Origin of the sequence: Indolivaga capnocytophagoides DSM 22835 (genome assembly GCF_000426485.1) — a bacterium.
GTDB lineage: Bacteria > Bacteroidota > Bacteroidia > Bacteroidales > Dysgonomonadaceae > Dysgonomonas_A > Dysgonomonas_A capnocytophagoides.
Genome location: NZ_AUFL01000010.1, coordinates 1 through 57,671, shown reverse-complemented (window position 1 = coordinate 57,671; position 57,671 = coordinate 1). Strand labels below are relative to the sequence as shown.

49 protein-coding genes and 1 pseudogene (1 of these 50 running past the window's edge) are annotated in these 57,671 nt (G+C 38.9%); 25 read left to right on the top strand and 25 right to left on the bottom strand.

The genetic code is table 11. The annotated features are described in order from the left end of the window. Positions 1-451 carry the 5' portion of a Crp/Fnr family transcriptional regulator gene (locus K322_RS0105260; RefSeq protein WP_051290652.1) on the bottom strand. The gene continues 140 nt to the left of window position 1, outside the view, so only the first 451 of its 591 coding nucleotides appear in the window; its start codon is at positions 449-451; its stop codon lies beyond the left edge, outside the window. Positions 452-582: 131 nt separating this feature from the next. Here K322_RS0105260 and K322_RS0105255 point away from each other — a divergent pair, with 131 nt between their 5' ends. Both K322_RS0105255 and K322_RS18650 read left to right on the top strand, forming a co-directional pair. Continuing rightward, positions 583-933 carry a DUF1801 domain-containing protein gene (locus K322_RS0105255; RefSeq protein WP_026625939.1) on the top strand — a complete coding sequence of 117 codons (351 nt, stop codon included), beginning with the start codon at positions 583-585 and terminating at the stop codon, positions 931-933. Between the two features lie 124 nt (positions 934-1,057). Beyond that, positions 1,058-2,449, top strand: a complete 1,392-nt coding sequence (locus tag K322_RS18650; RefSeq protein WP_051290651.1) for a vWA domain-containing protein — start codon at positions 1,058-1,060, stop codon at positions 2,447-2,449. A gap of 84 nt (positions 2,450-2,533) precedes the next feature. On the opposite strand, the gene K322_RS0105245 is transcribed toward K322_RS18650, so the two are convergent. From K322_RS0105245 to K322_RS0105225, 5 genes are all read right to left on the bottom strand, one after another. Then, positions 2,534-3,598, bottom strand: a complete 1,065-nt coding sequence (locus K322_RS0105245; RefSeq protein ID WP_026625938.1) for a bifunctional 3-deoxy-7-phosphoheptulonate synthase/chorismate mutase type II — start codon at positions 3,596-3,598, stop codon at positions 2,534-2,536. A gap of 21 nt (positions 3,599-3,619) precedes the next feature. Then, positions 3,620-4,165, bottom strand: a complete 546-nt coding sequence (locus K322_RS0105240; protein ID WP_026625937.1) for a GNAT family N-acetyltransferase — start codon at positions 4,163-4,165, stop codon at positions 3,620-3,622. Positions 4,166-4,169: 4 nt separating this feature from the next. Beyond that, on the bottom strand, positions 4,170-5,339 hold the full coding sequence (locus K322_RS0105235) for a pyridoxal phosphate-dependent aminotransferase (protein ID WP_026625936.1): 1,170 nt from the start codon (positions 5,337-5,339) through the stop codon (positions 4,170-4,172). A 38-nt stretch (positions 5,340-5,377) separates the two neighbouring features. Then, complete coding sequence (locus K322_RS0105230; protein ID WP_026625935.1) at positions 5,378-6,220, bottom strand: prephenate dehydratase; 843 nt, start codon at positions 6,218-6,220, stop codon at positions 5,378-5,380. A gap of 282 nt (positions 6,221-6,502) precedes the next feature. Further along, positions 6,503-6,961, bottom strand: coding sequence for a PepSY-like domain-containing protein (locus tag K322_RS0105225; protein WP_026625934.1), 459 nt, complete (start codon positions 6,959-6,961; stop codon positions 6,503-6,505). Between the two features lie 299 nt (positions 6,962-7,260). Between K322_RS0105225 and dusB the strand changes: the two genes are divergently transcribed. After that, positions 7,261-8,244: a tRNA dihydrouridine synthase DusB gene (gene dusB / locus K322_RS0105220; RefSeq protein ID WP_026625933.1), complete on the top strand. Its 984-nt coding sequence runs from the start codon at positions 7,261-7,263 to the stop codon at positions 8,242-8,244. Positions 8,245-8,406: 162 nt separating this feature from the next. Here the strand turns inward: dusB and K322_RS0105215 are convergent, their stop codons facing one another. From K322_RS0105215 to K322_RS0105195, 5 genes are all read right to left on the bottom strand, one after another. Further along, the gene (locus K322_RS0105215; RefSeq protein ID WP_026625932.1) at positions 8,407-8,853 is read right to left on the bottom strand and encodes a DUF3836 domain-containing protein; all 447 of its coding nucleotides are present in this window, start codon (positions 8,851-8,853) and stop codon (positions 8,407-8,409) included. Positions 8,854-9,078: 225 nt separating this feature from the next. Continuing rightward, complete coding sequence (locus K322_RS0105210; RefSeq protein WP_026625931.1) at positions 9,079-9,270, bottom strand: hypothetical protein; 192 nt, start codon at positions 9,268-9,270, stop codon at positions 9,079-9,081. Between the two features lie 288 nt (positions 9,271-9,558). Beyond that, positions 9,559-10,986, bottom strand: a complete 1,428-nt coding sequence (locus K322_RS0105205; RefSeq protein WP_026625930.1) for a PspC domain-containing protein — start codon at positions 10,984-10,986, stop codon at positions 9,559-9,561. Positions 10,987-11,021: 35 nt separating this feature from the next. Next, positions 11,022-11,357: a PadR family transcriptional regulator gene (locus K322_RS0105200; RefSeq protein ID WP_026625929.1), complete on the bottom strand. Its 336-nt coding sequence runs from the start codon at positions 11,355-11,357 to the stop codon at positions 11,022-11,024. Between the two features lie 165 nt (positions 11,358-11,522). Continuing rightward, the gene (locus K322_RS0105195) at positions 11,523-12,095 is read right to left on the bottom strand and encodes a PspC domain-containing protein (RefSeq protein ID WP_026625928.1); all 573 of its coding nucleotides are present in this window, start codon (positions 12,093-12,095) and stop codon (positions 11,523-11,525) included. Positions 12,096-12,726: 631 nt separating this feature from the next. On the opposite strand from K322_RS0105195, the gene K322_RS0105190 reads away from it, so the two are divergent. The 4 genes from K322_RS0105190 (at position 12,727) to K322_RS0105175 (ending at position 17,178) form a co-directional block, all read left to right on the top strand. Continuing rightward, entirely contained in the window at positions 12,727-13,635 is a 909-nt protein-coding gene (locus K322_RS0105190; RefSeq protein ID WP_026625927.1) for an ABC transporter ATP-binding protein, read from the top strand. Beyond that, on the top strand, positions 13,632-14,912 hold the full coding sequence (locus K322_RS0105185) for an ABC transporter permease (protein ID WP_026625926.1): 1,281 nt from the start codon (positions 13,632-13,634) through the stop codon (positions 14,910-14,912). Before K322_RS0105190 ends, K322_RS0105185 begins: the two co-directional genes overlap by 4 nt. Before the next feature lie 98 nt (positions 14,913-15,010). Then, on the top strand, positions 15,011-15,904 hold the full coding sequence (locus K322_RS0105180) for a bile acid:sodium symporter (protein WP_035331411.1): 894 nt from the start codon (positions 15,011-15,013) through the stop codon (positions 15,902-15,904). Between the two features lie 197 nt (positions 15,905-16,101). Beyond that, positions 16,102-17,178 carry a hypothetical protein gene (locus tag K322_RS0105175; RefSeq protein ID WP_026625924.1) on the top strand — a complete coding sequence of 359 codons (1,077 nt, stop codon included), beginning with the start codon at positions 16,102-16,104 and terminating at the stop codon, positions 17,176-17,178. Between the two features lie 46 nt (positions 17,179-17,224). On the opposite strand, the gene purN is transcribed toward K322_RS0105175, so the two are convergent. Continuing rightward, positions 17,225-17,791 carry a phosphoribosylglycinamide formyltransferase gene (purN, locus tag K322_RS0105170; protein ID WP_035331409.1) on the bottom strand — a complete coding sequence of 189 codons (567 nt, stop codon included), beginning with the start codon at positions 17,789-17,791 and terminating at the stop codon, positions 17,225-17,227. A gap of 154 nt (positions 17,792-17,945) precedes the next feature. Between purN and K322_RS0105165 the strand changes: the two genes are divergently transcribed. Genes K322_RS0105165 through rnc form a run of 3 tightly spaced genes read left to right on the top strand, consistent with a single transcriptional unit; the run spans position 17,946 to position 20,318 of the window. Then, entirely contained in the window at positions 17,946-18,182 is a 237-nt protein-coding gene (locus K322_RS0105165) for an acyl carrier protein (protein WP_026625922.1), read from the top strand. A 24-nt stretch (positions 18,183-18,206) separates the two neighbouring features. Then, positions 18,207-19,469 (top strand): beta-ketoacyl-ACP synthase II, encoded by a 1,263-nt coding sequence (gene fabF, locus K322_RS0105160; RefSeq protein WP_026625921.1) that lies wholly within the window; start codon positions 18,207-18,209, stop codon positions 19,467-19,469. A 3-nt stretch (positions 19,470-19,472) separates the two neighbouring features. Further along, positions 19,473-20,318 (top strand): ribonuclease III, encoded by an 846-nt coding sequence (gene rnc, locus K322_RS18645; RefSeq protein WP_051290650.1) that lies wholly within the window; start codon positions 19,473-19,475, stop codon positions 20,316-20,318. Here the strand turns inward: rnc and K322_RS0105150 are convergent. Then, positions 20,306-20,719, bottom strand: a complete 414-nt coding sequence (locus K322_RS0105150) for a GNAT family N-acetyltransferase (protein ID WP_026625920.1) — start codon at positions 20,717-20,719, stop codon at positions 20,306-20,308. The two genes, rnc and K322_RS0105150, sit on opposite strands and share 13 nt — an antisense overlap. Before the next feature lie 84 nt (positions 20,720-20,803). Between K322_RS0105150 and K322_RS0105145 the strand changes: the two genes are divergently transcribed. From K322_RS0105145 to K322_RS0105075, 14 genes are all read left to right on the top strand, one after another. Then, on the top strand, positions 20,804-22,957 hold the full coding sequence (locus K322_RS0105145; protein WP_035331407.1) for a S9 family peptidase: 2,154 nt from the start codon (positions 20,804-20,806) through the stop codon (positions 22,955-22,957). Positions 22,958-23,362: 405 nt separating this feature from the next. Continuing rightward, positions 23,363-24,487 carry a hypothetical protein gene (locus K322_RS0105140; protein WP_026625918.1) on the top strand — a complete coding sequence of 375 codons (1,125 nt, stop codon included), beginning with the start codon at positions 23,363-23,365 and terminating at the stop codon, positions 24,485-24,487. A gap of 310 nt (positions 24,488-24,797) precedes the next feature. Next, entirely contained in the window at positions 24,798-27,578 is a 2,781-nt protein-coding gene (locus K322_RS0105130; protein ID WP_026625917.1) for a TonB-dependent receptor, read from the top strand. A gap of 100 nt (positions 27,579-27,678) precedes the next feature. After that, a complete protein-coding gene (gene ggt / locus K322_RS0105125; RefSeq protein WP_026625916.1) occupies positions 27,679-29,349 on the top strand; it encodes a gamma-glutamyltransferase in 1,671 nt (556 codons plus the stop codon). A 578-nt stretch (positions 29,350-29,927) separates the two neighbouring features. After that, positions 29,928-30,731 carry a hypothetical protein gene (locus K322_RS0105120; protein ID WP_134437237.1) on the top strand — a complete coding sequence of 268 codons (804 nt, stop codon included), beginning with the start codon at positions 29,928-29,930 and terminating at the stop codon, positions 30,729-30,731. 5 nt (positions 30,732-30,736) lie between these two features. Further along, positions 30,737-31,594, top strand: a complete 858-nt coding sequence (locus tag K322_RS0105115) for a hypothetical protein (protein WP_026625914.1) — start codon at positions 30,737-30,739, stop codon at positions 31,592-31,594. Between the two features lie 9 nt (positions 31,595-31,603). After that, complete coding sequence (locus K322_RS20150; protein WP_051290649.1) at positions 31,604-32,416, top strand: hypothetical protein; 813 nt, start codon at positions 31,604-31,606, stop codon at positions 32,414-32,416. A 325-nt stretch (positions 32,417-32,741) separates the two neighbouring features. Continuing rightward, positions 32,742-33,359, top strand: a complete 618-nt coding sequence (locus tag K322_RS0105105; RefSeq protein WP_026625913.1) for an HAD family hydrolase — start codon at positions 32,742-32,744, stop codon at positions 33,357-33,359. A gap of 10 nt (positions 33,360-33,369) precedes the next feature. Beyond that, positions 33,370-34,305: a riboflavin biosynthesis protein RibF gene (gene ribF, locus K322_RS0105100; protein WP_026625912.1), complete on the top strand. Its 936-nt coding sequence runs from the start codon at positions 33,370-33,372 to the stop codon at positions 34,303-34,305. Between the two features lie 120 nt (positions 34,306-34,425). Beyond that, positions 34,426-38,163: a DNA polymerase III subunit alpha gene (gene dnaE / locus K322_RS0105095; RefSeq protein ID WP_026625911.1), complete on the top strand. Its 3,738-nt coding sequence runs from the start codon at positions 34,426-34,428 to the stop codon at positions 38,161-38,163. A gap of 161 nt (positions 38,164-38,324) precedes the next feature. Then, positions 38,325-38,639, top strand: a complete 315-nt coding sequence (trxA, locus tag K322_RS0105090) for a thioredoxin (RefSeq protein ID WP_026625910.1) — start codon at positions 38,325-38,327, stop codon at positions 38,637-38,639. Positions 38,640-38,780: 141 nt separating this feature from the next. Continuing rightward, positions 38,781-39,677 (top strand): DMT family transporter, encoded by an 897-nt coding sequence (locus K322_RS0105085; RefSeq protein ID WP_026625909.1) that lies wholly within the window; start codon positions 38,781-38,783, stop codon positions 39,675-39,677. Positions 39,678-39,767: 90 nt separating this feature from the next. Further along, positions 39,768-40,715, top strand: coding sequence for an NAD(P)H-dependent flavin oxidoreductase (locus K322_RS0105080; protein WP_026625908.1), 948 nt, complete (start codon positions 39,768-39,770; stop codon positions 40,713-40,715). Then, positions 40,715-41,572, top strand: coding sequence for an MBL fold metallo-hydrolase (locus K322_RS0105075; RefSeq protein WP_051290648.1), 858 nt, complete (start codon positions 40,715-40,717; stop codon positions 41,570-41,572). The genes K322_RS0105080 and K322_RS0105075 overlap by 1 nt, the downstream gene beginning before the upstream one ends. On the opposite strand, the gene K322_RS0105070 is transcribed toward K322_RS0105075, so the two are convergent. From K322_RS0105070 to K322_RS0105030, 9 genes are all read right to left on the bottom strand, one after another. Continuing rightward, a complete protein-coding gene (locus tag K322_RS0105070) occupies positions 41,547-42,392 on the bottom strand; it encodes a GNAT family N-acetyltransferase (RefSeq protein ID WP_026625906.1) in 846 nt (281 codons plus the stop codon). The two genes, K322_RS0105075 and K322_RS0105070, sit on opposite strands and share 26 nt — an antisense overlap. Beyond that, the gene (locus K322_RS0105065) at positions 42,389-43,285 is read right to left on the bottom strand and encodes a DUF2156 domain-containing protein (protein WP_026625905.1); all 897 of its coding nucleotides are present in this window, start codon (positions 43,283-43,285) and stop codon (positions 42,389-42,391) included. The genes K322_RS0105070 and K322_RS0105065 overlap by 4 nt, the downstream gene beginning before the upstream one ends. A 210-nt stretch (positions 43,286-43,495) precedes the next feature. Next, positions 43,496-44,077, bottom strand: coding sequence for a hypothetical protein (locus K322_RS0105060; protein ID WP_026625904.1), 582 nt, complete (start codon positions 44,075-44,077; stop codon positions 43,496-43,498). Position 44,078: 1 nt separating this feature from the next. Next, positions 44,079-44,873 carry a polymorphic toxin type 23 domain-containing protein gene (locus K322_RS0105055; protein ID WP_026625903.1) on the bottom strand — a complete coding sequence of 265 codons (795 nt, stop codon included), beginning with the start codon at positions 44,871-44,873 and terminating at the stop codon, positions 44,079-44,081. Continuing rightward, positions 44,870-45,508, bottom strand: coding sequence for a tetratricopeptide repeat protein (locus K322_RS0105050; protein WP_026625902.1), 639 nt, complete (start codon positions 45,506-45,508; stop codon positions 44,870-44,872). The genes K322_RS0105055 and K322_RS0105050 overlap by 4 nt, the downstream gene beginning before the upstream one ends. Positions 45,509-45,544: 36 nt before the next feature. Then, entirely contained in the window at positions 45,545-48,796 is a 3,252-nt protein-coding gene (locus K322_RS0105045; RefSeq protein ID WP_026625901.1) for a UvrD-helicase domain-containing protein, read from the bottom strand. After that, the gene (locus tag K322_RS0105040; protein ID WP_026625900.1) at positions 48,774-49,121 is read right to left on the bottom strand and encodes a translation initiation factor; all 348 of its coding nucleotides are present in this window, start codon (positions 49,119-49,121) and stop codon (positions 48,774-48,776) included. Before K322_RS0105040 ends, K322_RS0105045 begins: the two co-directional genes overlap by 23 nt. A 119-nt stretch (positions 49,122-49,240) precedes the next feature. Further along, positions 49,241-49,825 (bottom strand): LEA type 2 family protein, encoded by a 585-nt coding sequence (locus tag K322_RS0105035; RefSeq protein WP_026625899.1) that lies wholly within the window; start codon positions 49,823-49,825, stop codon positions 49,241-49,243. A gap of 34 nt (positions 49,826-49,859) precedes the next feature. Then, positions 49,860-50,906, bottom strand: coding sequence for a DUF2027 domain-containing protein (locus K322_RS0105030; RefSeq protein WP_026625898.1), 1,047 nt, complete (start codon positions 50,904-50,906; stop codon positions 49,860-49,862). A gap of 142 nt (positions 50,907-51,048) precedes the next feature. Between K322_RS0105030 and K322_RS0105025 the strand changes: the two genes are divergently transcribed. Further along, positions 51,049-52,269 (top strand): S-adenosylmethionine:tRNA ribosyltransferase-isomerase, encoded by a 1,221-nt coding sequence (locus tag K322_RS0105025; protein WP_026625897.1) that lies wholly within the window; start codon positions 51,049-51,051, stop codon positions 52,267-52,269. Between the two features lie 28 nt (positions 52,270-52,297). Here K322_RS0105025 and K322_RS18635 read toward each other — a convergent pair. The 3 genes and pseudogenes from K322_RS18635 to K322_RS18630 all read right to left on the bottom strand — a co-directional run. Then, a pseudogene (locus K322_RS18635) lies at positions 52,298-52,909 on the bottom strand (polysaccharide deacetylase family protein); the annotation flags it as partial. 152 nt (positions 52,910-53,061) lie between these two features. Further along, positions 53,062-56,559 carry a glycosyltransferase family 117 protein gene (locus K322_RS0105015; RefSeq protein WP_026625896.1) on the bottom strand — a complete coding sequence of 1,166 codons (3,498 nt, stop codon included), beginning with the start codon at positions 56,557-56,559 and terminating at the stop codon, positions 53,062-53,064. A gap of 743 nt (positions 56,560-57,302) precedes the next feature. Further along, positions 57,303-57,671: hypothetical protein (locus tag K322_RS18630; RefSeq protein WP_035331402.1), on the bottom strand; the 369-nt coding region annotated here is incomplete at its 5' end.

Here is a 57,671-nt window from a genome sequence, read left to right as displayed (position 1 = left end):
TGGCAGATAATGTCTGTAGATCGATACTCAACCCTACAATCTTCAAATAGGCCTGTTCCATGAGAATGCGGCTAAACCGCTCAATCATCGGAATACGGTCATATAAGCAGGTAAGATTCTGATGTGTTATCACAAGAAGGTTACTGTCTTCTATAGCTTTGATATTCAAATTAGATGGAGAATTATTCAAACGGCTATAATTGTTTGTTACCCATTCGTTCTCAAAAGCAAAATCACTGGTTATCTCGTCCCCATTATCAAGGCTTCTCGAATAAATCAGGGCTCCTTTGTCTATAAATGCTATCTCTTTGCAAACAGCTCTCTCTTGCAAGAAAAAATCTCCTTTTTTCAAATGTACGAAGCTGATATCATTCCTGAGAGAATCCCACTCTTCGGAATTTAAGGAGACAATGGAATCTATATTCGCTTTAATCTTGTCGAAATTATTCAATTCTTCAGATTTTATATAACAAGTATAAACATAAGAAATAATTAGATAGTTTCAGTAGAGATCAAGACCTTTTTGCTACATTAGACAACATAAAGTACATCCACCTAAACAAACAGTTAATAACAATTGAAATGGATCTTCGCCCTATTGATTCTTTTTTTCTGCAGCATGATGAAAATACAAATATATGCTTGCAGTTTTTAAGACAGCATATCCTCAGTTTAGACTCGAATATATCTGAAGCATGGAAATGGGAACTACCCTTTTTTGTCTATAAAGGCAAGAATTGCTGCTATTTATGGATCCACAAGAAGTATAAACAACCATATATTGGATTCGTAGATGGAGCTCTGATAGATCATCCGGCTCTGTTGAAAGAAAAAAGGTCTAAAATGAAAATACTCCTGATAGATCCCAACGAAGATTTACCGATGAAGATTATAAATGATATTCTTCAGAAGATGATAAAAATAAGAACTTAGTTGTTTTTCATTTCTTTAACATCTTTAATTATGGATACAGCGGTAATTTATACTCTATAAAAGAGTAAATAAGGTCTCAGACCTTAGCAATCAAAAGAATTAATAAGAATCAACACTACCGCTTATGAAAAAGACGTTATCATTTTTTCTCGGGATAATAATATTATCCTCTCTTTCAGCATGTAACTCAGGCAAGAAACAACAAACAGAAAACGGTTCCGGAACAAACAGTATCGCAACCTCAAACGAAGGTGTATTAACATGGTCGGCATCTGCAAACAATCAATACTGGGATAAAAACGGGAAAGAGAAATACGCTTATATTGCCGTAAAAATAATGGGAAACGAAAAACAAACAGAAAAAAAACGAGTACCCCTCAATATCTCATTAGTACTTGACAGAAGCGGATCAATGAGCGGTAATGCTATGAAATTTGCAAAAGATGCAGCTAAATTTGTCGTGAAACAATTGTCTTCTGAAGATTATTTATCGATTGTAAATTACGATGACATTGTCGAAGTAACGTCACCGTCCCAACAAGTAAAAAACAAGGAACTGCTGATCGAGAAGATAGATAAAATAACTTCACGAAACATGACTAATCTCAGCGGTGGAACTCTGGAAGGATACAAACAGGTAGCCGGTACAAAGAAATCGAATTATGTAAACCGAGTTCTACTTCTTACCGACGGACTTGCCAATACCGGAATAACCAATCCCATACAATTAAACAAAATAGCTTCGGGCAAGTTTCAGGAAGAAGGCATTGCTCTCTCCACATTCGGACTGGGAAGCGAATACGATGAAGACCTGCTTACACAAATGGCAGAATCGGGTCGTGGAAATTATTACTATATCGATAAGGCAGACCGTATACCCGAAATCTTCGCAAAAGAATTAGAAGGTTTACTTAACGTGGTTGCACAGAATACAGCAGTAACGATTGAATTACCCTCGGGCGTCAAATGTGAAAAAGTATACGGATATCCTCATATTGAAGAAAACGGCAAAATCACAGTTGCTCTGAATGATATCTTCACCAAAGAAGATAAAGTGTTTCTCTTAAAGGTAAAAATCGCAGATTCTCAGGTAAAAGAACTAAATTTTCCGGTAAAGATGGATTATACCGATGCCGAAACTTTCTCATCCAAGTCTGTAACTATAAACCTGACAATGCAGGAAACAACAGATACAAAACAAATAGCAGAACATAAGAGTAAACAGGTAGAAGAACTTATTGCACTATTTGAGGCTACCGATACTTTCGATCTGATTCTTTCGGATGTAGATAAGAATGATTATAGTTCGGCGAAAGAAAAAGCTTCATCTGCCATTATCCGTTTAAAGGCAGTCCAAAAAGACATTCCATCGGAAGAACTCAACAAACAAGAAGTAAAGATGCAGGAATATCTCGACAACATGGACGAAGTACAACAGATGAACAGGGAAGATAAAATGATACTTCAAAAATCTGTAAAGAGTTTAAACTACGAAAGAAAGAAGATGAAAAAGTAAATCTCAGACCTATTTTAACTTACTTAGATAAAACAAAAAAGCTCCGAATATTCGGAGCTTTTTGTATAGATGACATCTCTATTATTATTTATTCAGAATATCCAACTGTACACGTACCGATTCTTCGTGAATAGCTTCAAGGATTACACGCATGAATTCAGGGTTCATTCCCATTTCTGTTGCTTGAGAAATACGTTTTGTCAGAATTTCATCATACCGATCAGTCTGTACGATAGTCATGTCGTGCTCTTTCTTAAAGGTGCCGATTTCTTTCGAAACACGCATACGTTTAGCGATAAGCTCAAGAAGCTGATCATCCAGTTCATCAATCTGACGGCGAAGTCCCGACAAATCCTCAGTTGTTTGTTTCTTTCCATCACGGATAACTAATCCGCCAATAATTTCTTTCAAACGAGAAGGTGTTACCTGTTGAGAAGCATCACTCCACGCATTATCAGGATCGCAGTGAGATTCGATAATCAAACCTTCGAAGCCCAAATCCATAGCCTGTTGAGAAAGAGGAGCTATCAAATCACGTTTTCCTCCGATATGGCTAGGGTCACAGATAATAGGAAGATGCGGGTAACGACGTTTCAATTCGATAGGAATATGCCATTGAGGAAGGTTACGGTAGATCTTTTTATCGAAAGAACTGAATCCTCGGTGTATAGCTCCGATTCTGGTCAGACCGACATTACTCAAACGCTCCAATGCTCCAATCCATAATTCAAGATCAGGGTTCACCGGGTTTTTCACCAATACAGGTATATCCACACCTTGCAGTGCTTCTGCGATTTCCTGTACGGCAAAAGGGTTGGCTGTTGTACGAGCACCGATCCAAAGTAAATCTACTCCGTATTTAAGTGCCTCGTAAACATGTTTTTGTGTAGCAACTTCAGTCGAAACATACATACCTGTTTCTTGCTTTACCGTTTTCAGCCAAGCAAGACCTTCGCTTCCGATACCTTCAAAACCACCCGGTTTGGTACGTGGCTTCCAGATACCTGCACGCATTATTTTCACACCATCCGCTGCCAATTGTGTAGCCGCTGCCATTACCTGATCTTCGGTTTCGGCACTACATGGGCCTGCAATTACCAAAGGACGTTTGGGATCTACTCCCGGAAGTAAGATTGAATCTAGTTTCATCGTTTATATTTGTTTAATTATTTATTTTACCTTCAAAGTCATTATTACATTATCCACATATTCAGTATCGGATAGTTTTACAAAATCAGGATGACGCCCGATTTCCTTAAACCCCATTTTCCCATACAAAGCCAACCCGGCTCTATTAGTCGCATATGTCTCCAGCCAAAGTATTTCAACAACAGGATTTTCTTTTGCCCACTCCAATACTTTTTCGAATAAAAAAGATCCGATACCCAAGCCCCTATATTCTTTCAATATACCGATACCTATACAGGATGCATGGCTCATCATTTTTCGGGTCATACCATTTACGCTTATATTACCCACTATCTTTCCATCAACCTCCGCTAAAAGCAGTAGGCTATTAGATGTATTGAAAGATTGTATCCATTTTTTTTCATCCTCCAAAGAGGGATTAAACTCGCCCTCAACATAAGGTATAAACTCTGTTTCTCCGATATATTCTTTCACAACAGACAGAATTTCTTCTGCATCATCAAGGCTCGCTTGTCTGACAATTAAATGACGGCTATCTCTTAATATATATTCAGAAGGTCTTATCATCGGATCAAATTATTTTTTTCACCCGTTCCAGGGCTTCCTGCAATTGAACATCCTTACAACACAATGAAATACGAATATATCGTTCGCCATTGCTTCCGAATATAAATCCGGGGGTAATAAATACATTCGCTTCATACAGCAATTTATCTGCAAGTTCTTCGCTGCTCTTATATCTGTCAGGGATCTTTCCCCACAGAAACATTCCTGATTGTTTCGGATCGAAAGTACAGCCTAATACATTCATTATCTCTTCTGCTATTTTTCGGCGCGAACGGTAACGAGTATTATTGGCTTCATACCAATCAGCCCCGCATTCCAATGCGGCAACAGCAGCAACCTGCATGGGCTTGAAAATACCACTCTCGATATTACTCTCAACCTTTAGTATCCATTGTATAAACTGTGGATTAGAAGCCAGTATCCCCATACGCCAACCGGGCATATTATGCGCTTTACTCATCGAATTGAGCTCGATACAAATATCTTTAGCTCCTTCAACTTCTAAGATACTGATGGGATAATCATTCAGAATAAAACTGTATGGATTGTCATTGATAATTACTATTCCATGCTTTTTACCGAAAGCTACCAGCTTTTCGAATAATTCCATTGTAGCATTTGCTCCTGTAGGCATATTCGGATAATTTACCCACATCAATTTGGTTTTAGACAAATCGAGCTTCTCAAGAGCATCAAAGTCGGGTTGCCATCCGTTATTTTCATCCAGATCATAAGTCTGTATATTCGCCTGCACCAATTTACTGTTAGACGAATAAGTCGGATAACCCGGATTAGGAACCAAAACCGAATCTCCCGGATTGAGAAACGCAAGTGATATATAAATAATACCTTCTTTAGATCCGATCAGCGGAAGAATCTCATTCGCAGGATTTAATTCAACCCTGTACCATTTTTTATACCATCCGGCAAAAGCTTTGCGCAGTTCGGGTATCCCAATATGAGATTGATAGCCGTGTACATCACTTTTTTGAGAGGTTTCACACAATGCTTTTATTGTTGCATCGGATGGAGGAAAATCGGGACTACCGATTCCTAGGCTGATCACCTTTTTACCATCAGCATTCATTTGTGCAACTTCCTGCAACTTCTTCGAAAAGTAATATTCGCTGATCGAGTCGAGGCGTTGAGCCGGTATTATTTGTTTTGCACTCATAACTTTATATTGATAGTTATTTTTCTTTACTTTTTGACTTACAGTTCGCTTTGCCTTCCTTCGGGATAATCTCCCAATATCTTCAGATCACTACTGAGAGGACGTATCGCATTAAGAGCTTGTTGATATCGGGCATAATCGTCAAATTTCACATCTACATAAAATTGGTATTCCCACTCACGGCCTATAATCGGAAGAGATTGTATTTTGGTCAGACTGATGTGATAAAACGACAACACCGATAATACCTGAGACAAGCTACCTTCGGTATGCGCCACGGTAAATACAATAGAAGATTTGTTGATCACTTCATCTTTCTGTACTTCATCAACAATCCAGCGGTTACCAAAAATAAGAAAGCGAGTAAAATTGTGCTTATTAGTCTCAATTCCTCTCGCTAGTATTTCTAATCCGTAAATTTCAGCAGCTCTTTCACTGCAAATCGCGGCTACTCCCGACAACTGCTTCTGGGCAATATCACGGGCAGCCAAAGCCGTATCTTCATGCTCAACCACTTTCACTCCCGGAAGAGTTTCCAAAAATTCAACACACTGCATTAAGGCAATCGGATGAGAGATCACCTCTTTCACATCATGAATAGTTTGTCCGGGAAGCACTGCCAAACAATGAGAGATCCGTTGCTTATACTCTCCGGCAATGGGCAGCTTACTATTTTTCAACAAGTCATAATTACCGAGTAAACTTCCGGCAATGGTATTTTCAATCGCCATGATGCCAATCAGGTTCGGATCTTTTTTTATTCCCGTAAAGATGTCTTTGAAAGTTGCGCATGGTACAATTTCAACTTCTTCTTCGAAAAAATTCTCTGCGGCAATCCCGTGATATGCTCCTAATCCGCCTTGAATAGCTACTCGTTTCATTTAGAAATTACTTGTTGTTAATAGTAAAAAAAAATCCCGTCATTTCTGACAGGATTTCATATCTCGTTGTTTATTTTTTATTCACATACAAAATCCTGCCTTTACTTGCTAAAGTAAAAGTAAAAGAAGAAGTATGTAAATGAAAAATGATTCATATTTATCTAAGTAAAATAAATTAAATAGGTCTTCGACCTTGATGTTACAAAAGTAATACAATTTCAATAAAAACAAATAATTTGAAGCTTTTTTTCAAAAAATTCAATACAAATAAGGTTTCACACCTCAATCGTCAATCTTTTCTTTGAGCAGTTTCCCCGATCTGTCGAACTTAAGTTTAGCCTCCAGATTTCCGTTTTCGAGCTCTACTTCTATTCTCGTTCTTTTCACTTCCACTTCTTTCAAAGACCATTTACCGTATTTGGATTCGATATATGAATGAACCTCTCTCGGCAATTCTTTCAGAATACCCATAGGCAACGACTTATACTTGGCTTCGGCTTCCTTCAATAATCCGTCTTTATAAAAATTCAACTTATAGTCTCCATTAAGATGAACTCCATAATTATCAGGCCACTCTCCGGCAAATGACACATTAGACAACCCCTTGAAATATTTGGAGATAATGTTCTTTGATGCCTGCGGCAGATCATTCGCCTTGATCTCGGTCATTCTACCCCATCGTCCGGCAAAAGCTCCGGTAACTAAACTCAATGCTAAAAACAAAAATAATAATCGTTTCATATTCCTAATAATTTATTAAGGTCTCAGACCTTTTAATTGGTTATATTTTTACTCGTTATCTAATGCAAAATTAGAAGTACATTCTGATTAAAATCTGAAGTTAGCCAACCTGCATTTTATTTTTAACTCTAGAATAGAAAATAATTCATATTAAGACTATATCTTTGCACACCAAATAGAATATATTTATAAGCAGAATAATTAAGGGCGCAAACCTATTTACCGCTTTGGGAAGTATAACAACCTGATTTTATTACAACTGGTAAATATATCATTAAATACTTTCATTTAATTACTCGATGAAGATAGGCAATATACAATTCGCAGACAACCCTGTTTTTCTGGCTCCGATGGAAGATGTTACAGACATGAATTTCAGGGTCCTGTGTAAAACTTTCGGTGCAGATATGGTTTATACAGAATTTGTGTCGAGCGATGCCCTCATCAGGCATGTAAATAAGACTAAAGAAAAACTTACGATATGCAATGCAGAACGTCCGGTAGCGATACAAATATACGGACGAGAAGTGGATGCAATGGTAGAGGCTGCCAAGATATGTGAAGAAGCAAACCCCGACATTATAGACATTAATTTTGGTTGTCCCGTCAAAAAAGTAGCAGGTAAGGGAGCCGGCTCGGGAATGATGAAAACACCCGAACTCATGGTAGAGATAACCCGTGAGGTCGTAAAATCAGTAAAATTGCCGGTAACGCTGAAAACCCGTCTGGGCTGGGATCACGAATCTAAAATTATTGTAGAACTTGCCGAACAATTGCAGGACGTAGGTATACAAGCTCTTACCATACATGGAAGAACCCGCAGCCAAATGTATACGGGCGATGCAGACTGGTCATTGATCGGAGAGGTAAAAAATAATCAGAGGATGCACATTCCGATTATCGGAAACGGCGATGTTACTACTTCCGAAATATGCAAGCAACGTTTTGACGAAACAGGAGTAGATGCAGTAATGATAGGACGTGGAGCTATCGGAAATCCTTGGATTTTCAAAGAGGTGAAACATTTCCTGAACACAGGCGAGAATCTTCCTGCCGAACATTTCTCATATTATCTGGATATTCTGAAAAAGTACATTACACAAAATATCGAAGATTGCGGAGAACGGGGAGGAATTATACACAGCCGCAGGCATCTTGCGTCAAGTAACCTTTTCAAGGGAATACCCGACTTTAAGAAAACCCGCATAGCTATGCTTCGTGCAGCAACTGCCGAAGAACTTTTCTCTATAATGGATAGTATCCAGACGGAATACGAGGTATAAAAAAGAACCGGATCCTGATTTCACAATCAAATATCCGGTATAAATTGAGTTAATTTAAAGTAGTATAGGTTATTTAAGGCTGATATAAGGTCAAAGACCTTTTTTCATTCTAGTAATCATATTTAATGTATTATATGATAGTAAACGAGTAAGTCCGATACCTTATCTAAGACTACTCTGTACTATATCTGCTTTTATATAATTTATCACGAGATTTTCTTCTTCCCCTCCATAAGTATACACTGTATAAGCTGCATCCTTTTTCCATTGAGATGATTGGTTATCCCATTCGGTATATCCTAATATAATTATCTCTCCATCGGCATTACAACTATATACATACTTCTGCGCATTGACCCATGAACGAGATCCTTCGTCCCATTTACAAATCTTGCGTTCGGTAATATTACCTGATTGATCATAACTGATTGTATATTGTCTTATTGGTTTTAGCTTTGTATCATTTTCCCCCCTATATACTGTTGTCACTTCAGTATTGTTTTGCTCGTCGGTTATCGTGTTTTTGTAGATTTTTGAATTGTTATTTCCAAAAGTACTACCAAAAGATAATAATAATGTTGCTGCGAATGTAATAATTGTTGCTTTCATAATGTATTTATTTTATTAGTTTTTATTCTTTATTATAGTTTATCACGTTCTGTTATATATTATACCAAAGGTGTGCCAAAACAAACAAAAAGCTAATAATCAACCAAATAAAACAAAACCGATCTTTTTTTAATGTAAAAATATTTTACACCTGATATTTGATTCTTTACAACGCTTATTTTTGTTTCGAGAGAATAATCTAATCTGTCACCAGAAATTCTGTAATCAAGGTCTTAGACCATTTATAAGACCTATATCATATTTCAAAACAACCAGACTATCCAATTTATTGTCATATAAAAACACCCCTGTTATATCGCTGCCCGTTTCGGGTTCAGTTTGCTTATTTTCTCCTAAGCCGGCTAAGCTCAAAAAGATTATAAATGTTACTATTACTAAGGCTGATATAGAATTCATTATTTTTGTTTTTTTAGGTCTTTGACCTTTTTATTAACCTTGCAAGCATAACAACAACAGCCTGTTATCTCTTAAGGATATATCATTAAATACTTTCTGTTACTTATTTTCACGGCATACAATTCTCCTGTACATGAAAAAGTTCATGCTTCACATTCTTCGAAAAATATCATTGTATTTGAAAAATAGCCGGATACTAATTTCACAACCGGTATCCGGTCCTTATTGAGTTAATTGAAGTTATTTCTATATCCCTTCATAGTATAAGACTCCTTATGAAGGAAAATGTTACATATTTATGTTTATATTTTTATGCCTGAATCCTCCGTATCTCGGAAAGAAAGCGTTCACCTTCACTTCTTTTGTTGCTGGGCAGGTTATTACAATATCATAAAACTGCCTGTCCCAAGGATTATTTTTGTTATAAAGTTTAGGGTTAATTGTCACCAAAGAATCCTTTAAACTAATATCAAAGTGTGCATCCTCAGCTTTCTGACGGGCTGCAGAAGTACTCCAGGCAAAAGCCCTTTTATTCAACTCTATCGAGAAATCATTAGCCGTGCTATCTTTTTCAACCCGCACACTGGGAATAAAGAACCATGATGTATTCTGTCCATTCAATCTAAAGATACTGCCATCGTTATCACCAATGCTTTCAGCTTTGCGATATGCCTGTCCCAACTCTACATATAAGGTATTTGAACCTGTTTGAGGCTGTATCGTTTCTGTTACCGAAACATCCCTTCTGTGTTCACGGGCAAAGCGTGTTACCGCCGAACCGATATAAAAGCCTGATAAAAGCCAGATTGCGAACAAGCATCCAACAATAATAAGGTCTCTGACTGTAAATTTGATCATGATACGAATACCGATATACAATAATATTACAGCAGGTATAAACCATGCGACTATCATCGATATATCCAGATTGGCTCTGTCCATGCCGAGTATTTCAAGAAACTCTGTCAGTGTGGGTAAACCTGTTACATTTGAAAAAAACAATAAGCCAATACCACACAAAATGATACTTATACCTATCATATAACAGAATACACCGATAACAATAGAAATGACTCTTAACAATACCTTTCCGGCTTTTTCTCCTTTTTTAGGAGACCTAACATTTCCACTCTGAATACTTTCTATCGAAGGGTCTTCTCCCGACATCGATAACCTTTGGCTAAAAGTCCGGGCAGCAGGCATTATAATCCACAACAGAAAATAAAATAAGAATAAAAATGCACTTAATTTACCCGATATCGGATTTACACCGAATGCCAGTACAACATAAATTACCCTCACAATAACCGGGTCGAGATTAAAATAATGACCAATACCGCTGCAAACCCCTCCGAGGATAGCATTATCCGAATCGCGGTAGAATTTTTTAGTTACAGACGACTGTGTTTTTTTATCCCCACCTTCGTTTACCTTCGATTCTTCTTCCGAAACCTCATCTCCAAAGTCTTTCGGGTTACCCATTATTTTAATAATGTCTTTGGCGTCAGCCAAGGTGATCACACCATCTCCTTTTACATTCTTCAATTGAAGCAGTTCACTCATCCGGGCTTCAATATCCTGAATAATCTCAGCTCCTTCATTCTTTGTTGAAAAATGATCTTTCAGGCTATCCAAATAGCCTTGCAGTAATTGATAAGCATCTACATCGAGCGTAAAGGCATATCCTCCAATACTGACTTTTGTTGTTTCTTTCATATCGTCTTTATATATAATGATATTAAGGTGCTTCCTTATTTTTTACGAATACGGGCGATTGTAGTTACCAGATCTGCCCAAACATTATCAAGTTCCGACAGTACAGCCCTGCCCTTATCGGTTATTGAATAATATTTACGGGGAGGTCCCTGTGTAGATTCTTCCCAGCGGTAAGTCAGCAATTCCTGATTCTTCTGGCGGGTAAGCAATGGATACAAAGTACCCTCTACTACAATCATTTCCGATTCTTTCAATTCATTAATAATCGCCGATGCATAGGCATCACCTTCCGACAAGATACTCAGTATACAATATTCGAGTATACCTTTTCTCATCTGCGCTTTTATATTATCAACATTGATTGGTTCCATAATTTTTCATTTTTAAGGTCTCTGACCTATTTATTACTTTGGTAAGTAAAACATTCAAAGTCTGTTATAAACTAAAAGTATATCATCAAATACTTTCTGTCATGTAAAAATCTCAGATCTTTTCGTTTTACAATTCCTCTTTTTGCAGGACATTCAGTATACTGTTTATTTATTGCCCGAGTAATTTTTAATATTCTCGGCAGTTACCGATTCGCCTCTCATTTCCATTTTCTGACTTCTGGTAATAGCTTCCGGCATAGCAATCCAAAGAACAATATAAACGAGCAGTGTTGCACCATATCCAAAAAGAACCACAACAAATATGATACGCATCAGAGTCACATCAATATTGAAGTACTCAGCCAAACCACTACATACACCTGCTATTTTTTTATCGTCCGGGTTACGGTATAATTTTTTTTCTGATCTCATTTTTTTCTGATTAAAAGTGTTACTACTATTTGTTTTATTTTCTGCCTGAGCTTCCGAAGAGTCGACTTCCCCTAAACACTTTATGACAGAATCAACTATTTTTTCATCTACAACCTGATTCGGATACTTTATTTCTTTTTGAAATAATTCAGAAACACGTATCTCTATATCTTCCATTATCTCTTTTGCTTCATCGGCAGGCAATGTAGATTCGAATCGTGCCAAATAAGCTTTTAATTGAATATAGGCATCATCTTCAATCGTAAAATTGACACCTCCGATATTAACTTCTACTACTTTTTTCATGACATATATTCTTTAACTATTGTTTATACCTTGTTTTATGTATTGCAAATATATGTATTTTATTTAGTACTATGCAATACATAATACCATCCCTAAAATAGTATTGATACATAAAAACAACTATAATATCTTGATATACTGAATACTAACAAAAACAAATAATAGAATATATAACATTATTTAACTAACACAAACTAATATTTAGCAATATAAACTAAAAATACTACAGAGGATAAATCAATTACCTTCTGTAATGATCATAAGACATCTCAGATTGGGCATTTTTTATCTTTATATAAAAGGGCTATTTAAACTCTGATAAACGACAGGCAATAAATAAGGGAGTAACATAAAGGTTACCTTTGTTACCTTTTTGGAAAACACACCCCAAAACCCTAGAGGGGATTCTCGGGTGGCAGCAACATCTCCTTTAAGGGACAGAGGGGGAAAAGGTAATATCCCGAAAGCGAACAGAAAGGATGTCACCTTTGTTACTTTTTAGACATACTGAATCATAAAATATCGGCGATTCTGCAAAATACGACATCACCTGTGACTTTTAAGAGTAAAAGAATACTAATAAATAACACATCAAGAAAACAATACATACTCATTATACAACTTATTTGATATGATATATCTCGAAGCTAAAAATGTCATAAAACAATATGCCGGGCACAGAGCATTGAATGATGTGAGCCTGAAGGTTCCCAAAGGATGCATCTACGGACTGCTAGGCCCCAACGGAGCAGGTAAAACAACTCTGATCCGAATCATAAATCGAATTACGGCCCCCGACAGCGGCGAAATCCTTATCAACGGAAACCCATCAAAAGCATCGGATATATTCGGCATAGGATACTTACCTGAAGAAAGAGGACTATACAAAAAAATGAAAGTAGGCGAGCATGCCGTTTTCCTTGCACAACTAAAAGGACTGAGTAAAAGGGATGCTGAAGAAAAAATCGCATTCTGGTTCAGTAAATTCGACATTTCCTCATGGCGGAACAAGAAGGTTGAAGAGCTATCAAAAGGAATGCAGCAAAAAGTACAATTCATAACAACCGTTATACACGACCCCGAATTATTGATTCTGGATGAACCGTTCAGTGGATTCGATCCTGTAAACGCAGAGCTTCTCAAAAGCGAAATTCTGGAACTCAAGGCAAAGGGTAAAACAATCATCCTATCGACTCACAACATGGAATCGGTAGAAGCTCTATGTGACGAAATCACACTCATCAATAAATCGCAAGCAGTATTGCAAGGCAATGTCAAAGAAATAAGGGAAAGGTACAAAACCGGCGAATTTATGGTGGAAGTACAATCCGAATTCTTCTCTCTCGACACAAATTCTTTTAATGAGATTACCCAAGAATGTACACACCGGAAAACATCGCTGGTACGCATACGAAAATCAGAAAATATGCCGAATTCTCAGGTCATAAAAGAAATATCCGATCGATACGAGATTATCTCTTTCAATGAGATACTACCATCTATGAACGAAATATTCATTCAAACAGTAACGAACCAATGAGAGCTTTAAAACTAATTATACAAAGAGAATACCTCTCGAGGATTCAGAAAAAATCATTTCTGATAATGACCATATTAATGCCGGTTATATTTATCGCATTGATATTTGTTCCGATATGGCTAGCAGGAATCAAAGATTCTCAGGCAAAACAGATTGCCGTAATAGATTCCACCGGAAAATATGCCGATCATCTGAAATCAAACGAAGAATATGTCTTCAACATAACCGATCGCAATCCCGGAAAACTAAAAACCGACGGAGAATCCGAACTCTTCGGTGTTCTGCAAATCACAGACGATCTGGGCAATAATCCCAAAGCGGTAACTCTATACTCAGAAAAACAAGCCCCTATAGGATTGCTCGACTACATTAATTCGACTCTCTCGGAGGTCACAAAGAGCGAAAAGCTGAATAACCTTTCAAAACGTGATAATATCGATCCCGAAGTACTAACCGAAATAAGGAATATATCCCAGAGCAAAAATGATATCAACATCACCACCATGAGATGGGATGAAGACGGAGCCGAGAAAGAAACATCCACTATAATATCATCGGCTATAGGAGGCATCATCACCTTTCTGATGTACATGTTTATACTGATGTACGGCACTATGGTAATGAATGGTGTTGTGGAAGAAAAAAGCAACCGTATTGTAGAAGTTATGATTTCGTCGGTAAAACCTTTCGACCTGATGATGGGCAAAATTATCGGGATTGGACTTGTCGGTATTACTCAATTACTCATATGGATTGTGCTTATAGGCGGTGTACTCGCCTCCGCTGGAACATTGTTTCCTCAATCAGGAATGGAAGACGCAGGATCACCACTTGACGTAAATCTATTGCTATCGGTTAACTGGATCGAGATTGTGATATGCTTCCTTCTATTCTTTATAGGCGGATACCTTATTTATGCATCTATATTTTCGATTATAGGAGCGGCAGTCGACAATGCTCAGGACACTCAGCAGTTTGTACTGCCTGTCACACTTATTTTTGTATTCGCATTATATGCAGGAATATACAGCATACAAAACCCCGATGGACCTCTGGCTTTCTGGTGTTCACTCATTCCTCTTACATCACCTATCGTTATGATGGTACGCATACCGTTCGGAGTTCCCATATGGCAGGTACTGTTATCTATTGCAATTCTGTATATCTCCATTGTATTGGTTGTAAAATTTGCGGCGAAGATATATCGTGTAGGAATCCTTATGTATGGAAAGAAACCGAATATCAAAGAAGTGATCAAATGGTTCTCCTATAAATAAGGCCTCAGCCCCTTTCATTGTCCATCCAAGTATAACAGCAATAAGCAGTTATTACTCTAAAATACGACGTTAAATTCTTACTATTACTTAGAGTAGACATGTCATTGAAGAATATCAAATCATACATGATGCCGATATCTATGGGTATCGGCATTTTATCTTATCCGGTATTGAGCCAACTGGCATTTCTTACCCCTTATCTCATATTCTTCATGCTGCTGCTCTCCTACTCCAATCTTTCGGTACGCCTGATCAGATTTTCCAAGTTGCATTTTTATCTTTTGGCGATACAGCTTGTAGGAAGTGTCGTTGTATATGGAATACTTTACTATTGTACCAACCCTGTAGTTGCTCAGGGTGTAATGATATGCATACTTGCTCCAACTGCAACATCCGCAGTTGTGATCACAGGTATGCTCGATGGCAACATGGCAAGCCTTACTGCTTACAGCCTACTCAGCAATCTGGCTGTAGCAATTGCTGCACCCGTTTTCTTTACGGTTATAGGAGATAATTTCAATCAGATGTCCTTTATAGGGGAGTTCTGGCAAATAGGCAAGCGTATATTTATCCTGCTCATACTGCCATTTATCATATCTATTGTTATCAGTCAGGTTTCCCCAAAGGGCCACAGCTTTATCAGAAAGCAAAAATACCTTTCGTTCTACCTGTGGAACATAGCCCTTATTATAGTCACAGCACGTACAACAAACTTTTTGTTAACAGAAGGACAAGGACATTTTCATCTCATGATCCTTATATTCGGTCTGGCTTTGGTGGTATGTATTCTCCAGTTTATAACCGGACGAAAATTGGGAAAACGATACAACGACACAGTAGCCGGAGGACAGGGTCTCGGACAGAAAAACACCATCTTAGCCATCTGGATGGCTCAGTCCTATCTCAACCCTATATCATCCATCGGACCGGGAGCATATATACTATGGCAAAATATGATCAACTCTTATCAGGTATGGCGCAAACACCACTGACTCTGAGATGTTTGAATATCCTTAACAATCAGGATATTTGTATATTCAAACATTCTTTCTAACTTTACACGCTGAAACAAGCGTCCTTTTCTGAACAAAAAAGGCAAGACAGAAGGAGGATAAATCTCTCTCAGGGAACAAACTATTAGGCAGATATCTTTTTACAACAATATACAATTGTAATAGAATAAACGGTTATGAAGAAACTCTCAATAACATTACTCACACTTTCTCTGACATTTACTCTTATCGGGCAAAACGCCACTACAGATAAGGAAAATGTTAAAAAAGACGGGCAATATGAGAACCAATATAAAGAATCGAGCAATTTTTACATAAACTCCGATGGTCTTGTTGTATACAAGCGGAGCGGCGTTACAACTCAAGATGAGAACAGAAGGAATACTGTATCTGACAATCATCAAACAACAGAGACAGCCGATTACAGCAATACCACAAATGAAACAGTTCAAACCAAAGGTACTCCGGTCATTGTTAAGAAAGAGGCATATGACAACAATTCAAGCCGGACCGAAAACAAAGAGGAAGAACCTGTTTTAATAAAAGCAACTAAAAAAGCTCCGATTAATGAGTATACTGCCGAAGAGCAGACCTATACACCACCAGTTTCGGTAAGCAGTAGTACAGCAACAGGAATCAAAAAAGAAGCTATGACTGTAGATGAATCAATTTCCATCAATAGCAAGCCCGAAAACCTTAACAATTCGGATGAAGAAAGTGTTAACTATGGGGCGATCAATTCCTCCAAGAAAGACAAGAAAAACGCTGATAAATCGATAAGCGGCGAAGAAGCCAAAAAGAAATACAAGAAATATAACACTTACGAAAAACGTCCTTCTCAATACAAAAACATTGAAGAAGCGGCATTGGCTGTGGATGCCATGATCGAAGAGTTAAAAAAGAACCAGACGCAAACAACGGGAGCAAGGTCAATGTCTTCGAGACTATCGACCGGAGCTAACCGTGCCAGCTTAAAGAAAAAACCACTCAGCAGCTCTTCATTCTCTGGCACTTATAATACAAGTTCGCAGGCTTCGGGAAAGCCGGCTTCTACACAAACCCCAGAACAGGACAGCGCATGGGGAGATGAACCGACCTATTACATCAACGGTACAGAAGCAGAACAAAGCGATATAGACTTGCTGAGAAAAAAGGACATTATCCGGAAAGAATTTAAAATAAGGAATACAGTTTCCGGAAACCCAAACGGAGAAGTATGGTATGAAGTAAAAGACTATAACAGACAAAAATAAGAGCCAAAACAGAAGAGAGAATCCACTTGTGATTCTCTCTTCTGTTTTATCTCCTCAATACTGACTCTATGACCTCCGGAAAATACTTATACTCGAGTTCATGTACTTTATGAGCTACATCTTCATATGTATCATTCTTTTCTACCGGACATTTTGCCTGAAATATTATATTACCTTCATCGTAATTTTCATTAATATAGTGAATCGTTATACCCGATTCTGACTCTCCTGCCTGCACCACTGCTTTATGCACATTATCTCCATACATACCTTTCCCCCCAAACTTAGGCAAAAGAGCAGGATGTATATTTACTATCTTATCAGGGAAAGCTTCAATTATATTGTTTGGCACCTTTAGTAGAAAACCGGCCAAAACGATAAAATCAATATGTTCACTCTTCAAAAAATCCAGAACCTTATCCGAAGAATCAAATTCAGATTTAGAAAAAGCAACAGATCTAACACCTAAACGCTTAGCTCTTTCATGAACATAAGCATCAGGCTTATTTGAGATTATAACCCCGATCCTGCAGATATTTTTATCTTTAAAGTAAGAGATGATGTTTTCGGCATTAGAACCCGATCCGGAGGCAAAAATTGCAATATTAAGCATAATTGGCTGTTTCAAATTTGCACACAAAAACAACAAATGTGCAGTTTTAACGAATTTTCTAGGCAAAATATTTGTATGATATCAATAAAATACGTTTACTTTGCATCGACAAAATTAGAAATAAAATTTAATTATTAATTAAAATCAAAAAGTTATGTCTGACGTAGCATCAAGAGTTAAAGCTATTATCGTTGATAAATTAGGTGTTGAAGAAACAGAAGTTACTAATGCAGCAAGTTTCACTAACGACCTTGGCGCTGACTCGCTTGACACAGTAGAACTTATCATGGAATTCGAAAAAGAATTCGGTATTTCTATTCCTGATGATCAAGCTGAAAAAATCTCTACAGTAGGAGACGCTATCGCTTATATTGAAGCTAACGCAAAATAATCTTTTTTCCACTAATCATAAATTATGGAATTAAAAAGAGTAGTAGTAACGGGTTTAGGAGCAGTAACACCGCTTGGTAATGATGTGGCAACCACATGGAATAATGCCATAAACGGAGTTAGTGGTGCTGGACCCATTACTCAATTTGATGCATCGAAATTCAAAACACAGTTTGCCTGTGAAGTAAAAGATTTCGATGTAACGAAATATCTCGACAGAAAAGAAGCACGTAAGTGCGACAGATATACACAATTGGCTATTGCGGCCTCAGAAGAAGCTATTGCGGACTCTGGACTTAAGTTTGAAACTGAAAATTGCGATAAAATCGGAGTCATTGTATCTGCCGGAATCGGAGGTATAAAAACATTTGAAGAAGAAGTTGGCTATTATTACCAAAATAAGGAAATGGGCCCTAAATTCAATCCGTTTTTTATACCGAAAATGATTGCAGATATCGCATCCGGTCATATCTCAATGAGGCATGGTCTTCGCGGACCTAACTTCGGAACGGTTTCAGCTTGCGCATCATCAACCCACAGTGCTATCTCGGCTTTTGATATTATCCGTTTAGGTAAAGCAAATGTCATGGTAGTCGGAGGAGCCGAAGCTACTATCAGCGAATCGGCTGTTGGTGGATTTAATGCCATGACTGCCCTGTCGACAAGAAACGATTCTCCTCAAACCGCATCACGTCCATTCAGCGCCAGTCGCGATGGTTTTGTTATGGGAGAAGGATCAGCTTGTCTTATTTTCGAAGAGTTGGAGCACGCATTAGCTCGTGGAGCCAAAATATACGCAGAAGTCGTAGGAGGAGGAATGTCAGCCGATGCTTATCACCTGACATCATCTCACCCCGAAGGGCTTGGTGCTAAGATTGTAATGAAAGCAGCTTTGGAAGATGCCAACATGAAACCCGAAGAAATAGACTACGTAAATGTTCACGGAACATCTACACCTGTAGGAGATCCTTCGGAAATAAAAGCAATCAAAGACATATTTGGCGAATCAGCTTACAAACTGAATATCAGTTCGACAAAATCAATGACCGGACACCTTTTAGGTGCTGCTGGAGCTATGGAATCTTTATTCTGTGTACTATCTGTACAGAATGACATAGTACCTCCTACAATCAACTTCACTGAAGGTGACGAAGATCCTGAAATTGATTACAAATTGAATCTGACTTTCAATAAAGCTCAAAAACGTGAGGTACGTGCAGCACTTTCCAATACTTTCGGGTTTGGAGGACATAATGCATGTGTAATTGTGAAGAAGTTTAAGAAGTAAGAAGTGCTTAAAAAACTATATCGAACTGTAAGGCTTTTTCCTCACATAGGGAAAGAGCCTTATGTTTCTTTTTTCAAAATACTCAATTTCTATCCGTACAATATAACCTTGTACGAACAGGCTTTATTGCATAAATCGTCATCAATAAAATTAAAGGATGGGCGTTGGATAAACAACGAACGGCTCGAGTTTTTAGGTGACGCCATCTTAGATGCAATAGTAGCCGATATTGTATTTAAAGAGTTCGAATATAAGAAAGAGGGATTCCTGACAAATATGCGGTCAAAAATCGTACAGAGGGAAACACTCAATAAGCTCGCTTTGGATCTGGGCTTAGACCGATTGATCAAATCATCGGCAAAAACAGCCAACCACAAAACACATATGTATGGGAATGCACTAGAAGCTCTGATCGGAGCAATTTATCTGGATCAAGGATACCGTGTGGCAAAACATTTCGTACACGAAAGACTTATCCTGACTTATCTGAATATGGAATCGGTTGCACAACAGGAAGTTAATTTCAAATCGAGATTGATAGAATGGAGCCAGAAAAACAAAATCCCGGTAGAATTCAGGTTAGTAGAGTCGTTTGTTGACGAAAACAACAATCCCATTTTCATCACATCTGTGTTCGTATACAACGTCGAATGCGGAAAAGGAAAAGGATTCTCAAAAAAAGAATCCCAACAAAAAGCAGCCGAAGAAGCTTATCATAAAATAGGATACGAAAAAGACTTCGTAAAAGACATCCTGATCCTTAAAGAAAAAGAGGATGCAGATGCAGCAAAAGAGTCAGAAGAAGAAAATACTCCTACAGAAAGAGACCCTTCGGATCAACCTTCTTGAGGAAACCTCTTTTCGATAATCACAAACTCATATCCATCTTTTTCGAAAGTCTGTCCGGTAGGCTCAAAACCAAACTTCTTGTAAAAGTCTATTTTTCCGACACGGGCATTACACCACACACGGGGAAACTGCATATCTCTGGCATAATCCAAAATCCATTTAACCAGCTGCGAAGCATATCCTTTTCCTTGGAATTCTTCGAGCGTCGCCAACTTACGAAACTGTAACTCACCGTTGTTCAAAAATATCGATACTACACTGACAGGATTATCATTCTTATGATAGCCTATATGTATTCCCTTGTCATCGTCGGCAAGGATTACAACCTCTTTAGGTTTATCAGCATACATCACTTTATGCCTGATCTCTAAAACCTGATCGTATGGAACTTCGTTAATCATTACAAATTGAGTTTTTTAGGAGAACGAAGGTAAGATTCTACTTCGAAAGAACGTATATTTGTATTATAGAAAATTATAAAACGTATGAAAAAAGCTTGTTTTTTGCTTATTGCAGTAACGATTGCAGTCGCATCTTTTGCTCAATCGTTAAATCTGAAAGATATCACCTCGGGAGTTTATCGTCCTAAGGGAGTGCCGGCAACAGTATCATCCGCTGATGGTGAGTTTTATTATCAGCCTAATACAGAGCAAACCCAAATAATCAAATATTCATACAAAACAGGTCAACCCGTTGCTACAGTCTTTGATGTATCAACTGCGAGAGATTGCAATATATCTAAATTCGAAGGATACCTGATGAGCCCCGATGAAAACCGCCTATTAGTTTACACAAGCAGCGAACCGATATACAGACGTTCATTTAAAGCCGATTATTACTATTTCGATATACGCCGCAATCTGATAAAAAAACTGACCGAGAATAAGTCAAAACAACAATCTCCTGTTTTTTCACGTGACGGACGTATGCTTGCATATGTTACCGATAATAACATATGGCTTGCAAAATTCGATTATGGAACAGAATCTCAGATAACTAAAGACGGAGCATTCGGAAAAATCATCAATGGAGCAACCGATTGGGCTTATGAAGAAGAATTCACCGTTACAGAACTGATGGACTTCTCTCCGGATAACAAACTGCTTGCATTCGTAAAATTTGACGAAACCAATGTTCCCGAATTTTCTTTCCAAAACTTCAAACATCAGCTTTACCCCACCCTGCAATCGTTTAAATACCCGAAGGCAGGAGAAGCAAATTCTAAAGTAAGCTGCAACGTTTTTGATATTGAGTCCAAAACAATAAGAGATATTAAGTTTCCGGCGAATACCTCTTTCGAATATATCCCTAAGATAGTTTTTGCCCCGAATTCACAACTGGCTGTACTTACATTAAACAGAGAACAGAACGACTTCAACATGTATTTTTCTGATCCCCGAAGCCTCATCAGTAAACTAATTCTGAGAGAACAGAACGACAGATATATCAATTTCGACTTCTTTAACTCTATCCATTTCATCGGAGATCAGTTTACATATATAAGCGAAAAAAGCGGTTACAGCCACATATATCTTTACTCAATGGCAGGAGTACAGCAAAAACAGCTTACTTCGGGCAATTATGATGTAACCGGGATATTAGCATGCGATCCGGTAAGCAAATCGGTATTTTATGAGGCAGCGGAAGACAGCCCACTTCAAAGAGGTATCTACAAAGTGGATCTGGTAAAAGGAACAAAAACTAAACTATCTGCTAAAGCAGGATACAATACAGCAATATTCAGTTCGAACGGAAAATACTATATCAATAACTGGTCGAATACCAATACTCCAAACTTAATCACTTTGAACGATGCTTCGGGCAAAGAACTACGGGTATTGGAAGATAATAAAGCTTTACAAAACAAGGTGGCGTCTGCAGGAATACCCAAGAAAGAATTCATCACAGTACAGGGAGCAGACGGATCCAACCTGAATGCATGGATCATGAAACCTCTCAATTTCAACCCATCTCAACAATATCCATTGTTAATGGTACAGTACAGCGGACCGGATTCACAGGAAGTATTAGACCGTTTCAATATCGACTGGGTACATTACCTTGTTAATCAAGGCTATATTGTAGCATCTGTTGATGGCAGAGGAACAGGAGCCCGAGGGCAGGAATTCCGCAAATGCACATACATGAATTTAGGCATCAAAGAATCTGATGATCAGATTGCTGCTGCAAAATACTTCGCCACATTATCTTACATCAATCCTTCGGATATCTCAATCTGGGGATGGAGCTACGGCGGCTATAATGTATTAATGAGCCTCAGCCGAAGTCAAGGTGTATTCCGGTCCGGAGTTGCTATTGCACCTGTCACTGACTACAGATATTACGATTCGGTATATACCGAGAGATATATGCGTACACCTCAGCAAAATGAAGCCGGCTACGCAAATGGTTCCCCGATTAATCTGGCATCGTCTCTATCAGGAAAACTGCTATTGATACATGGTACAGCGGATGACAACGTACATTTCCAAAATACTGTAGACTACACGTCATCTTTGATAAAGGCAGGCAAACAATTTGACCTGTTTGTATTCCCCGATCTAAACCATTCGATATTGGGAAGTGATAATAGAACATATTTATATACAAAAATCATTCATTTTCTCAATCAGAAATAAAAAAAGAGAATCGCTAATCCGATCTGTTTACAAAAAGATAAAAGATGAAATATATCATTATTTCATCTTTTTTTTATCCTTTTCCGCCAAAAGTCAAAGTATTTTCAGAAATGATTTATTACATTGCAGTCAAGAACGCTGTTAGGACAATTTCACTCACTAAAATCTTTCTAAAAAAAATAAACAAAAGATAATAATGTTTGTTTTATATATCATAATAATAATATCCGAAGATATATTATTTACTCATAACAAGCTTAGACTATTATGTTTACCAAAACCAGCAAAAAAAGTCTAAGACATTAATTTGATAATAAGAAGATAATAGAAAGAAAAAATTGATCTCTAACACTTTAAAAGCATGCACTTTTAACATGCAATACATGGCTTAGGGATATTTATATTATGATTACAAAAGGTGTCAAAAAATACTTGATTAACCCCTCTTTGGGCTTAATCATAGGAGTCTTATTCATTGTATTATTCTGGACTACAAATAATGTACTCTATTCATTAGCTATATCGATCTTTGTTTCGATATTGGCAGATGTATGTTTGAGATTATATACAAAAGCGAGTGTTTGCGGACTGATATTTCTGTTCAATTCATTTGCTCTGGGACTCACACTTATTATCAGGCTGCTTACAGCACCACAGGATTTGCCACCGGTATTTTTCCTTGCATTTTATTTTGTCATTCTGACCACTTTTCTTACTGTGGCCAGACTATCCAAAACATACATAAGCATGTATCTTGGAAAGAAAAAAAGTATTGTACAGAAAACATTCCTGAGCGAAGTATTCGATATCGCCCGGTTATCGCAATATATTCTGACACCTTACATATTTGTACTGCTGATCTATTCATTCAAGCAACCGGTAAAATACCTGTGGGAAGTTAATTTAATTATATACGGTATTGTCCCTGTTATAATATTTCTCTTTATTGTCATCTACGAAGAAGTTAAAACCCGCAGGATCATCAAACAATTGAGAAAAGAAGAATGGCTGCCTATAGTTAACGAATCAGGAGAAGTTACAGGAAGAATCGCACGCTCTGTTTCTTCTAAAATGAAAAATAGATTCATGCATCCGGTTGTTCGGGTTGCACTTATACACAAAGGAGATGTTTACTTGCAAAAACGGTCAGAAACAGACACTCTTGATCCCGGATCATACGATCATCCATTCGAGAAATACATGTTATTCAACCACGAAATAAATATTGCAGTACGAAACAGTATATCACGGGCATTAAACATGCAGGAACTGCCGTTTAATTTTCTTATCAAGTATGTATATGAAAATGAAGAGACCAAACGATTGATATTTCTTTTTATCGCACGTATTGAAACAGAAGAACAATTAAAAAGCATAAGTCTGCTTAATGGTAAATTCTGGACAGCGAAACAGATTGAAGAAAGCTTCTCGGATGAAAAAGTTTTCTCCGAATGCTTCCAATTAGAATACGAGTACCTGAAAAATGTAGTAATTCAGGCAGAACTTGTTAAAAACGAGATTATAAAATAAGAGATAAATAAATCTAAGTAAAAAGCCTGTTTTCATCTGGAAAGCAGGCTTTTATTTTACCATCCAAAATACCGCATCTATGGTATTTTCAAGAATATTAACATCCAATACCTTTGCTTTTGTAAAAAATAAAGAAAAATATGGGGCTACACAATTATCAAAAAGAACAGATCCTTAAATTATTGGGATTCGGACTTTTATCTGGACTTTTCAAAATTAGAATCCAAGCGGTTTTCATGCGATGTTGTTGATCATATTTTAGAATAAAGTATCGTTATCAGAAACTCAACATCAATAAAAAAACCGAAAAATGAAAAAAATAATATATTCAGTATTAACACTTTTAGCATTAGGATCAACTACCGTATTTGCTCAGAAGTTAACAACTATCAAAGGAAAAATCTACGATCAGAACACTCCGCTCGTAGGGGCTATTGTCAGAATAGAAGGTACTAATATAAATACCGTAACCAACGACGACGGAACATACGAAATAAAGACTGCTCCGGGTTCATATACCCTTGCTGCCAGTTATTTGGGATATGACCAGAAATGGGCAAAAATCATATTAGAAGAAAATCAGGACGGAAAACAGGATTTCCAACTGTCACAAAAAGAATTAGGAGAGGTAGTAGTTCTTGGTTCACGGGGAGGAGGAAGATCTCGCCTCGAAACACCCGTTCCGGTGGATGTTATAGACGCGCAGACTCTGAAAGACGTTCCACAGGTCTCACTTACCCAGATCTTAAACTATGTAGTCCCTTCTTTTAACTCCAACACACAGGTTATCAGCGATGGTACAGACCACATAGACCCGGCTACGTTGAGAGGACTAGGTCCTGATCAGGTATTAGTACTTATCAACGGTAAACGCCGTCACACGACCTCGCTTATCAATATCAACGGAACAGTAGGTAAAGGATCGGTAGGAACAGACCTTAACGCAATTCCCACATCCGCCATCAAACGCATCGAAGTATTACGTGACGGAGCAGCAGCTCAATACGGATCTGATGCTATTGCCGGAGTAATAAATATCATTCTGGAAGATTCCACTGATAAGCTAAAATTCAGTACATCGGCAGGAGGATATTGGTCTAAAAACTCAGAAGATGATTTCGATGGAGAAAGAGTGGATGTTGATCTCAATTACGGGATTAAATTAGGAGACAAAGGTGGATTCCTTAATTTCTCGGGAGTTTACAGCGATCGTAAGCCAACTAACCGACAGAAAGAATTTACAGGAACTATCTTCAACGATTACAACCGCCCCGACCTATACCCGAACCCTACAGGAAAAGACATAACAGACGAAGAATTAGCCCGCAGAGGAGAAACTCGTGCAGACTATGTTTCCCGTATCGGACAATCGAAAACCAGAGGAGGTGCTGCCTTTTTCAATGGTGTATTACCTCTTAAAAACGAAACTGAGATTTATGCATTCGGGGGACTAAATTACAGAGAAGGTGAATCGGCAGCATTCCGCCGCCAGCCGGCTCAAATCACTCAGAATATTTCCGAAATATATCCCGATGGATTTTTGCCACTTATCGCAACTAACAATTACGATAAATCTTTATCAGCCGGAATCAGGGGCGTAGTATCAGGATGGCATGTCGATTTATCAAATACTTACGGGAATAATACAATTGATTTCAATACAGAAAACAGTTTGAATGCTTCTTTAGGAAAAAGTTCTCCGACAAGTTTTGATGCCGGCGGATACGGCTTTACCCAAAATACGACCAATCTGGATATAGACCGCAATTTTGCAGACGTCCTGTCCGGAGTCAACCTGGCATTCGGAGTAGAACACCGATACGAAAACTACATCATCCGTGAAGGAGAAGAATCATCATACCGCGACTATGGCAAAGCTAATAAAGTAGGAACGGATGTAAACGGAAATCCGATCTATGTATCTGATATCAACGGTTCGGTTCAAACCCTTTTCGCTGAAAACGGTTCAGCTTATGCGGGAGGAGCTCAGGCTTTCCCCGGATTCAGACCCGAGAATGCAACCAATTCACGCAGGTCATCAGTAGCCGCTTACGGAGATGTAGAGGTAAACTTTACTCCTCAATGGTTAGTTGCGGGAGCCCTTCGTTTCGAGAACTATTCTGATTTTGGTTCCACTCTCAACTGGAAAGTATCTACTCGTTACAAGGTCAACGATATCCTTTCGTTTCGTGCTGCCGCCAATACAGGATTCAGAGCTCCTTCGCTGCATCAACGATATTTCAGTGCTACATCAAGTGTCTGGACAGATGGCGTAATCGTCCAATCCGGAACTTTCACCAACGACAGTCGTGCGGCTAAATTATTAGGTATTCCAAAACTGAAAGAAGAAAAATCATTCAGTGTAAGCGGAGGCTTCACTGCTAACTTCGGAAAATTCAAAGCAACTGTCGACGGATACTTTATCCGCATAGATGACCGCATTATTTATACAGGACAATTCAAAGGAGATAATTCGGCAAATGCATCCGAACAAGATAAAGAAATATATCAGCTATTGAATCAGGTGGGAGCATCATCGGCTCGTTTCTTTGCCAATGCAATAGATACCGAAACCAAAGGTATAGACGCAGTACTGACTTATCAGGATCAAATAGGAAAAGGGAATTTGAGAGTCGATCTGGCAGGAACATTTTCGAAAACCAATATTGTAGGAGACGTACACTCATCGACTATTCTCGCCGGAAAAGAAAGCTCGTATCTCGACAGGGCAAGCCGCATTTACATAGAATCTGCTACCCCAAGAGTAAAAGTGAACCTGGGTATTAATTACAGTCTCGACAAATGGTCGTTCTTGGTACGCAATGTATATTTCGGGTCTACCGATGCAGCTACCAATGTAGAAGCAGATGCACAAACATACGATCCAAGAATCATAACAGATCTTGTCGTTGGTTATGACCTCAATAAAAATCTAAAACTAAGCCTTGGCTCGAATAATGTATTTGACATCTATCCTGATAAAAACAATGCAGGAAACAGAGGAGCAGGATACTTTATCTACTCACGTACAGGACAGCAATTCGGATTCAACGGACGTTATGTTTTTGCCAGAGTCGGATTGACTATATAATAGACATCTATTAATTACCAGTAAATAAAAATTGCCGGATTGTATTACAGCAATCCGGTATTTTTTATATTTGTAACATACACAGAAATTCAAAATCGAGATGAAAATAAATCTACTCATATCCTCTTTTATTCTATCGCTAACCCTATCGGCTCAGTCGCCTACCCTTTCACCAAACGGGATGGTAGTATCTGCTCATCCTTTAGCTTCCGAAGCCGGAATAGAAATACTCAAAGAAGGGGGTAATGCTATAGATGCAGCCGTTGCTGTACAATTTGCACTGGCTGTTGTTTATCCCAATGCAGGAAACATAGGTGGCGGGGGATTTATGGTATATCGTTCTACCGAAGGCAAAACGACAGCTTTGGATTACAGGGAAACTGCTCCCCAAAAAGCACACAGAGACATGTATCTCGACGAAAACGGGAATGCCATAACAGATAAAAGCCTATACGGAGGATTAGCTGCCGGAGTTCCCGGAACAGTAGCAGGAATGGAAGAAGCTCATCGCAAGTACGGAAAGCTATCGTGGGATAAGATACTGGCTCCGGCAATTAAACTTGCTGAAAACGGATTCGGGTTAACCGATATGCAAGTCGATGAATTAAACAAAAATAAAGATTACTTTATCCGTTATAATTCCAATGGATGTGCTTTCGTTAAAGATACGGAATGGTCTAAGGGTGACATCTTGAAGCAGCCCGATTTAGCCAAAACCCTAAAGCTTATTGCAAAAAAGGGCAGTAAAGGATTCTATCAGGGAGAAGTCGCCGATATGATAATTGCCGAAATGAAAAGGAACAATGGAATCATCTCATCAGATGATCTTAAAAATTACAAGGCAATCTGGCGTATCCCCATATCAGCCGATTATAAAAACTACAAAGTTATATCTATGCCGCCACCTTCGAGCGGAGGTATTGCACTTATTACTCTGCTGAAAACTATTGAGAAATATCCGGTCTCGCAATGGGGTTTTCAGCAGGATTCGACAGTACAGCTGATTGTAGAAGCCGAACGCAGGGCATATGCCGACAGAGCCGAATATCTGGGAGACCCCGACTTTATAAAGGTTCCGCAGAAAGAACTGCTTGAAGCAAACTATATTGTCAGACGCATGGCAGATATAAACTTTGCGCAGGCAACACCCAGTTCGGAGATCAAACCGATAGGATTTACACCTTACGAAAGCGATCAGACCACACATTATTGTATTGTAGATAAAGACCGTAATGCTGTATCAGTTACTACGACCTTAAATGGATCATACGGCTCGAAGGTGGTAGTAGATGGCGCAGGATTTTTATTGAACAACGAGATGGATGATTTTTCGGTTAAGCCCGGTGTACCGAATCTATATGGATTAGTGGGTGGCGAAGCAAACTCCATTGCACCCAATAAACGGATGTTAAGTTCTATGACTCCTACAATCCTCGAAAAAGAAGGTAAACTGTATATGGTTGTAGGTACACCCGGAGGATCAACGATTATCACATCTGTTTTTCAGGCTATAATAAACAACATAGAATATGGATTCGATGCACAGAAATCGGTTTCTGTACCCCGCTTTCATCATCAATGGCTACCTAATGAAGTACAAGCCGAAGACGGAGCCATTACCGATGAAGTAAGGTTGCGTCTTGAGTCGAAAGGCTATAAAATAGTACCCCGCAAACCATACGGAAGAGTCGAAGCTATCATCATTAAAGCTGATGGTACACTCGAAGGAGGAGCTGATTCCAGAGGGGATGATGCTGTTGCCGGATATTAACCACACAAGCCTTTATGATCAAATTTTGCATATGATAAAAAATCCTTATATTTGCACAGTCTGATATAAGTAACCCCTTGATTATTTATACTTGTATCCTAATAATTAATCGTGCTAATGATTTCAGTTTTCACACATATAAACTTTGACCACTCTTGTTTTTTTAACAATTCAGAGATGGTTGTGTCGTGTGAAATATTAGAGAGAGAGAGAGAGAGAGAGAGAGAGAGAGAGAGAGAGAGAGAGAGAGAGACGCACCTGGCGTAACAAATAATCAAAAAATTTCAGAAACAAAATTTCTATTGTGTCAAAATGACGGAGTAGTTTTTCGTGTATACATACCTCAAATATCATATATCAATTTATTATTAAACCGGATGGACAAACTGTATGGAGCAGTCTTGTTGTTGTTTTGTTGTCGTTCTGATTCTGCTTTCAGATTTAAATTGTCCGATAATCGGTTTTGTCATGCAGTAAGGTGCAGAGAATGCACTTTACTGCCTTTTTTGATACCACAAATTACTCGAAATATAAACAACAAGAGGATCTACACCCTCAACACAACATTCAATCTCATAATGAAAAAAAAATTTCTTTTAATGATGGGGATATTCTCCGTCGGGGTTATTAATGCCCAACACGTAGGGATAAATACGACAACACCTCAAGCTACTCTTGAGATCATTTCGACAGGAAATACCAATGCAACACAAGCACTCTCTGCCAGAAATACGTCTGATAATGAAATTTTATCACTACGTGATCACGGAGCACTCGGACTAGGTATAACTACATCGAATATCCGTTTAGACTTGCGTGACAATGCAAATAACTCCATCATAGGTATCGGAACCAGCAGCCAAACAGCAAGTCAGGCCAAGGCCGGAGCGCTAAAGTATGATACCGGAACAAAGGCATTGTATCTTTCTGACAATACTAATTGGGAAAAGCTAAGTGCTAATGTTATCAAGACTTACGTCGTGGCCGACATTATCAACACGAGCCAGTCATTTCTAGATAATACATCTGTCAATATTAAAAACTGGCGTGTGCAAGAAGATCTGTTAGGCACATTCTCATCCTCTACAGGAGAGTTTACCGCTCCTCGTACCGGAACATATACTATCTCGGTAATAGCAACATTCAGCAGCGGAACAGTTGCCGCAGACTCCTATTTACAGCTTAATTTGGTGTCACCTGCAACCACAGTCAAATGTCAATCGACATATAATAAAGCTGCCACTTTTCAAACATCAGTTCTTTGTTCGGGCAACTTCCAGCTAAGCATAGGTCAAATACTGAAGCCTGTAATTTTTCACAATATGGGAAGTGCAAAAACTTTAAAAGCCGGATATTGTAATTTAAGTATATTAGAGAATTAACAAATATGAGAAAATATAGATTTATAACCATAGCCTTTGTCTTTATTTGGGGAGTATTGACAAATAATAGTTTTGCTCAGGTAGGAATAAACACTCAAACACCCACTGCGTCACTCGATATATTATCGGACGGTAATACTTCATCGACACAAAGCTTGCTCATATCTAATGCAAACAATGTAAACTTGATGACCTTACTTGATAACGGATATATGGGGCTTGGAACAGCTAACCCGACCGTAAGGCTAGATCTAAGGGCAACTTATGGAGATAATAATGTTATAGGTATCGGTACAACCAATCTATCGGCAGCGACAGCAAAAGGAGGTGCGATCAAATATGTTCCGACAACCAAAGAACTCCATTATTCAGATGGTACTCAATGGCTGGTTCTCGAATATGATGCCCCACGTAACTGCGTAATAGCAACCAATTCTTACAACACGGTAAATTGTCCTGATAATCAAACAACTCAAGTAGGGAACTGGAACATAAAATATGATCCTACCAATACTTTCAATCCTACAACCGGAGTCTTTACTGCGCCAAAGTCAGGATTATATACAGCAACCCTCAGTCTACATTTCGCTATCGACAAAATTTCTGCCGACAGTTATATCGAAGGGCACTGGATATCCAGCAATGGAAAAACAATCAAATGTACAAACTCGTTTCCGACAGCCGGATCATTTATGGCTCAGATTATTTGCAGCGGTACCATCACCATGAATCAAGGAGATACCCTCTACCCACAGGTATTCCACTCCACAGGAACAGATAAGCATCTTCGTATATATGGAGACTCTGCTGCAACCCCAACATCAGATACAGGCTTCAATAATATCTCTATTGTGATACAATAAAAGAAAAAGATGAATAAAAGACTATTTATAATATATATATTCTCGACACTCTTAATATCTGTAAATGCCCAGATAGGAGTGAATACAGAATCGCCAACGGCAAGCCTCACCGTGAAAGGGAATTCAACAACACTCCCTACAATTAAAGCTCAAAATTCGGATAATTCCGAATTATTTAAATTGTTGGATGATGGATATATCGGCATGGGTGGTGTAACCCCTGTTGTAAAACTCGACCTGAGAGGTTCAGATAATGGGGAATTAGGGTTGGGCACAACTACCCTTACAGCCTCTGAAGCCCAAGCAGGTGCTATTCGCTACAATAACGGAATAGAGTATTCTGATGGAGAAAACTGGCTAAGGCTGACAACCTTGCCTACAAAAGCTTTTGTTGTAGCAAAGAATGCTTCGGGTCTATCGTGTCCGGGGTCTGTATCGACACCCCTTAGCAACTGGACTAAGGAAATGGACGCAACCAACAGCTTCAATGCCATAACAGGTCGGTTTACAGCCCCTCATACAGGAGTCTATTCAGTATCATGTACAGCTATGGCAGAGAATGTAACATCGCAAATATACACTCCTCTACGGCTCGAACTTAATCTCACTGTAAGCAGTAGTACAGCCAGTATGGTAAAAAGTGCAATTGCAGTACCCATCACATTGGGAGATCCCGGTATTAACATGACCATTATGAATAAAGTATTCCTTTATCTTCAGACCGGAAATTCATTTTTATTTTCAATATGGCATCCAATGCCGGAAGGTATTAATATTACGACTGATAGTTCTTACAACATATTGACGATTTCGGAAATGTAAGGTAATTAACAGCTTTATAACAAAAGAAACAAGCTTATCTAAAATATAGAGGTAAGCTTGTTTTATTTTATCTATACCCAATAGCAGATATAGAATAATCCTTTAGACTAAGCATTATTTGAGAACAGATAAAGTATATCTCATTGTTACTTTTGTAACCTTTTCTCTGTTAACAGGTAATTGTTTATTGATAACCGTTTTTTTCTTAACTTTGTAATATCATTCAAACGAAGAGGTCTCAGACCAAACCGATGCTTTGGTAAGTAGAAAAACCAGAGTTCGTTACGAGTTGAAATATATCATAAATACATTCTTTTATTTAAATATGGGAAATCTGACCGGTATAAAAAATCTGCTTTTCGACTTCGGAGGAGTTATTGTCAATATAAATAAAGACAATGCCGTAAACCGTTTCAAGGAAATAGGTGTTGATAACATAGAAGAGTATCTGGGAGAATTCCGCCAGAAAGGAATATTTCTTGAAATAGAAGAAGGTAAAATCTCAAAAGAAGAATTCTATATTGAATTACGCAAACTGGCAGGGAAAGACATCTCAGAAGAAGATATAGACTCTGGCTGGCTGGCCTTTCTTGATGGAATACCTCAATATAAACTCGATCTATTGAAGGAGTTGCGCAAAGAGTACAAAGTGTACCTGCTGAGCAATACCAATCCGATTATTATGGATTGGGCTCATTCGGCATCATTCTGTGCGACAGGAGAAACTTTATCTGATTTTTTCGACATTGCTTTTATGTCTTATAAAATAGGTCACACCAAACCTTCGAAAGAGTCGTTTGATGCGGTCATAGCTGCAGGTATCAATCCTTCTGAAACTTTGTTTCTTGACGATGGACAATCAAATCTTGATGCAGCCGAAAAGTTCGGATTCAAAACCTATCTTGTAGATCAGACCGAAGACCTGAGAAAAGTATTCGAATAAAGAGTAACCAATGCAAATTCTGAATTCAGAAAATAAAGCAGAACACAAGCCATTAGTTGCTACCATCGGTTTTTTCGATGGAGTACACTCAGGGCATAAGTTTCTGATAGATCAGTTAAAGACTGAGGCCGCAAAGAGAGGACTCCCTTCGGCTATCATCACTTTTCCTGTTCACCCCCGACGTGTACTTAACACCGAATACCAGCCGGCTTTGCTGTGCGGTTTTGAAGAAAAGGTGAAGCGAATAGAATGTACCGGTGTCGATTATTGCGAAGTACTCGATTTCACCAAAGAGATGTCTCAGATGTCAGCTAAAGACTTTATTCAGCAGGTATTGAAAAACCAGCTTGATGTAGATACCCTGCTTATCGGTTACGACCATCGCTTTGGCCATAATCGTGAAGATGGCTTTGACGAATACAAACTATACGGAGCAGAAGTTGGTATGGACGTTATACAGGCCGAAGAATTAAGCCAAAGCCTGCATGTAAGTTCATCCCGTATAAGACGCTTGCTTGGTGAAGGCGATATTGAGAAAGCGAACCAGTTACTTGGATATAATTACACCATATCAGGGCAGATTGTAGAAGGTTTTAAAGTTGGCCGCACAATTGGATTCCCGACTGCCAATATCAAAATATGGGAAGACTTCAAAGTAGTTCCGGCTTTTGGGGTTTATGCGGTGAATGTACATATCGGTGAATGCCTATATGGAGGGATGCTGTATATAGGTAAACGCCCTACTCTGCACAATGGGGATAATATCAGCCTAGAAGTGAATATTTTCAATTTCAATGACGATCTGTACGGTAAATACCTATCCGTGGAGTTTTTGGAGTTTGTTCGCCCCGATGAGAAATTCAAGGATATGGAAACACTTAAGAAACATATCTATCAAGATAAAGTTAACGTCAAAAAGATATTGGATCGGAGAAATAATTCATAGAATCCCGACAATACAGCAATAAAAAAGGTCTGAGGACTTATCAAAAATATCAATGATGAATAAAGGTATTCCTTTTGCAAAAAAGAGTACCTTTATTCCAACATCAGATCACAAATAGTCATGCAACCATACATACATTTACATGTCCACTCGCAATATTCGTTGCTGGATGGACAAGCAAGCATCTCCCGCATTGTCGACAAGGCCAAAGCTGACGGAATGAAAGCCATTGCCCTTACCGATCACGGATCTATGTTCGGGATCAAGGAGTTTTATAATTATACAAAAAAGAAGAATGCTCCTGTTTTCGCAGCTATAAAGACCATCAAAGGAGAATTGGAAGAAGCCAGATCGAAAGGAAATGAAAAACTGGTAGAAGAACTATCCGCAAAGCTAAAAGAAGAAGAATCCCATCTGTTTAAACCTATCCTCGGGTGCGAATGCTATGTAGCACGAAGAGGACATAAACTGAAAGATGGAAAACAAGACATGAGCGGCTGGCACTTAGTAGTGCTTGCCAAAAACCTGACAGGCTATAAGAACCTCATCAAAATGGTATCGAAAAGCTGGGTCGACGGGTTCTATATGCGTCCGCGTATTGATAAGAAAATGCTGGAAGAACATCACGAAGGACTAATTGTATCCTCTGCATGTTTGGGAGGAGAAGTACCAAAGAAGATTACGCAAGGAGACATTGAAGCTGCCGAAGAAGCTGTTCTCTGGTTTAAGAATCTTTTTGGTGAAGACTATTATCTGGAACTTCAACGGCATAAAACCTCACGCCCAGACTCGAATCTGGAGGCTTACCCTTTACAGGAGAGAGTGAATAAAGAACTTCTGAGAATCAGCGAGAAACTGGGAGTGAAAGTTATAGCAACCAACGATACCCATTTCGTGAACGAAGAAGATGCCGACGCCCACGACCGATTGATCTGCCTGAGTACAGGTAAGGATTTTGACGATCCAAAGCGGATGCGATATACCAAACAGGAATGGATAAAGACTACAGCCGAAATGAACGAGCTGTTCGGAGACATACCACAAGCACTCTCGAATACACTTGAAATAGCAGACAAAGTCGAATATTACTCGATAGACTCCGATGCTTTGATGCCATTCTTTGACATTGACCCATCTTTCGGAACAGAAGAAGAGTACAAATCCAAATACACAGAACAAGATCTGATCACCGAATTCGGAGAAAAAGAATACCATCGGTTAGGTGGTTATAATAAAGTAATCCGTATTAAACTCGAGGCTGATTATCTGGCCCACCTTACAATGATTGGTGCAGAGTCACGCTATCCGAATATGGATGCCGACACGAAAGAACGGCTCGATTTCGAGTTGAATGTCATGAAAACAATGGGATTTCCCGGCTACTTCCTCATTGTACAGGATTTCATTGGAGCAGCCCGCAAAATGGGTGTCGCTGTTGGTCCCGGTCGTGGATCGGCAGCAGGATCGGCTGTAGCCTTTTGCTTGGGAATTACTGATATCGACCCGATTAAGTATGACTTGCTATTCGAACGTTTCCTGAACCCCGACCGTATCTCTATGCCCGATATCGATATTGACTTCGATGATGACGGGAGGGGAGAGGTTTTAAGATGGGTTACCGACAAATATGGACAGGAACGGGTTGCGCATATTATCACATACGGTACTATGGCTACAAAGTCAGCCATAAAAGACGTTGCACGTGTACAGAAACTTCCCTTAGCGGAATCAAACCGTCTGGCAAAACTTGTACCCGATAAAATCCCCGACAAGAAAAAGGTTACGCTAAAGGATGCCATAGAGTATGTCCCTGAGTTGAAAGAAGCTGCTCAGAGTTATGATATGACTACCCGTGATACGCTTAAGTATGCCCAAATGCTGGAAGGTAATGTCCGTAATACAGGTGTACATGCCTGTGGTGTTATCATAGGTCAGCAGGCAATATCAGATATCGTACCCGTAAGTACAGCCGAAGATAAAGAGACCGGAGAGACAATGCTTGTCACTCAGTATGAAGGTTCGGTAATAGAGGAAACGGGATTGATAAAAATGGACTTCCTCGGACTGAAGACTTTATCGATAATCAAAGAGGCCGTAGAAAATATCAAGCACACAACGGGTGAAGATGTGGATATGGCGAAAATATCTCTCGAAGATCCTAAAACTTACGATTTGTACAGTCAGGGACGTACCACCGGAACATTCCAGTTTGAGTCCGCAGGTATGCAAAAATACCTGAAAGAACTACAGCCTTCGAAATTCGAAGACCTGATAGCAATGAATGCCCTTTATCGCCCGGGTCCAATGGACTACATCCCTTCATTTATTGCCCGTAAACATGGACGGGAAGAGATCAGTTACGATATTCCCGTTATGGAACGTTACCTCAACGACACATACGGAATTACGGTATATCAGGAACAGGTGATGCTTTTGTCCCGTTTGCTGGCAGACTTTACCAGAGGTCAGTCCGATGAGTTGCGTAAGGCAATGGGTAAGAAGCTTATCGATAAGATGAATGCCCTGAAAGAAAAATTCCTTGCCGGAGGTAAGAAAAACGGACATAAGGAGAAAACGCTGAACAAGATATGGGCAGACTGGGAAAAGTTTGCGTCATATGCCTTCAATAAGTCTCACGCGACATGTTATTCGTGGGTAGCCTACCAGACCGCATGGCTGAAAGCCAATTATCCATCAGAATATATGGCAGCCGTACTGTCTCGAAATCTATCGAACATCACGGAAATCACGAAATTCATGGATGAGTGTAAAGCCATGGAGATGAATGTTCTTGGACCGGATGTGAACGAGTCTTATCTGAAATTCTCTGTAAACAAACACGGAGATATCCGCTTCGGACTGGCTGCGATCAAGGGTGTTGGAGAAGGAGCCGTTAATAATATCATCGAAGAAAGAGAAAAGAATGGGCCATTCAAAAATATATTCGATTTTGTAGAAAGAGTAAACTTATCGTCCTGCAACAAGAAGAATATAGAATCTCTCGCTCTGGCAGGAGCATTCGATAATTTTCCTGAAATGGGAAGAGAGCAATTCTTTGCAGTAAACGGCAAAAGCGAAACTTTTATAGATCAGATAATCAGATACGGAAATAAGTACCAGATAGACAAGTCACAGGCTGTGAATTCGCTCTTCGGAGGTGAATCTGCAATAGAAATAGCACATCCCGAAATTCCTAAAGCCGAAAAATGGTCGGATCTCGAACGCCTAAATAAAGAAAGGGAACTGATCGGTATCTACTTATCCGCCCACCCTCTTGATGAGTTTGCCATCGCTCTGAAATACGGATGCAATGTCGGCATGGCAGAGATAGAAGATAAAGAGGCTCTCAGAAACAGGGAAGTAACCTTTGGTGGTTTGGTTGCCGGTGTAAGAGAAGGTATCACCAAAACGGGCAAGCCATACATGATCATAAAGATAGAAGACTTTACCGGAAGCGGGGAAATACCTTTATTCGGTGACGATTATATCAATTTCGGAAAATACGGACGACCCGGTCTTTACGTTTTTGTAAAAGGGAGAGTACAAGGTCGCCGGTTCAACGAAAATCAGCTTGAATTGAAGATAAATTCGATCCAACTGCTTCCTGATGTAAAAGACAGTGTCATCGAAAAAATTACGATCACATTACCCATTCACGAAATGAATGCAACCATGGTACAAGAACTTTCAATCCTGACAAAGAACAATCCTGGAAATTCTCTGTTATATTTTGAAGTAGTGGATGGTGAAAAAAACATGAAAGTAGAACTTTTCGCACGTAGTATTAAGATAAATATAAGAAAGGAGTTAATAGATTACTTAGAGCAAAATGATAACATCGTGTTTCGGGTTAACTGATCACAGGGAAAAGATCGGAATCTTTTTTCAGAAATAAGTAAATTCAAAAACGAGTGATATCTAACGTCTTAAATAGGGTATAAATACTATCTATTATATTAATAAAGATACTTTGGTTATCTTTGTAAAAACGAAAAAATAACTAAAAAATATTGAACAGTATGGCACTAGAAATTACAGATGCAACTTACGAAGATGTATTAAAATCAGACAAATTAGTAGTTATCGACTTTTGGGCAGAATGGTGTGGACCTTGCCGTATGGTAGGCCCAATCGTAGAAGAACTAGCCGGAGAATATGCAGATAAAGCTGTTATAGGCAAAGTGGATGTTGATAACAATGACGATATCACATCTAAATACGGTATCCGCAATATACCTACTATCTTATTCATCAAGAATGGCGAAATAGTAGACAAACAAGTAGGAGCCGCTCAAAAATCGGTATTGGTAGAAAAAATCAATAACTTATTATAATCGTCTATTAAAACGATAAAAATATAGATAAAACAAAAGAACGTCCACCTTTTAAGGCGGGCGTTTTTTTATCTATAACATAAAGGTCGTACCTTTGTCCTCCGATAAATAAAACATAAAGAAGTAATGTCTTTAAAGAACTTGAATAATGCTAAGGGAATTATTTTCGCCTTAATCTCATCGGGAACTTTTGGTTTGATCCCGATGTTTTCACTACCCCTTATGAATGATGAAGGCATCGGTTTGCCAACTATCCTATTTTACCGTTTTTTGCTATCAACAGTAATGATGGGAGTGATTTGTTTATTGAAAAAAGAGAGCCTGAAAATTTCCCTCCGCCAAATATCTACCATTTTTGGATTAGGAATATTGTACGCAGCTACTGCACTTTGCCTTATTTATGCCTACAAATACATACCAAGCGGGGTGGCTACTACGATACACTTCATTTACCCGATTTCGGTAAGTCTGATTATGGTTCTGTTCTTTAAAGAAAAAAAATCGATAATACTCATGCTGGCAGCAATACTATCTTTGCTGGGAGTAGCTATGATGTGCTGGACAAACGAGGGAGAAGCCATCAATCCGATAGGAGTCGCAATAGCTTCGATCACTATTCTGACATACGCTTTTTATATTGTGGGTATTAATAAATCATCTGTATCACTGATGAATGCAGAAGCACTCACTTTCTATATACTACTTTCGGGAGCTATTATCTTTATAGTATTTGCAACGGTGACTACCGGCATAGAACCTATATCCGGAGCTTCGGCATGGGGGCATCTAGTATTATTGGCGTTCCTGCCTACCGTTTTATCTGATCTTACTTTAATTCTGGCTATTAAATATGCAGGCTCTACAATAACATCCATATTAGGATCAATGGAACCTTTAGTGGCTGTTTTTATAGGCGTTGTCTATTTCCATGAATATTTTGCAATATCCAGCTTCTTCGGATTATTGCTTATTATCTTATCGGTAATATTGGTTATCCTCTTTGGTAATAGAAGAAAGCAAGCAAAAGTAAGTGAATAGAATATCTGCTAAGTATGAGCAAATAATTATCTTTGTAAAAAGGAAACTTCTACTTTTAAGGTCTGAGACCTTAGTAAAAAATACATCAATATGAATAATAGAATAACAGATCTTTTTAAAATTAAATACCCGATCATATCGGGCGGAATGGTTTGGTGCAGTGGATGGCGTCTGGCTTCGGCTGTGAGCAATGCAGGAGGGCTTGGCCTTATCGGAGCAGGATCCATGTATCCCGAAGTATTACGTGAACATATCCAAAAATGCAAAGCTGCAACAGATAAACCTTTCGGAGTGAATGTTCCTTTGCTATATCCAAATATCGAGGAGATCATCGAAATAATAATAGCTGAAGATGTGAAAATTGTCTTTACATCAGCGGGAAATCCTAAGACATGGACAAAGAAACTACAAGAACACGGCATAATTGTAGCGCACGTAGTATCCAGTTCCAAATTTGCATTGAAGTGCCAGGAGGCAGGTGTTAACGCTGTTGTTGCCGAAGGTTTTGAAGCCGGAGGTCATAATGGACGTGAAGAAACCACTACCCTTACATTAATACCTCAAGTTCGTGAAGTTCTGGATGTCCCATTAATCGCAGCAGGAGGAATTGCCACGGGAAGTACAGCCCTTGCAGCCTTTGCATTAGGTGCAGAAGGTGTACAGATAGGCACACGTTTTGCCCTGACTCAGGAAAGCTCTGCTGCAGATGAATTCAAAAAATTATGCATCAGCCTCAAAGAGGGTGACACAATGCTCTCTCTAAAGAAACTGAGCCCAACCCGACTCATCAAAAATGAATTTTACAATAAAGTAACCGAAGCCGAAGATCGTGGAGCATCTGTTGAAGAAATGAAAGAGCTACTCGGACGAGGACGATCTAAAAAGGGAATCTTCGAAGGAGATCTTATTGAAGGTGAACTTGAAATCGGACAGATCGCATCACATATCAATGATTTACCATCAGCCGCAGAAGTCATCAAATCTATCGTATCGGATTTTAACGCAAAGGCTAACAAGCTCTCAGATCTTTCGTTATAATGCAATACGACTTATTTACACCCACATCAGCCTTCCGTCTGATCAGTCTTTCCAGTGGAAGCAGCGGCAACTGCTATTACCTCGGAACATCTAAATACGGTATCCTCATTGATGCCGGCATCGGGATGCGTACCCTCAAAAAGTACCTACGGGATTATGGTGTAGCAATGGAAACGATTGTAGCCGTACTGGTGACACATGACCATGCCGACCATATAAAATCAATTGGCGGGTTAGGCGGTAAGATGTGTATTCCGGTCTATGCTACAGAAACAGTACATTTCGGCATAGAGCGATCCAAGTATGTACAGGACAATATCTCAGGCTCCAAAAGAATCATTGAGAAAGACACCAGCTTTTCGATCAAGGATTTTGAAATAACAGCATTTGACGTGCCTCACGATACGATTGAGAACGTCGGATATCAGATAAAAGTGGGAGGAAAAACAATAGTGCTGGTCACCGACGTCGGACGAATAACTCCTACCATAGAGCAATACGCCAAGACTGCTAATCACCTTATTATAGAAGCAAACTACGATGAAGAGATGCTTACCAACGGAAATTACCCATATCATCTCAAACAGCGTATTATCTCAGGAATGGGACATCTTAGCAATAGGCTTACAGGTGAGTTACTGACATCGATCTATAACAATCATCTGGATGAAATATGGCTTTGCCACCTCAGCCAGGATAATAATCATCCCGAACTTGCCTATAAAACAATAGAATACGCCTTAAAGGAAAAAGGGATCAGAGTTGGTGAAGATGTTACTATAAAAACATTAAGCAGAGGAAAACCTTCGGGATTAAGAGAATTTCAGGTACTTATTCCAGCATCAAATTTAGAATAGGGTGATGCTCTTGAAATAAAGAAGAATATGGAGAACCCAGTTCTGAAATATGATATCCGAATAATAACCTTGTCAATAAGTTTATATCCACAGATAAATCAGTATCGGAAAGGTTGGCTTTGCTAACCTTTCCCTGTTTTATATCATATACATCCTGATCTACTCTTATTGCAAAGTCGTAATTATTACAGACAGCAGCATACAAAGCCAATACGGTTTCCGGTATAACCACCCGAGCCATACCATTCAAGTTTCCTTTTAGGGGACATCCCTCGTCTTTATAATCGTCTACAATAGCTTCAAAATCCAAAAAGGTTTTCAACACGCAAAAATCTTCCGACTGATACTGTTTATCGAATAGAAGATAATCCTCCTGGAAATCCTTCCCTTTGCTTAATACAGAGCTAAGATCAATCGTATCTTCCGTAGAATCGAAAACGGTTTCAAAGCCATATTTTGCATAATATCCGTAAAGCCAATCTTCGGCAGGAACAAGCCCGCAAAGCGGAATCTGCCGCTCTTTCAGAACATCGAAAGATGTCCGTATTAATTTCCCCATATAGCCTTTGTTACGGAACTCAGGCAAGGTACACAATCCGGCAAGATAAGAGAATGGTATTTCTTTCCCATAAAAACGAATAGAATACGGTAACATCTGCAATGCAGCGACAGCCATATCCCCTTCGTAATACAACAATGTATTTTCGGGCTTATATTTCTTCGAAAAATGCAGATCAAGATATTCCTCCGTATCTCCGAAGCAGGTCTTCCACATCGAACGAACTAAAGGTGTAGCATCTGTGTCTGCAAATCGTATCATTTCTTAGGTCTTAAAAATCCTTCTTCAAGTAAAATTTCCGGTTGATAAGAAAGTTTAGCCTGCCGCAGCGAATCCAATCCCATATCCTCTTCCCTGTTGATATATTTAAATTCGGAAGCCTCGTGTTTTATAAATTCACGGTTGATTATGGTGTACGATCCGTTAATATCGGCAAAAGCCTTTTCAACATGTACTACAAAGGTATCATTTGTAAGCCTTTCACCAATAGTGAAGGCTATAATTTTCCCATTCACTTTTATTGCTCCTCCCCTCAATTGCAGCTCATCAAAGTGCTCAAGCATCAGTTTTGTTGCTATATAATCGTAGCCGAGCGAACGATTTTTATCCTCTTTTACATTTTCCCATTCATCCAGCATGAATGCACATTCATCCAGATCCTTACGAGTGGTAAGAGGGAAATACACCCAATCAGGGTTATCTGCAATAAAACGGTTTATGTGATTTCTTTTGCTTTGTAGTTTTTTACCGGAGAGTGTTATTAGTTTTTCCGAAAGATAGATGTATTCGTCGTTGTTGCGTTCATGAGTGTGTTCAAATTGACCGGGCATTGCCCTGTTTATCTTCTCCCACATTTCATTAGTGATACCTTTCATCATAAACGGTATATTACAAGCTCTGGCATCTGCCATTATTTCTTCTATCGCCGCTTTGATTGGCATAGGACCTATCGGCATCATGTAATATGTATTCCCGTCGACTTCATTAAACCTCAGAAACAAAGTCTTATGATTAATATCATATTGGGTTTTAAATTTAGCATTCCATGTGAACATGTTCGTAAAACAAAAATCACAGGCACGATACGTATTTTCCTCAAGACAAGCATCTATTTTAGGCTTGTCCGTCAGTTCTATTTGTTTGAAGTTGATCATAAGTTCAGCTATTTAAGGCCTCAGACCTTTATTGATTTAGCAAGTATAAAATCCTACTACTATTACTTAATTCACCAAATTAACATCCGGCTATCACAGTTTGTTGCAATAACCATGCTAGATTGTTCGAAATCCGGTAAACATCTCTCCATTTTCACATTAATAAAACCTATCATTGATAGACAAACCATATCACCAAGGGATAAATTTCTACTTATCAGAAGAGAACCATTCTTTAGACAAATAAGGACAATCAGTCTTCTTCCGCTTTTCCGTAATAGGATAAAAGCGGGCAGGAGCAGCACATTGATTGGTTCGAAAAGATGGATAATTCCGCATATACATCAGTTTACTTTTATCGGGGTTTACATAATCACTGAGATTAATAATACTTCCATCCGGAAGAATCAGATAATCACGAAAAATACAGCTCGAAGCCATCCCCTCGACTATTACCGTCTGTGTTTTAATTGTATCACCGATAAGCCGATAAGTACCCCACGATGGATACTGACATATTTTAGATTTACCTCCTGTTGAAAAACATTCAGCAACAAGATCGGCATTACTGGTTGTTGCAATAGTAAATAAGCCATCGGGATAAAACATAAATACTGAAAAGAAGGCAGAGTCACATTCTCTTTCCGACACGTAATAACCATCAATATTTATTCGTGAAGATAGCCCTGTATCTTTTCGATCATAGAAATAGATAAAATCGGAAGGTCGCACCGAAACACAGCCAGCCATCAGCAGTAAAGTAATCGGAAACAGAAAAAGTATATTTTTCATATCAATAAAGGCTATATGGCTTATATGTCCCCACTTGCAGAAATTGATTGCGATAATCTCCCGATTTGAAGTCACCCGTATCAAACAGCGATCTGTGCCAGCTATTCTGTCCTATATATCCACCCAAATTGCTGTTCCATCCGTATCGTACCATCAGATTTTTATCGGTATATCCCAAATAAAGAGGGCTTGATATCTGATTTCCTTCTTTATACACTCCTTTTCTGTTATACAGTGAAGCGTCCGTCAATCCATCCGGTTCAGAAGTATATACATTCATACCCAGCAAGAATTGTCTGTATCGGAGTTCGAGCGCAGCTGTACGATAGCGGTCATATACTCTGAATCCGGTAAAAGGCAGTGATAAGATATCATCTTCGAACTTTATCTCGAAGTCTCTGATACGTACCCCCACGATACCCGACATCTGCTTTTCTCCCTGATGATATTTATTCAGATAATAAGATGCTGCGGTCTTGGGTGTATCGTAAATAATACCTGCATAGGTCGTCCCAAGACCAAATCGACTGAGAGCTTTATAAGCATCCAATCCGGCAGAGAATGTCCAGTTGCCTATCGTTTTTGAGGCAGACAACCCTCCTCCTATCCGAAAGCCATTACGGTCGGCTGCTCCTGTAGTAAAAACAGCGACCAACGATGCAGATATTTCAAAATTATTGTGCCGATCCCTATCCAGAATATAGAGGGATGTAAAATCGTTACGATGAGTCATTCTCTGCCCGAAAACGGAAGATATAATATTACCCACTACGACAATCAGTAATAACCGTATCATTGAGGAAGCGGAAAGTAAGTATCTATCAATTTTTTGAAATTACTGTCTTCTCTTACATTGCTCAGATTAGGATCATGTTCGAGCAATCGGCGGTTTATGCGGCTGTCTTTTGTCGAATAATTGTTTGATAAAGTAGCATCCAGCCATTTAAGGCTATTCTTTTTATCTTTAATCAGAGCATAAAATGATGCAATACAATATGCACCCACCTGATCGGACAAAGCCTCTGCAGCTGTGAACTTTTCTAATATTTCTTTCTTATATAATTTAAGATTTTCTTCGTGTCTGCCTTTCTTCAACAAAGCATTACCCCATTCGTAATAGTTATTTGCTCTTGTGGGATTTAAGCGAACCGCAGTTTCAAACTTGCCGAGACCTTCATCAAATTGCTCCTGATTATCTTCCAATACAGCAGTATGAGTAAGAACACTACCCCATTTTCGAAATGCTTCACTATTGAGAGAGTCCATTTTTACGGCAACTTCATATCCGAATATAGCACCCGAAAAGTCACCAGTGGACAGTTTCTCATCAGCGATTTTCACCCAATCGGCAGAAGTCAAAGATTGCGGAGTTTGGGCATAGATCAAACTGCCCGAAAAAATGAATATACTTATAATGAGTGTTCTTATCATCCCTAATTAGTGCTTTTATGATTTGTAACTCGTAAGTTACTCAATCTCTATAACTTTACTTAATACAATATAACAAATATACCCTTTTACGGCGGTATATCCCATTTTTTTGATTTGGGTCATGTAATTTTTTACCTGTTTTAAGTATTTTTTTTCTTCTTTTTCTCCGAACTTATAGTCAATGACAATTACTTCGGAGCCTTTTATCATCACTCTGTCGGGTCGGATAAAAGTACCATTAGGTTGTAGTATCTGCACTTCATTCAGTACTTTATAATTGCCCGAATACCATTCCGAAATTTTCGGGACTGACAGATACTCATGCAATAATCCCGATACACGGATCTTCTCTTCAGTAGTTATCACCCCTGCTAATCGATATTTTTCGATCACTTTATCAAGCTCATTCAGAGAGGTTACATTGCTTACAATCTCATGCATAAGCGTTCCGTATTCCCGCTGTCCCTGGTCTGTAAAGAAGTATTTATTATTTAACCTGAGTTTTAATCGGTTATCAAAGGGTATACTTTCTAGTATTCCTATACTAACTTCACTTTCAACATCTTCCGCCTTCTTAATAAAAGAGCACGAAGATTCACCCAGCTCCAATCGGTTATTTTCATCATCCATGGAGCTACTCAGATCGATAAATATTTTTTCACCTTGTTGCTCCGCAGTCGAATGACAGCAAGCCCAAAGCAGGGACGATATATTACCGATGCCCTTAGCTTTTTCTTTCGGCTTCGGTGAAAATATAATCAGATCATTTTTTGCCCTGGTAAATGCGACATATAATACATTGAGATTATCAATAAAGGCATGCAGCTTTTCTTCCAGATAGTCATACGCGAAAATCGTGTTACTCAGCTTTTGCGAATACCTGACCGGAACAAGATGCAGCAGGTCGAAAGGTTCCATCTTTGGCTGGCACCAAAGTATAGTTGTGAGCTTATGATCTATATCCCAGTTACAAAACGGCATAATTACGACCGGAAAGCCAAGCCCTTTCGATTTATGAATAGTCATAATACGTATGGCATCCTGTCCATCGGGAGTAAATATGGTCTTACCTTGTCCGGTCTCGTCCCACCATTGGAGAAACGAATCCAGATCGGATGATTTCTTCACCGAAAAATCGAGAACCATATCCAGAAAAGCCTGTATATATATATTCTCATTAGCTTCCATCGCATCTTTAAAAAGATTGAATATCTCCTCGGTCATTTCATACAAAGGAAGTTCCTTTATCCGGTTAAGATTATCAATTACATCTTCCGGAAAATCTCCCGATGCCGAAAAATGAGAACGGATAGTTTCTTCAGGAGTCAACTGGTCTTTAAACTTATAATATTCGTATATAGCCAGAGTCCGCAGGGTAGAATCCGAAGAATTACGAAGATACTTCAGCAAAGACACTACCAATTTTATACTTTTCGAATTACGGATAAACAGTGCCTCGTCCGATATAATATCATATTTATACTTACTTCCGGGGTTTTTGCTTTTATATTCAAGCAGACAGTTGGCAGCATCTGCACCTTCTTTCTTTGTACGTACCAATATGGCTATATCCCTCAAATCATATCCTTTGTCTTGCAGCGTCTCTATTGTTTGAGGAAGCTGCTCCAAAGCATAAGCCTGCCAGTTGGAATTTTCTTCGGTATTGATAAACTCAATAGAAACATGTCCTGTCGAGTCTTTCTTCTTCTCGGGCAGATGCTGATACGAGTCTTCGTATGCCTTTTTGATCTTTGTATAAAAAGATGCCAAAGATGAACTGACAGTTATCTCTTCGAGACTTTCATTATACAGATTCTGAAGAAGAGTTGATCCTGTTTCGAAAATCGAATTATTGAAATCTATAATATTCTTATCACTCCGCCAATTAGTGTCTAATGATTCGTGATGAATACCATTCGACTTGAAATCGATATCCAACTGTTCATCCAACAACTTCCAATCGGAGTTGCGCCAGCGATAAATACTTTGCTTTACGTCTCCTACTATCAGGTTTTTATTTCCTGCTGATAAACTGTCTTTTACCAATGGCAAAAAATTTGCCCACTGCATGCCTGATGTGTCCTGAAACTCATCAATCATATAATGTTCTACCCGAGTACCAACCTTTTCATAGATAAAAGGGCTATCTGTTCCCTGAATAATCTTATTAAGCAGTTCGGTAGTATCGGAAATCAGCATAATGTTATTCTCGGCGGCATAACTGCGGACATTCTTATCCACATCACCCAAAATACCCAAAGTGAAAAAATAACGGTTAATTTCGCTGGCAGTCTGATAAGTGACCGAATTATTGTAAAGTTCGGTTATACGACAGACACATTCATTTAATCCGCTGTCATAAGCTCCTTCGATTTTACTTTTGACATCAGCCGGAGCTGTTTTTGCGTACCAAGCCGACACATCATTGACCAATTTCGAAAAAGTAGCTGTAGGTGCTTTTATTTCCCCACTTGCCCACCTCAGGAAACTGACAAAAGGAGATGTTTTTCCCCGAATAAAATCGAATGGCTGAAGATCGCAGCGCAACATAATATTCATAGCCTTTTCGCCAATCTCTTTTGATTCCTTTTCGAACTGGCGAATATATGCAAGCAGCATTTTCTTATAATCGTCCAATAATCCCTTATTGGCTATATCAGCTTGTATCTGGTCGCTGAAGGCTTTGTAGCTTTCCTTAAATATTTCGGACGAAAGATCCTGTATATCGTTTCGGATATTCCATGTGCCGCCACTTTCGATCTTCTCTTCCGAAAAACGAATGAGCCAATCCAAAAGCTGTTCGTTTTCCGAACGCTCCAAATCATATAACATCGTGTCTATGGCTTCGCCCAGTACACGACCCGTATCCAGCTCTACATTATATCCTCCGCCAAGACCTATTTCACGGGTAAATACCCGCATGGTCTGCTGAAAAAACCGGTCTATCGTACTGATTGAGAAAGAAGAATAATCGTGAAGAATGCTAATCAGTATTTTTCTAGCCTGCTCTCTTATTGCATCTTCTGCTTTGCCGTATTCTTTCGACAAGTCTTTGGTATAATCCGAATCTCGACCCGAAGCCAAATTTGCGAGCTCATCAATGATTCTCGATTTCATTTCTTCCGTGGCCTTATTGGTAAAGGTTACGGCAAGTATGTGTTTGTAGGCAAAGGGCGAAGCAAAGAGCAACGACAAGTACTCCGCCGTCAATCGGTGGGTTTTTCCCGATCCGGCAGATGCTTTATATACTATCAGATTTGCCTTATCAGATGACACGTGATTTGGCATAGCCTTCTTTCTGCAATAGGTCTAATACTTTCTGGCGGAAATCTCCTTGAAGCAGAATTTCGCCATCTCGAGCCGATCCTCCTACCCCACAACGGGTTTTCAGAAATTTGGCTAAATCCTGCAAGTCATCATCAGTTCCGATAAAATTAGTAATAAGGGTTACCGATTTTCCCTTTCGGTTACGCTTATCCAACTCTATACGAAGCGATTGCTTTTCTTTAGGCAAAGTCGATTGCTCTTCTTCCTCTTCCGATTCGTAGCTGAAATCGGGATTGGTCGAATACACCACATTGAGCCTTTCTTTCCAGTCGTTATCTTTTTTCATATCTGAAAACAGTGAATTTCTTTAAAGTCAAAAATAGTAAAAAAAGCAAGGCGTACGAAATGTGCGCCTTGCGATATCCTATAAAAGTTATTCTGGTTTGAACAGAAAACTCAGAAACCTTACTTTCCTCCGAAAGTAAAACTTACCGGTATATACATTGGAGATGTAATAGCACGTCCGCCAACCATAAATGTAGGCTTGATCTGTACTGTCACATTAGATTTATCCGAACCTATCCCAATGAAATTCTTTGCGATATTTTGAACCGCAGTTTTAGAATTCCCCGACATCAATGTCGCTAAATCTACACCGATATTCAACGGAAGCGTCTGAGATGCTCCTCCTGCAATATTCAAAGCTTGATTGACCTGTCCGGTTGTAAACTGAACATCATCAATGCTGATTATATATTGAAGTCCATTCAATGCTGCCACTGTTGCATTGGGATTCTTCACATCCAGATTTAATGTAAAATTCATAGGAATGGAAGAAGCCGTTCCACCTAAGACAGCAAGTAACTTCGGCACATAAGTCGGAGAAATGCCATTTGATAAATTCATTCCCGACACGTTCAGATTAGCTATATTTTTATATTTATACTCACATTGAGTAATATTATATGCGCTGGTAAGATCATTACCAACTCCGCAAGATGTAAGAAGCACTGAAACAAGCAGTACTAATCCCAAGATTTTTTTATTCATATTTAGTTGTTTTGAGTAATAGGGTGCAAGACATTTATTTAATCGTTACCATAGTTGCACCGAAACCGTATTCACGAAACGAAGCATCTTGAATATAAGTATTCTTATATTTGTTTTTGAGCTCATCCAGAATAGACTTTTTCAGAACACCTTCGCCTTTACCATGGATAAATACAATCTTCTGACCTCGTTTCGACTTATTTTCATCCATCACTTCCCTGAACTTGGTCAATTGATAGTCCAGAATATCGGAAGCTTCTAATCCGGCAGTAGTATCTATCAGCTCATCTATATGAAGGTCAACCTCGATAATGGGAGAACTTTCTTTCTTCTTTGCCGCCTGGATACGTGGGCGTTCAGACTGTTTCTTTTCGAACATAGCCTCTGCAATAACCTCTGGTTCTATAGACATTGCTTTTTCCGAAACATCCTTTTTCATCAGATAATAGATGATTGCATTTTCATCGAAAAAGTCATTTTCCCTGAAACTATGCAGTTTATAAAATTTCACGGTATCTATCCGGATTTCAGTCGAGCAGGTATTTTTCAAGCTGAAAGGCTTATCCTTCTTGAATGCAATAAACTGTACACATACCTTTTCCAAATCATTCAGATCAGTTTTATCGAATTCCTCTAAAAAAACCTTCGTGTTCGGTTCTATCGTACCGGCAGCACGGCTTATCCAACCTTTCTCTGCACGGCTCATGTAGTTATAACTCAAGAAATAATTACTGTCATTCACGAGATAACATTCGTACGAGGAGGTCGATAAATTCTTTTCATCAAGAGGCAGATATGCAAGACAGGCAGTAATAAGTTCTCCTTCCTTTGTTTCTGTAACGGGAACATCTTGTTCCGGCTTTTCCTGATAAACTGTCCTCGTTGGTTCAGTTACATTTTGAGGCTTTACAGATTGACGCACCTGAGTATCATTTGCAGGCTCTATTACTACACATTCACGAATAAGCACCTGAGTATCAAACCCGTCATCATCTATTACAACTATATCTTTACCCTGAAATCCTTTTACAATACCACCCCCTGTTGTATTCAGAAAGCGTACTTTATCTCCTATTTTCATAATATATGTATATTAAAGAGAAGGCTTATGGTTGAAGCCTTTCATATCTGTGCAAAGTTGAGTAATTTTGACGGATAAAAAAAGAGTAGAACCAGATACACTTTGTGTGTTTAGGAAATATAACAATTCGATATACTTTCAGATGAACAATTCCGACCCACGTCACATACATATCAAAGATTTCACCTATGATCTTCCGGATAACCGCATTGCAAAATATCCTTTAGAAGAAAGAGATAGTTCGCAACTGCTCGTATATAAGAATAACCAAATCACCGACAGCAACTTCATTTCTATTACTGATTTTCTTCCTTCAGATAGTTTGATGGTATTCAATAACACGAAAGTGATTCAGGCTAGGATGTACTTTCAGAAATCAACAGGAGCACAGATCGAGATCTTTTGTCTTGATCCATACTTTCCTCACGATTACAACCTCATATTCCAAACGACTGATAAATGTTCATGGCATTGCATGATCGGCAATCTTAAGAAATGGAAAGAAGGAGAACTGACCAAAGAAGTCATAATCAAAGGAGACACTTTGCACATAACAGCTAAAAGAATCCACTCGGCAGGAAATACCCATATTGTAGAATTTTCGTGGGATGATAAAAGATTTACTTTTGCCGATATACTCGATATATGCGGAGAACTACCGATTCCTCCTTATCTGAATCGGAACACGGAAGAAAAAGACAAGGCAACTTATCAAACAGTATATTCGAAGATAAAAGGCTCGGTGGCTGCACCGACAGCCGGATTACACTTCACTGAACGAGTTTTTACCAACTTAAAGGATAAGGGAATCAAGACAGATGAAGTAACACTGCACGTGGGAGCAGGAACTTTCAAGCCGGTAAAAAGCGACACGATCAATGATCATGAGATGCACTCCGAATTTATATCCGTACGAAAAGAGACCATAGAGCATCTTTTATCGCATCAGGGAAACATTATTGCAGTAGGGACTACTTCGGTAAGAACCCTCGAAAGCCTGTTTTACATCGGTGCAGGGCTCGAAACGAATCCTAATCCAGAGCATCTGAAAGTAGATCAATGGCAGCCATATGATTCTTCACAAAATCTTATCACAAAAGATAAGGCTCTCCGGAATATTTTAGACTACCTTGCGGAAAATTCTTTGAAGGTGCTTTTGGCAGATACGCAAATAATAATAGCTCCGGGCTATGAGTTTAAGATCGTGACCGGTATAGTCACTAACTTTCATCAGCCGCAGAGCACTCTTTTATTATTGGTTTCGGCTTTTGTAAAAGGCGACTGGAAGACTATCTATAATCACGCGCTAACTCACGATTATCGTTTTCTGAGTTATGGTGATTCGTCACTATTGCTTCGATAGTTTCATGGTCGTATTGAGCTAAGCCTTCTTCAATGGTTTTAAAAACATATCCCTGCTCCTTTAGCCATTCAATAGCCAAAGGCAAGGCATATTTCATATTTTTCTCGGCTTTCAATGAGTCGTGAAATACAATAACCGATCCATTGCGGGTATAGTCTTTAACATTGTCCAATACCTGCTCGGGGGTCATACGTTTGCTGTAATCACGTGTCACAACGTCCCACAAAATAATATGGTAGTTTTTCTTTAATCTGAAAAACTGAGGAAGACGCAGGTGTCCATGCGGCGGACGGAAAAGAGGAGAATCTATATACTGAGATGCCAATTCGGCATTCTTCATATAATTCGCCGTACGGGTTTTTAATCCCTGTATGTGGTTGAAGGTATGGTTACCTACACTATGCCCCCGTCTAAGTACTTCGGCATACTCTTCGGGGTGCTTTCTCACATTATCTCCTACACAAAAAAATGTAGCTTTTATATTATATTGGTCTAATACATCAAGTACCCAAGGAGTGATCTCGGGAATGGGACCATCATCAAATGTGATATATATTACTTTTTCTTCTTTACTTGGCATTCTCCATATCCCTCCTGGAAAGAGAAGCCTGTAAATAAACGGTGGTTGCTCTATAAACATTGTTTAATTTAGAGTCACAGACCCTTTTATTATTTCTTTATGTATTGCAGCAACAATCTATTACATTCAATCATAACTGCTTATTACTAATAAAAAACACCTTGTATAAGGGCGGAAATTACCCAACCCTTATACATAGATGCAATTTTTTGTTATTCGTTGCTTCGCGCAGCATATTCTTGTAATAAAGCCGGACTATATTGCTGCATTAACTGCATCGATTTGCGTGAAAGCTCTTCTTCGAGCTTCTGATTTTGCGAATCATGTTCTGCAATATAATATCCGCGGATAGAAACATCTGTCAGATTTTTCAAGGCATAGTTACCAAGGGTTGAAGCCCTGTTCTGGTAATATTTCTGCACATATCCCTGCAGTCTTTCTACCATTGATTTGTATTTATCCATCATTCCGTTTTGCTGATATACCATCGCTATACGGAGCAGGTTGTCGTAATATTCACGAATATCAGCAGTACTGTTATTCATTTGTTCCGGATTCAGACGGCTATACCAATTCAGGGATTGCTCTGCTCTGTCTTCAATAATCTTTCTGATATTCTCTGCTTTTTCGGGTTGTCCCAGCTTGTAATAGAAATCAATAAACGATATCGATTCTCCACCCATAGGCACTGTTGCAGCAGGAATAACTTTGATACAGTAATCAAGAGCCGATAAAGCTTTCTCGTTCTTGCCTTCGGTAATTAGAGCTGAGATCAATTGGCTGAACATCAATCTGAATGTTTTGCAGGTACGCATATTGTTTTCATCCAGATACACTTTCGGATTTTCGATACCTCCCCACTTAAATTTATTCACCATGTTATCGTAAGCTACCTCTGTATTTACTCCGGTCTCACTTACAACTCCGGGGGTTATCCTGTAAGCCATTCCCTCAAGAGAGAAGTTCTTATCCTGCATGTTCATATACATATCTGTGCCGACAGTTGTCGCAAAATAGATAGGGCGCTCCCAATTACCCTTATTGATATTGCTCAGCATTTCCATGATCATCAATTCCTGACGATACACAACGCTCTTGCCTCCAAGATTGATAAACATATAAGGAAGCGGTTTTGCGTTTAATGTTTTCCAGTCAACCTTGCTGGTATCAACTTTCATATAAAGAAGGTTACCCGGAACCACTAATTCATCGTTACTTTGAATAAACGGATTTTTCGGTACATAACTGAAGTTTGTTCTCAATGTATTCATCAACTCTTCCAAAGGAACAGTATCTGTAAATACACTCTTATCGTAATAAGCCGAAAGATCTATATTCTGCTCATTCCCGAGTTTATCCATCCATGAGTTACCCGAACCCTGACTCAGTTGCTGTTTAAGATAAGCTTCTATCTGTTCTTTTGTGATAACGTAAGCATATTGTCCTTTATCTCCAATGTAGTGAGATTTATCCCATTCGATAGGAAGAGCTGGAGAATCATATGCCTGACGGCGCATCTGATCCACATACCAGTCTGTTTGCAAATAGCTGAGATTGGTCACGCGGACATCGGTACGGAAACCTTCAACCTCCTGTGCATACCATAAAGGGAACGTATCATTATCACCATTGGTAAATACAATACCATCTTTGGCTATACTACGCAGATAATTCATCCCGAAATCACGCATAGTATAACGTCCCGAGCGATCGTGGTCGTCCCATGTCTGCGAAGCCATTTGTACAGGAACGATAAGTCCGATAACAGATACCACAGCAGCGGCGGCTGTTTCGGGCAGATACCGTTTTGCCAAGTGCCACAATCCTGCTATACCTAAACCGATCCAGATACTAAACGCATAGAACGATCCGGCATAAGCATAATCACGTTCACGAGGTTCATATGGTTTCTGATTCAAATAAAGAACAATGGCAAGCCCGGTCATAAAGAATAACATAAAGGTTACCCATAACTGCTGTTCACCTCTCTTTCCTCTCGACAGCTGATACACTAAACCTATAATACCAAGTATCAGAGGCATCATATAAAATACATTATGTCCTTTGTTATTGGCTATATCCGGCGGTAGATTATCCTGAGGCCCAAGACCTAAAACATGTTCGTCGATAAAGCTGATACCTGTTATCCAGTTACCGTTGCTGATACCTCCTGATGACGCAACATCATTCTGACGACCTGAGAAGTTCCACATAAAATATCTCCAGTACATAAAATTGATCTGGTAAGAGAACAAGTATTGGATATTCTGGAAAAATGTCGGCGGAATTTTAGGATCAGTCACTCCTCCCCAATTCCGGTAACCACTCATATGGCGGGATTCATCGGAGTACATACGGGGAAAGAACATCGTATTTGTATAATCATACGTCGGAGACTCACTTGCTACAAAATAGCGGTCTTTTTCATCCGGAGATTTCTTAACTATTTTATCGTATTTCTTTTTCTTCGAAGCTTCAACGGCTCTACCGTTGTAGTCTCTTTTCACATCAGAAGCATAAGTACGGCCGTAAAACAAAGGAGAATCGCCATATTGTTCACGGTTCAGGTAATCAGTCAGAGAAAATACATCTTCCGGTGAATTCTGATCCATTGGTGTATTTGCTGTAGAACGGATCGGAATAATCGCAAACGATGAATACCCGATTAAAATCACCAGCAGACACAACAGCGAAGTATTTACCATACGGAAAGTAACCTTCTTGCTTTTCACACAAAATGCAATCAATCCGCCAAGCAGAATAATCCATAACACCCATCCTGATCCGATGAAGGTAATTCCCGAAAGAGCCATACTCAACACAAATGCAATCTTGGCTCTTTTCAGATTTCCTTTTGCTGACAATGTTTCGAACAGTCCCCAAGCAATGGATGCCAATAATATAATAAGGTATGTGAATACACCGGAGTTATATGATAAGCCTAATGTATTAACAAAGAAAAGTTCAACTTGTCCTCCGACTTTTGTAAACCCGGGAATAACACCGTACATTAGTACAACGATCAAACCCAAAGATCCGGCCAAAGCCAATAATATTCCTTTGAAATTAGGACTCTCTACTTTTTTGAAATAATATACAAGAACGATCGCAGGGATACAAAGCAGGTTCAATAAGTGAACGCCTATCGAAAGCCCCATCATATAAGCGATAAGTACCAGCCATTTATCCGATCCCGGTTGATCCGCCCTGTTCTCCCATTTTAGAATAAGCCAGAAAACAAGAGCCGTAAACATCGAAGAATAAGCGTAAACCTCGCCTTCGACAGCCGAAAACCAAAATGTATCAGAGAATGTATATACTAATGCACCTACAAGACCCGAACCGATAATAGTGATCATTTGACCCAAAGTCATTTCTTTTGATGAGTCGGTGTAGATCAGTTTCTTTGCCAGATGGGTTATTGTCCAAAATAAGAAAAGAATAGTAAGAGCACTAAGCAATGCTGACATCGAATTGACCATCTTAGCTACCTGAGACGGATCTGAAGCAAATAAGGTGAAAAATTTACCGGTCAACATAAAGAAAGGAGCACCGGGAGGGTGTCCTACCTCAAATTTATATGCTGATGTTATAAACTCGCCGCAATCCCAAAAACTCGCTGTTGGCTCTATAGTCATCAGGTAAACAACAGCAGCGATTGCAAAACTTAACCATCCAAAGACATTATTGACTAAGTTATATCTCTTCATATTCTGGATTAGATAATTAGCTCGGATATTCTCTCTAAAATACCCAAAATGTAACTTCCTCTTTTATAATCAATGTGCAAAGATAGTTAATTGGATGGAACTAAATAGTTTCATTATTCTTTTTTAAGGTCTCAGACCGATTATTGCTTTTGTAAAGCAATACAACAACAGACGGTTGCTACTTTAAAACATCTCATTTTATATAAACTCGAAAAGGTTACAAAAGTTACTAAGTTAATGTATAATAACAGCTCGATTACTATTAATTTCGAAGCAGCAGTTGAAAAATGTTCTTTTTCTACTACGCGCAATCATAGATTGCTTGTATTCCTTTTGACCAAAGCCCCAAAAGGAATCAAAAAGTCTTTGGCGTTTCGAGGCTCTGTCTATCTGACAACGTTCACGGACGAAACTAAATAAAACTCGCTCTACGAGCTCAAACAGCATTTAGTTTAAACGCCCGTTTCACGGGTCAGATTACGGCTTCACCTCTGTATGCGCCTTGGCTAACGCACAACTTCGATTGCGCCAGCCTACAAAAGGATCTGTGACCCTCGGGATGAAGGCGCAGCTTTGATTTTTTGTTTCGTTTTGCATCAAGGCAAAATGAAAAACAAGTCCGGGAGGGTGTATTAGAAAAATAGCTCAACTTAAAAGAACGATTTTATCGGTACAATTATTAATTAGTATTATAATTTTCGATTCATTGAAAAAGGTTACAAAAGTGACAATAAAATAAGTTATCAGACTTCATTTTCGCAGGTCTGCTGTTCCACTGGTTTTTGTCCTTCTGATTCACGCAGCCACTTTTGATACTTTCTCTCTCTTTCCTCTTCCCATAATTGGTCTTCCAGCTCTTGCTGTAAAATACGTTCTTCTTCCTTTAGTTGCAAAAGAATTTTTTTCTCTTTATTGTTGATGTCGCTTTCTTTGGATATCGCCATTTTGAGGGTCTTTTCATCCGGAGAGTATTCTTTCATCGTTACGGTTTTTCCGGTCAGATACAATTCTCCATACTCATCCACTGCATATTTATAGCGGGTTGTAGTAACTGTACGTCCCTGTTCTATTCTCTGTTTGAGTATCTGACGTGCTTTCTGAGACAGACGTTC

Excerpts from the sequence above, each read along its gene's own strand:
- trxA (WP_026625910.1), top strand. The coding sequence starts at position 38,325 with ATGGCACTAGAAATTACAGATGCAACTTACGAAGATGTATTAAAATCA.
- K322_RS0105200 (WP_026625929.1), bottom strand. The coding sequence starts at position 11,357 with ATGGAACCAATCAATGTTGATAATATAAAAGCGCAGATGAGAAAAGGT.
- K322_RS0105150 (WP_026625920.1), bottom strand. The coding sequence starts at position 20,719 with ATGATTAACGAAGTTCCATACGATCAGGTTTTAGAGATCAGGCATAAA.
- fabF (WP_026625921.1), top strand. The coding sequence starts at position 18,207 with ATGGAATTAAAAAGAGTAGTAGTAACGGGTTTAGGAGCAGTAACACCG.
- K322_RS0105055 (WP_026625903.1), bottom strand. The coding sequence starts at position 44,873 with ATGATACGGTTATTACTGATTGTCGTAGTGGGTAATATTATATCTTCC.
- K322_RS20150 (WP_051290649.1), top strand. The coding sequence starts at position 31,604 with ATGAATAAAAGACTATTTATAATATATATATTCTCGACACTCTTAATA.
- K322_RS0105190 (WP_026625927.1), top strand. The coding sequence starts at position 12,727 with ATGATATATCTCGAAGCTAAAAATGTCATAAAACAATATGCCGGGCAC.
- K322_RS0105025 (WP_026625897.1), top strand. The coding sequence starts at position 51,049 with ATGAACAATTCCGACCCACGTCACATACATATCAAAGATTTCACCTAT.
- purN (WP_035331409.1), bottom strand. The coding sequence starts at position 17,791 with ATGCTTAATATTGCAATTTTTGCCTCCGGATCGGGTTCTAATGCCGAA.
- K322_RS0105245 (WP_026625938.1), bottom strand. The coding sequence starts at position 3,598 with ATGAAACTAGATTCAATCTTACTTCCGGGAGTAGATCCCAAACGTCCT.
- K322_RS0105075 (WP_051290648.1), top strand. The coding sequence starts at position 40,715 with ATGCAATACGACTTATTTACACCCACATCAGCCTTCCGTCTGATCAGT.
- K322_RS0105045 (WP_026625901.1), bottom strand. The coding sequence starts at position 48,796 with ATGCCAAATCACGTGTCATCTGATAAGGCAAATCTGATAGTATATAAA.
- K322_RS0105105 (WP_026625913.1), top strand. The coding sequence starts at position 32,742 with ATGGGAAATCTGACCGGTATAAAAAATCTGCTTTTCGACTTCGGAGGA.
- ribF (WP_026625912.1), top strand. The coding sequence starts at position 33,370 with ATGCAAATTCTGAATTCAGAAAATAAAGCAGAACACAAGCCATTAGTT.
- K322_RS0105070 (WP_026625906.1), bottom strand. The coding sequence starts at position 42,392 with ATGATACGATTTGCAGACACAGATGCTACACCTTTAGTTCGTTCGATG.
- K322_RS0105050 (WP_026625902.1), bottom strand. The coding sequence starts at position 45,508 with ATGATAAGAACACTCATTATAAGTATATTCATTTTTTCGGGCAGTTTG.
- K322_RS0105175 (WP_026625924.1), top strand. The coding sequence starts at position 16,102 with ATGAAGAAACTCTCAATAACATTACTCACACTTTCTCTGACATTTACT.
- K322_RS0105120 (WP_134437237.1), top strand. The coding sequence starts at position 29,928 with ATGAAAAAAAAATTTCTTTTAATGATGGGGATATTCTCCGTCGGGGTT.
- K322_RS0105215 (WP_026625932.1), bottom strand. The coding sequence starts at position 8,853 with ATGAAAGCAACAATTATTACATTCGCAGCAACATTATTATTATCTTTT.
- K322_RS0105205 (WP_026625930.1), bottom strand. The coding sequence starts at position 10,986 with ATGAAAGAAACAACAAAAGTCAGTATTGGAGGATATGCCTTTACGCTC.
- K322_RS0105210 (WP_026625931.1), bottom strand. The coding sequence starts at position 9,270 with ATGAATTCTATATCAGCCTTAGTAATAGTAACATTTATAATCTTTTTG.
- K322_RS0105145 (WP_035331407.1), top strand. The coding sequence starts at position 20,804 with ATGAAAAAAGCTTGTTTTTTGCTTATTGCAGTAACGATTGCAGTCGCA.
- K322_RS0105140 (WP_026625918.1), top strand. The coding sequence starts at position 23,363 with ATGATTACAAAAGGTGTCAAAAAATACTTGATTAACCCCTCTTTGGGC.
- K322_RS0105235 (WP_026625936.1), bottom strand. The coding sequence starts at position 5,339 with ATGAGTGCAAAACAAATAATACCGGCTCAACGCCTCGACTCGATCAGC.
- K322_RS0105255 (WP_026625939.1), top strand. The coding sequence starts at position 583 with ATGGATCTTCGCCCTATTGATTCTTTTTTTCTGCAGCATGATGAAAAT.
- K322_RS0105225 (WP_026625934.1), bottom strand. The coding sequence starts at position 6,961 with ATGAAACGATTATTATTTTTGTTTTTAGCATTGAGTTTAGTTACCGGA.
- K322_RS0105185 (WP_026625926.1), top strand. The coding sequence starts at position 13,632 with ATGAGAGCTTTAAAACTAATTATACAAAGAGAATACCTCTCGAGGATT.
- dusB (WP_026625933.1), top strand. The coding sequence starts at position 7,261 with ATGAAGATAGGCAATATACAATTCGCAGACAACCCTGTTTTTCTGGCT.
- K322_RS0105015 (WP_026625896.1), bottom strand. The coding sequence starts at position 56,559 with ATGAAGAGATATAACTTAGTCAATAATGTCTTTGGATGGTTAAGTTTT.
- K322_RS0105180 (WP_035331411.1), top strand. The coding sequence starts at position 15,011 with ATGTCATTGAAGAATATCAAATCATACATGATGCCGATATCTATGGGT.
- K322_RS0105165 (WP_026625922.1), top strand. The coding sequence starts at position 17,946 with ATGTCTGACGTAGCATCAAGAGTTAAAGCTATTATCGTTGATAAATTA.
- K322_RS0105130 (WP_026625917.1), top strand. The coding sequence starts at position 24,798 with ATGAAAAAAATAATATATTCAGTATTAACACTTTTAGCATTAGGATCA.
- K322_RS0105030 (WP_026625898.1), bottom strand. The coding sequence starts at position 50,906 with ATGAAAATAGGAGATAAAGTACGCTTTCTGAATACAACAGGGGGTGGT.
- K322_RS0105065 (WP_026625905.1), bottom strand. The coding sequence starts at position 43,285 with ATGATCAACTTCAAACAAATAGAACTGACGGACAAGCCTAAAATAGAT.
- K322_RS0105195 (WP_026625928.1), bottom strand. The coding sequence starts at position 12,095 with ATGAAAAAAGTAGTAGAAGTTAATATCGGAGGTGTCAATTTTACGATT.
- K322_RS0105060 (WP_026625904.1), bottom strand. The coding sequence starts at position 44,077 with ATGAAAAATATACTTTTTCTGTTTCCGATTACTTTACTGCTGATGGCT.
- K322_RS0105080 (WP_026625908.1), top strand. The coding sequence starts at position 39,768 with ATGAATAATAGAATAACAGATCTTTTTAAAATTAAATACCCGATCATA.
- K322_RS0105035 (WP_026625899.1), bottom strand. The coding sequence starts at position 49,825 with ATGAATAAAAAAATCTTGGGATTAGTACTGCTTGTTTCAGTGCTTCTT.
- K322_RS18650 (WP_051290651.1), top strand. The coding sequence starts at position 1,058 with ATGAAAAAGACGTTATCATTTTTTCTCGGGATAATAATATTATCCTCT.
- K322_RS0105240 (WP_026625937.1), bottom strand. The coding sequence starts at position 4,165 with ATGATAAGACCTTCTGAATATATATTAAGAGATAGCCGTCATTTAATT.
- ggt (WP_026625916.1), top strand. The coding sequence starts at position 27,679 with ATGAAAATAAATCTACTCATATCCTCTTTTATTCTATCGCTAACCCTA.
- K322_RS0105115 (WP_026625914.1), top strand. The coding sequence starts at position 30,737 with ATGAGAAAATATAGATTTATAACCATAGCCTTTGTCTTTATTTGGGGA.
- dnaE (WP_026625911.1), top strand. The coding sequence starts at position 34,426 with ATGCAACCATACATACATTTACATGTCCACTCGCAATATTCGTTGCTG.
- K322_RS0105040 (WP_026625900.1), bottom strand. The coding sequence starts at position 49,121 with ATGAAAAAAGATAACGACTGGAAAGAAAGGCTCAATGTGGTGTATTCG.
- K322_RS0105230 (WP_026625935.1), bottom strand. The coding sequence starts at position 6,220 with ATGAAACGAGTAGCTATTCAAGGCGGATTAGGAGCATATCACGGGATT.